Origin of the sequence: Asticcacaulis sp. W401b (assembly GCF_046503825.1) — a bacterium.
Taxonomy (GTDB): Bacteria; Pseudomonadota; Alphaproteobacteria; order Caulobacterales; family Caulobacteraceae; genus Asticcacaulis.
This window is the reverse complement of the sequence record NZ_JBKFEE010000021.1, coordinates 1-42,731: the sequence shown is the minus strand read 5'-3', so window position 1 is coordinate 42,731 and position 42,731 is coordinate 1. Positions and strand designations below refer to the sequence as shown.

43 protein-coding genes are annotated in these 42,731 nt (G+C 57.3%); 16 read left to right on the top strand and 27 right to left on the bottom strand.

Annotation, left to right across the window (positions count from 1 at the left end):
- The first annotated feature begins 382 nt into the window (after nucleotides 1-382).
- Nucleotides 383-1,069, top strand: coding sequence for an HAD family hydrolase (locus ACK8OE_RS19555; protein WP_410274001.1), 687 nt, complete (start codon nucleotides 383-385; stop codon nucleotides 1,067-1,069).
- An 81-nt stretch (nucleotides 1,070-1,150) separates the two neighbouring features.
- Here ACK8OE_RS19555 and ACK8OE_RS19550 read toward each other — a convergent pair whose 3' ends face one another.
- The 16 genes from ACK8OE_RS19550 to ACK8OE_RS19475 all read right to left on the bottom strand — a co-directional run bounded on the left by ACK8OE_RS19550 (nucleotide 1,151) and on the right by ACK8OE_RS19475 (nucleotide 19,235).
- Nucleotides 1,151-2,656: a phosphomannomutase/phosphoglucomutase gene (locus ACK8OE_RS19550; RefSeq protein WP_410274000.1), complete on the bottom strand. Its 1,506-nt coding sequence runs from the start codon at nucleotides 2,654-2,656 to the stop codon at nucleotides 1,151-1,153.
- 27 nt (nucleotides 2,657-2,683) lie between these two features.
- Nucleotides 2,684-3,562: a UTP--glucose-1-phosphate uridylyltransferase GalU gene (gene galU, locus ACK8OE_RS19545; protein WP_410273999.1), complete on the bottom strand. Its 879-nt coding sequence runs from the start codon at nucleotides 3,560-3,562 to the stop codon at nucleotides 2,684-2,686.
- Between the two features lie 366 nt (nucleotides 3,563-3,928).
- The gene (locus ACK8OE_RS19540; protein WP_410273998.1) at nucleotides 3,929-5,464 is read right to left on the bottom strand and encodes an LPD7 domain-containing protein; all 1,536 of its coding nucleotides are present in this window, start codon (nucleotides 5,462-5,464) and stop codon (nucleotides 3,929-3,931) included.
- A gap of 8 nt (nucleotides 5,465-5,472) precedes the next feature.
- Nucleotides 5,473-5,694, bottom strand: coding sequence for an OmpA family protein (locus tag ACK8OE_RS19535; RefSeq protein WP_410274003.1), 222 nt, complete (start codon nucleotides 5,692-5,694; stop codon nucleotides 5,473-5,475).
- 349 nt (nucleotides 5,695-6,043) lie between these two features.
- On the bottom strand, nucleotides 6,044-8,068 hold the full coding sequence (locus ACK8OE_RS19530; RefSeq protein ID WP_410273997.1) for a type IV secretory system conjugative DNA transfer family protein: 2,025 nt from the start codon (nucleotides 8,066-8,068) through the stop codon (nucleotides 6,044-6,046).
- Nucleotides 8,065-9,090: a P-type DNA transfer ATPase VirB11 gene (gene virB11 / locus ACK8OE_RS19525; protein ID WP_410273996.1), complete on the bottom strand. Its 1,026-nt coding sequence runs from the start codon at nucleotides 9,088-9,090 to the stop codon at nucleotides 8,065-8,067. The genes ACK8OE_RS19530 and virB11 overlap by 4 nt, the downstream gene beginning before the upstream one ends.
- A 61-nt stretch (nucleotides 9,091-9,151) precedes the next feature.
- Nucleotides 9,152-9,949 carry a type IV secretion system protein VirB10 gene (gene virB10, locus ACK8OE_RS19520; protein WP_410273995.1) on the bottom strand — a complete coding sequence of 266 codons (798 nt, stop codon included), beginning with the start codon at nucleotides 9,947-9,949 and terminating at the stop codon, nucleotides 9,152-9,154.
- 581 nt (nucleotides 9,950-10,530) lie between these two features.
- A complete protein-coding gene (locus ACK8OE_RS19515) occupies nucleotides 10,531-11,346 on the bottom strand; it encodes a TrbG/VirB9 family P-type conjugative transfer protein (protein ID WP_410273994.1) in 816 nt (271 codons plus the stop codon).
- Nucleotides 11,343-12,068 carry a virB8 family protein gene (locus tag ACK8OE_RS19510; protein WP_410274002.1) on the bottom strand — a complete coding sequence of 242 codons (726 nt, stop codon included), beginning with the start codon at nucleotides 12,066-12,068 and terminating at the stop codon, nucleotides 11,343-11,345. Before ACK8OE_RS19510 ends, ACK8OE_RS19515 begins: the two co-directional genes overlap by 4 nt.
- A 10-nt stretch (nucleotides 12,069-12,078) precedes the next feature.
- Nucleotides 12,079-12,867 carry a type IV secretion system protein gene (locus tag ACK8OE_RS19505; protein WP_410273993.1) on the bottom strand — a complete coding sequence of 263 codons (789 nt, stop codon included), beginning with the start codon at nucleotides 12,865-12,867 and terminating at the stop codon, nucleotides 12,079-12,081.
- Between the two features lie 3 nt (nucleotides 12,868-12,870).
- Nucleotides 12,871-13,935: a type IV secretion system protein gene (locus ACK8OE_RS19500; protein WP_410273992.1), complete on the bottom strand. Its 1,065-nt coding sequence runs from the start codon at nucleotides 13,933-13,935 to the stop codon at nucleotides 12,871-12,873.
- A 199-nt stretch (nucleotides 13,936-14,134) separates the two neighbouring features.
- Complete coding sequence (locus ACK8OE_RS19495) at nucleotides 14,135-16,543, bottom strand: VirB4 family type IV secretion/conjugal transfer ATPase (RefSeq protein WP_410273991.1); 2,409 nt, start codon at nucleotides 16,541-16,543, stop codon at nucleotides 14,135-14,137.
- A 28-nt stretch (nucleotides 16,544-16,571) separates the two neighbouring features.
- Nucleotides 16,572-16,886 (bottom strand): VirB3 family type IV secretion system protein, encoded by a 315-nt coding sequence (locus ACK8OE_RS19490; RefSeq protein ID WP_410273990.1) that lies wholly within the window; start codon nucleotides 16,884-16,886, stop codon nucleotides 16,572-16,574.
- 9 nt (nucleotides 16,887-16,895) lie between these two features.
- Nucleotides 16,896-17,198 carry a TrbC/VirB2 family protein gene (locus tag ACK8OE_RS19485; RefSeq protein ID WP_410273989.1) on the bottom strand — a complete coding sequence of 101 codons (303 nt, stop codon included), beginning with the start codon at nucleotides 17,196-17,198 and terminating at the stop codon, nucleotides 16,896-16,898.
- Nucleotides 17,199-17,210: 12 nt separating this feature from the next.
- Nucleotides 17,211-17,870 (bottom strand): lytic transglycosylase domain-containing protein, encoded by a 660-nt coding sequence (locus ACK8OE_RS19480; RefSeq protein WP_410273988.1) that lies wholly within the window; start codon nucleotides 17,868-17,870, stop codon nucleotides 17,211-17,213.
- Nucleotides 17,871-18,134: 264 nt separating this feature from the next.
- Nucleotides 18,135-19,235: a replication initiator protein A gene (locus ACK8OE_RS19475; RefSeq protein WP_410273987.1), complete on the bottom strand. Its 1,101-nt coding sequence runs from the start codon at nucleotides 19,233-19,235 to the stop codon at nucleotides 18,135-18,137.
- 966 nt (nucleotides 19,236-20,201) lie between these two features.
- Between ACK8OE_RS19475 and ACK8OE_RS19470 the strand changes: the two genes are divergently transcribed.
- The 6 genes from ACK8OE_RS19470 to ACK8OE_RS19445 all read left to right on the top strand — a co-directional run bounded on the left by ACK8OE_RS19470 (nucleotide 20,202) and on the right by ACK8OE_RS19445 (nucleotide 24,530).
- Complete coding sequence (locus ACK8OE_RS19470; protein WP_410273986.1) at nucleotides 20,202-20,879, top strand: ParA family protein; 678 nt, start codon at nucleotides 20,202-20,204, stop codon at nucleotides 20,877-20,879.
- On the top strand, nucleotides 20,879-21,292 hold the full coding sequence (locus ACK8OE_RS19465; protein ID WP_410273985.1) for a hypothetical protein: 414 nt from the start codon (nucleotides 20,879-20,881) through the stop codon (nucleotides 21,290-21,292). Before ACK8OE_RS19470 ends, ACK8OE_RS19465 begins: the two co-directional genes overlap by 1 nt.
- 621 nt (nucleotides 21,293-21,913) lie before the next feature.
- Nucleotides 21,914-22,351: a hypothetical protein gene (locus ACK8OE_RS19460; protein WP_410273984.1), complete on the top strand. Its 438-nt coding sequence runs from the start codon at nucleotides 21,914-21,916 to the stop codon at nucleotides 22,349-22,351.
- 87 nt (nucleotides 22,352-22,438) lie between these two features.
- Nucleotides 22,439-22,870 (top strand): antirestriction protein, encoded by a 432-nt coding sequence (locus ACK8OE_RS19455; RefSeq protein ID WP_410273983.1) that lies wholly within the window; start codon nucleotides 22,439-22,441, stop codon nucleotides 22,868-22,870.
- Between the two features lie 323 nt (nucleotides 22,871-23,193).
- Entirely contained in the window at nucleotides 23,194-23,496 is a 303-nt protein-coding gene (locus ACK8OE_RS19450; protein WP_410273982.1) for a hypothetical protein, read from the top strand.
- Entirely contained in the window at nucleotides 23,496-24,530 is a 1,035-nt protein-coding gene (locus ACK8OE_RS19445) for a toprim domain-containing protein (protein ID WP_410273981.1), read from the top strand. The genes ACK8OE_RS19450 and ACK8OE_RS19445 overlap by 1 nt, the downstream gene beginning before the upstream one ends.
- Nucleotides 24,531-24,744: 214 nt before the next feature.
- Here the strand turns inward: ACK8OE_RS19445 and ACK8OE_RS19440 are convergent, their stop codons facing one another.
- Together ACK8OE_RS19440 and ACK8OE_RS19435 are read right to left on the bottom strand one after the other, a co-directional pair.
- Entirely contained in the window at nucleotides 24,745-25,980 is a 1,236-nt protein-coding gene (locus tag ACK8OE_RS19440; protein WP_410273980.1) for a type II toxin-antitoxin system HipA family toxin, read from the bottom strand.
- Nucleotides 25,977-26,303 carry a helix-turn-helix domain-containing protein gene (locus ACK8OE_RS19435; RefSeq protein ID WP_410273979.1) on the bottom strand — a complete coding sequence of 109 codons (327 nt, stop codon included), beginning with the start codon at nucleotides 26,301-26,303 and terminating at the stop codon, nucleotides 25,977-25,979. Before ACK8OE_RS19435 ends, ACK8OE_RS19440 begins: the two co-directional genes overlap by 4 nt.
- A 603-nt stretch (nucleotides 26,304-26,906) precedes the next feature.
- Here ACK8OE_RS19435 and ACK8OE_RS19430 point away from each other — a divergent pair.
- Nucleotides 26,907-27,839 (top strand): DUF2493 domain-containing protein, encoded by a 933-nt coding sequence (locus tag ACK8OE_RS19430; RefSeq protein ID WP_410273978.1) that lies wholly within the window; start codon nucleotides 26,907-26,909, stop codon nucleotides 27,837-27,839.
- 113 nt (nucleotides 27,840-27,952) lie between these two features.
- On the opposite strand, the gene ACK8OE_RS19425 is transcribed toward ACK8OE_RS19430, so the two are convergent.
- Together ACK8OE_RS19425 and ACK8OE_RS19420 are read right to left on the bottom strand one after the other, a co-directional pair.
- The gene (locus tag ACK8OE_RS19425) at nucleotides 27,953-29,275 is read right to left on the bottom strand and encodes a type II toxin-antitoxin system HipA family toxin (protein WP_410273977.1); all 1,323 of its coding nucleotides are present in this window, start codon (nucleotides 29,273-29,275) and stop codon (nucleotides 27,953-27,955) included.
- Entirely contained in the window at nucleotides 29,272-29,505 is a 234-nt protein-coding gene (locus ACK8OE_RS19420; protein WP_410273976.1) for a helix-turn-helix domain-containing protein, read from the bottom strand. The genes ACK8OE_RS19425 and ACK8OE_RS19420 overlap by 4 nt, the downstream gene beginning before the upstream one ends.
- Before the next feature lie 1,109 nt (nucleotides 29,506-30,614).
- On the opposite strand from ACK8OE_RS19420, the gene ACK8OE_RS19415 reads away from it, so the two are divergent.
- Nucleotides 30,615-31,034, top strand: coding sequence for a single-stranded DNA-binding protein (locus ACK8OE_RS19415; protein ID WP_410273975.1), 420 nt, complete (start codon nucleotides 30,615-30,617; stop codon nucleotides 31,032-31,034).
- 509 nt (nucleotides 31,035-31,543) lie between these two features.
- Here the strand turns inward: ACK8OE_RS19415 and ACK8OE_RS19410 are convergent.
- A complete protein-coding gene (locus ACK8OE_RS19410) occupies nucleotides 31,544-31,885 on the bottom strand; it encodes a hypothetical protein (protein WP_410273974.1) in 342 nt (113 codons plus the stop codon).
- Nucleotides 31,886-32,072: 187 nt separating this feature from the next.
- Here ACK8OE_RS19410 and ACK8OE_RS19405 point away from each other — a divergent pair, with 187 nt between their 5' ends.
- The 5 genes from ACK8OE_RS19405 to ACK8OE_RS19385 all read left to right on the top strand — a co-directional run bounded on the left by ACK8OE_RS19405 (nucleotide 32,073) and on the right by ACK8OE_RS19385 (nucleotide 36,043).
- The gene (locus ACK8OE_RS19405; protein ID WP_410273973.1) at nucleotides 32,073-32,894 is read left to right on the top strand and encodes a ParA family protein; all 822 of its coding nucleotides are present in this window, start codon (nucleotides 32,073-32,075) and stop codon (nucleotides 32,892-32,894) included.
- A complete protein-coding gene (locus ACK8OE_RS19400) occupies nucleotides 32,891-33,916 on the top strand; it encodes a ParB/RepB/Spo0J family partition protein (RefSeq protein ID WP_410273972.1) in 1,026 nt (341 codons plus the stop codon). Before ACK8OE_RS19405 ends, ACK8OE_RS19400 begins: the two co-directional genes overlap by 4 nt.
- A 65-nt stretch (nucleotides 33,917-33,981) precedes the next feature.
- Nucleotides 33,982-34,539 carry a hypothetical protein gene (locus tag ACK8OE_RS19395; protein ID WP_410273971.1) on the top strand — a complete coding sequence of 186 codons (558 nt, stop codon included), beginning with the start codon at nucleotides 33,982-33,984 and terminating at the stop codon, nucleotides 34,537-34,539.
- Nucleotides 34,536-35,528, top strand: coding sequence for a relaxase/mobilization nuclease domain-containing protein (locus tag ACK8OE_RS19390; RefSeq protein ID WP_410273970.1), 993 nt, complete (start codon nucleotides 34,536-34,538; stop codon nucleotides 35,526-35,528). The genes ACK8OE_RS19395 and ACK8OE_RS19390 overlap by 4 nt, the downstream gene beginning before the upstream one ends.
- A 110-nt stretch (nucleotides 35,529-35,638) precedes the next feature.
- Nucleotides 35,639-36,043 carry a helix-turn-helix domain-containing protein gene (locus tag ACK8OE_RS19385; RefSeq protein WP_410273969.1) on the top strand — a complete coding sequence of 135 codons (405 nt, stop codon included), beginning with the start codon at nucleotides 35,639-35,641 and terminating at the stop codon, nucleotides 36,041-36,043.
- Between the two features lie 19 nt (nucleotides 36,044-36,062).
- On the opposite strand, the gene ACK8OE_RS19380 is transcribed toward ACK8OE_RS19385, so the two are convergent.
- Nucleotides 36,063-36,467 carry a hypothetical protein gene (locus ACK8OE_RS19380; protein WP_410273968.1) on the bottom strand — a complete coding sequence of 135 codons (405 nt, stop codon included), beginning with the start codon at nucleotides 36,465-36,467 and terminating at the stop codon, nucleotides 36,063-36,065.
- A 199-nt stretch (nucleotides 36,468-36,666) separates the two neighbouring features.
- Between ACK8OE_RS19380 and ACK8OE_RS19375 the strand changes: the two genes are divergently transcribed.
- Nucleotides 36,667-38,310: an IS1634 family transposase gene (locus ACK8OE_RS19375; protein WP_410271822.1), complete on the top strand. Its 1,644-nt coding sequence runs from the start codon at nucleotides 36,667-36,669 to the stop codon at nucleotides 38,308-38,310.
- Between the two features lie 133 nt (nucleotides 38,311-38,443).
- Here the strand turns inward: ACK8OE_RS19375 and ACK8OE_RS19370 are convergent, their stop codons facing one another.
- The 5 genes from ACK8OE_RS19370 to ACK8OE_RS19350 all read right to left on the bottom strand — a co-directional run bounded on the left by ACK8OE_RS19370 (nucleotide 38,444) and on the right by ACK8OE_RS19350 (nucleotide 42,044).
- A complete protein-coding gene (locus ACK8OE_RS19370; protein WP_410273967.1) occupies nucleotides 38,444-38,794 on the bottom strand; it encodes a hypothetical protein in 351 nt (116 codons plus the stop codon).
- Nucleotides 38,795-38,853: 59 nt separating this feature from the next.
- Nucleotides 38,854-39,567 (bottom strand): response regulator transcription factor, encoded by a 714-nt coding sequence (locus ACK8OE_RS19365; RefSeq protein ID WP_410273966.1) that lies wholly within the window; start codon nucleotides 39,565-39,567, stop codon nucleotides 38,854-38,856.
- 414 nt (nucleotides 39,568-39,981) lie between these two features.
- The gene (locus ACK8OE_RS19360) at nucleotides 39,982-41,031 is read right to left on the bottom strand and encodes a Fic family protein (RefSeq protein ID WP_410273965.1); all 1,050 of its coding nucleotides are present in this window, start codon (nucleotides 41,029-41,031) and stop codon (nucleotides 39,982-39,984) included.
- A gap of 330 nt (nucleotides 41,032-41,361) precedes the next feature.
- The gene (locus ACK8OE_RS19355; protein ID WP_338736632.1) at nucleotides 41,362-41,730 is read right to left on the bottom strand and encodes a transcriptional regulator; all 369 of its coding nucleotides are present in this window, start codon (nucleotides 41,728-41,730) and stop codon (nucleotides 41,362-41,364) included.
- An 11-nt stretch (nucleotides 41,731-41,741) separates the two neighbouring features.
- Entirely contained in the window at nucleotides 41,742-42,044 is a 303-nt protein-coding gene (locus ACK8OE_RS19350; protein ID WP_410273964.1) for a type II toxin-antitoxin system HigB family toxin, read from the bottom strand.
- A 244-nt stretch (nucleotides 42,045-42,288) separates the two neighbouring features.
- Here ACK8OE_RS19350 and ACK8OE_RS19345 point away from each other — a divergent pair, with 244 nt between their 5' ends.
- Complete coding sequence (locus ACK8OE_RS19345) at nucleotides 42,289-42,612, top strand: helix-turn-helix domain-containing protein (protein WP_410273963.1); 324 nt, start codon at nucleotides 42,289-42,291, stop codon at nucleotides 42,610-42,612.
- The last annotated feature ends 119 nt before the right edge of the window (nucleotides 42,613-42,731 follow it).

Here is a 42,731-nt window from a genome sequence, read left to right as displayed (position 1 = left end):
CCGACGGGGTCATTGGGCCGACATGTTTCGTGATGGGTCTATCCGGAGGAGTTTTCTTGGCGACATTGAACTCTCGGCGCTATGTTGAGAGTGATAATTTACAACTGAATCAATGGGATGTCAAAAAACGCATAATGTTTATTATGAGAAGTAAAATCACATCAGAGCCTGACCTGCTACCCATTTCTTGCCCCCCCGAAACTAGAATTTTCGGGTGAAGGTCAATTGTCCGGGAGGCCACCCACATAGCAGACGGTAACGGCAGACTAACATTTCCTTGCATCTGGAAGCCACGGAATAAGTGAAACTTCCAGCCTCACCTTGCAACTTACTCTTTACGCCAGAGCAGCATTTGTGGGAGTATATAAAATCGGAGGTTGAGATGATAAAAGCAGTCCTGTTTGACGTAGCAAATGTCATTATCCCATGGGATCCACGCAACCTCTATGATCATCTGATTACCGAAGCATCGGAACGCGATCACTTTCTTAATGCCGTTATTACCCGATCTTGGCACGAGCGGCATGACGCTGGCATCACATTCGCCGAGAACCGGATAGAGCTTATGTCAAGGTATCCTGAGCATCAGGCGCATATCCTTGCTTGGGGAGATCGGTTTTTGGAAATGTTCGGCCCACCCATTTCCGGGACGGTTGGTTTGATAGAGCGGCTCAACGCCGAACAGGTTCCGCTGTTTGGGCTAACGAACATGCCCTTAGAGGTCTGGGACGGTGTTAGGGCGATGTCGCCGGCGTTCGACGCTTTTGCCGACATAATCGTATCCGGCCAAGAAGGAGTCATCAAACCCAGCCGGGAAATTTTCGAGATCGCCCTTAATCGAATGTCTCAGACGCCCGATCAAGTGCTGTTTGTCGACGATACCGCCGTAAATGTCGACGCAGCTCACAATCTCGGCTTCAAAACGCATCTATTCACGACCACAGAAGAATTAGAGGCAGAGCTTCTACGAAACGGCCTCTTGATTTCTGAGGGTGCGAGTAGATTTAAAAACGTGGCCAGCCCGGATAAGCTCTTTTCAGAAGCGACGCCTCAACAAGCACTGCCTTAATTCTATAGTTCTATTTTTTAAATAAAATTCCGTTACGCTGACAACCCAGGATAACGGATTGATCTGTGCCAAGTTGAGTGACTAGATTTCCTGATTATAACTGCCGACTTCCGGATGAGCAGCCAGACGCGGCTTCACTTCCTTGCGGAAGAGGTCACGCATATCGTCGGCAGAGGTGAGGCTTTCAACCACGACGACCAGTTCCGGCTTGTTTGATGACGCCCGCACAAGAACCCACGAGCCATCTTCGAGGTGCACGCGGGCCCCATTGACCGTGATGACCTCGACGATCTTGCGGCCAAGGATTTCGCCGCCCTTGGCGTGCAGATCAACATATTCCTGCACGATCTTTTCCAGAACCTGATACTTCACCTCGTCGCCACAATGCGGCGACATGGTGAGCGATGTGTACGCGACCGGCAGGGCCGACTTAAGTTCGCTCAAAGACTTACCCGGATTGCGGTCGAGCATAGCCAGAACTGCCGCAGCGGCCACAATACCGTCGTCGTAACCCAGACCAATCGGGTTGTTGAAGAAGAAGTGGCCGGACTTTTCAAAGCCCGCCAGCGCCTTCAGTTCCGATGTCTTGCGCTTGATATAAGAGTGGCCGGTCTTCCAATAGACAGTCTGCGCCCCATTGGCCTTCAGTACCTCATCGGTCTTGTAAAGGCCGGTTGATTTCACATCGACAACGAAGGTCGCGTCCTTGTGTAGCGCCGACAGGTCACGCGCCAGCATCAGGCCGATCTTGTCGGCAAAGATTTCTTCACCCGTGTCATCGACTACGCCGCAACGGTCACCGTCACCGTCGAAGCCCAGCGCCAGATCGGCACCGTATTCCTTCACGGCCTTGGCCATTTCCACCAGCATGTGATGGTCTTCCGGGTTCGGATTGTATTTGGGGAAGGTGTTGTCAAGGACGGTATCCATCTCGATCACCTCGGCACCCATCGCGCGAAGGGCTTGCGGCGCAAAGGCACCCGCGGTGCCGTTACCACACGCGCAGATGACCTTCAGCTTGCGCTTCAGTTGCGCCTTGGAGGCGACGTCGGCCAGATAACGTTCCTGTACGCCCTGAACCAGCTTGAGTGAGCCTCCAGCGCGTTCAACGCCCGCGCCCGCCATGATGATTTCCTTCAGGCGGCCCATTTCATCCGGTCCGAAGGTCAGCGGCGCCTGACAACCCATCTTGACGCCCGTCCAACCGTTTTCGTTGTGCGACGCTGTGACCATGGCCACGCACGGCGCATCAAGATCGAACTGCGCAAAATAAGCGATTGGCGACAGACAAAGCCCAATATCCAGCACTTCGCAACCGGCCTGAATGAGGCCGATGATCAGGGCATTCTTGATGTTGATGGAATAGGAACGATAGTCGTGACCCACCACGATGCGGGGCTTTATGCCGCGCTCCTGGACGTAGCTGCCCAACCCCAGACCCAAGGCCTGAATCCCAAGCAGGTTGATCTCCTTGCCGAACACCCAACGGGCGTCATATTCACGAAACCCCGTCGTTTTGACAAAGGCCTCTGTCTCAAATTCAAAGGTGTTCGGGACAAGGTCGGTGCGAGGCAGAAGAACGGTCATGAAATTATCCGGTAAAATAGAAGTTGTTTATCTGTCAAAGTAAGGACTGAGTGCCGCACGCGCGGCTTTATCGAGATCGGGTCGCTTAAGAGCAAGGGCGACGTTGGCTTTTAGCAGACCGATCTTATCGCCGCAATCATAGGTCTCTCCATCATACCGCAAAGCAAAAAAGCTCTGTGTTTTCATAAGAGAAACCATTGAGTCGGTTAATTGAATTTCGCCACCTGCGCCGGGCACCTGTTGCGACAGCAAGGGAAAGATGTCAGGCTGCAGAATGTAGCGCCCGGAAACGATAAGGTTGGACGGTGCCGTACCCTTGGCGGGCTTTTCCACCATTCCGGTCATTCGGCGCAGCGGGTCATCCGAGGGTTCAACGGCGACCACACCATATTTATGCGTCTCATCCGCCGGCACCTCTTCGACGAGGATGATATTGCCCCCGACCTTCTCATAGGCGGATATGGCCTGCGACAGGGCCGGGGTTTCGGCATCCATCACCATGTCCGGCAACAGCACAGCAAAAGGCTCATCACCGATGATGTCACGGGCGCAGTTAACCGCGTGGCCGAGCCCCAAGGGTTGCATCTGACGCACGAAGCTCATTTCACCGGATTTGGGAAGTTCCGCCAGCAATTGATCAAGCAGCGCGGTCTTCCCCTTGGCCTCCAGTTGCGCTTCCAGTTCAAACTGATGATCGAAATAGTCTTCGATGGCCCCCTTTTGGCGACCGGTGACAAAAACGAAATGCTCGATGCCAGCGTCGCGCGCCTCAGCCACAATATAGGAGAGGATGGGGCGATCCACGACGTTCAGAAGTTCTTTTGGAATAACCTTCGTACCCGGCAAAACGCGAGTGCCAAAACCCGCAACAGGTATCACCGCTTTGCGTACCCGTTTAAATGTCATATCTGATCCATTAGAATAGATTGGAACGAGTTCATAGCGACACGGTTGGGCGAATGGCTACCCCACCCGTTTAGTGGGTGCCAGGTCTGCCCGCAAGCGCCGTCATGTAAATAATTGCCTATGATTGTTTTCGGACTGTTAAGGGACAGTCCCATCGAACTCCGTTTTCCTACTGCTACGGCGCCCGATGTCATGAGATCCCAAGGCATCCATGATCTCGGCCCATCCCCTATCAATAAATCACTGAACCGCTTGCTCGTGTTGCAGCAAAGTCACGAACAGGACCGTGGCTTCGTAATTCTCGTTTTCGCTTTTTCGATTAAGAAGCAGCGTGGCCAAATACTCATCGGCCTCGTGTCAGCCAAGCTATAGGAATCTCTCATGTGGACGGGGACGCTGTATCTTTAAGTTCGGCGGAGGCAGGGAGCTAGGCGCTGCCTTGTCAAAGACCCTCAGATTGGGTGGTGCGTCGACAGCCTTTGCGGCGCGCCGGGCCAGTAGGCGAGCCTCCTCCCGGAGGTCTTCAAAGCGTTTGACCTCCCAGGCGTTGCGATCGACGAGCTGCCTCTGGTAGCGTATGACTTTTCCATCAGTATCGCGAACCGCAACATCTACTTCCACCTCCTGACGCCCCCTGAAGGCGAGCAACACCTCTTCGCCCTCGCTGGCGCGCGATTCTACAAGAGCTCTTGGCAAGTCAGCGCCCCACACCTTGAATGGCTTTCCCCCCTCGTTTTCCAGAACGACAAAATGGCTTTCTTTCTCGCCCGCCTTATCAAGGTACGGCGCAGTGCCGGTCGATATGAGTTTGCCGACGTGGAGACGTGACGATTGAAGTCGTTCAACGGCCACGTCGGTGGCGCGGGCGACGGCATCGGGACCATCTCCGCGATTGAGCATCAACTTTTGGAGGAGGTTTACCGCCTGTTTCTGGGCAGCACTCAAAGCGACCTGAGGTTCATTCAATGAAGCCTCAAGACGTTCGTTGAAGCCATAATTTCGAGTAGGTGGCACGGTCGGCGTAGCCGTTTGTCGTGAATACTCTCTCAACAGGACATTGGCTTTTCCCGCTGCGTCCCTCCGCAGTTCCCGTCTGGCCTCCTCCATTCTTGCCTTATCCAAAGCGTCCGGACGGTAACCGCTGGTCTCGATGCCGCGCAGCTGTGCCTGAAACCAGGCCTCCTTTTTAAAGGCATGAGTACCGGCGAGGCGGATACTGTCCCACCCTCTCCCCTCTGCAAGGTCGAGCATTGCCGTAATGACCATAGGGTCATCACGTCGGGTGACCAGTCTCGTGCCCTTAGCCTCAAATGCCACCGCATGCTGGTCATTGCGCTCATGATAGACGTCCCCAGCCCGGAGAAACCGCCTGTCAATGCTCTCAAGCAGCATGCGCCGGCGTTCAGATATCGGGTGATCCGATGCATCCCCCCTCGCCCGTTCACGCGGCGGATGAGTAGTGGTGCCATTTTTGTCAGCCGCCTGCCCTTCGCCACGCTCGTCGTGCGGAACAGACGAAGGTGGCCCCTTCCTTTCCACCGGAACATTCGTTTCCTGAGCCGCTGGCATGCCCTCCGGTTCTTCTTGCGTGCCAGACTCCTGATCAACCTTCGGCTGGCGCCGTCTGCCCGGTGCGATACTATTCATTGTGTCGGGGCCGTCATGGGCTTCCGCGGCCCCCGGATGGTCCTTATTGTCGGGGCCATTCTCCTTCCATAGCCGCATGGCATGCTCCGGATCGTCCTGGTATATTGAAGCCAGGTCTTCCCGGATTAGCGCGAGGCGATGTCGCGCAGCTTTGCGCACTTCGGCGTCGGCGGCCTCCAACTGATCCCATACGGTGTCACGCAGCCTTGCGGCTACTGAGGCGCTTAAGGCTTCTCTACTGTATTGATCTCCCATGACACCCCTCACCTGAATTCGATCTCGACACGACGGTTTGCGGCCCGCTCCGTAGCGGTCCGGTTCGGGTTCACAAAGTCTCCTGTGGTGCGATACATCAGCCGGATCTTTCCCTCAGGCACTCCCTGGCCTACGAGAAAGCGTTTCACGCTCACGGCCCTGGCAATAGCCGCCTGAGTTGCGCCCGATGACGGTGTCCTTCGGTCGGTTCGGGCATGGAGTGTGATCATTTGCGCAGACATGGCTGCCGTGACGAGCTTCTGTTGATCCTGATCAGGCAAGGACGCAGGTCCTCGCGGCGCGTTGAGGTCAGAAATCGTCATTTTTTCAGGAGGGACGCTCGCGGGTGCGGGTAACGGCTCTGGCACTGGCTCCCCTGGTACCTCCGCGACGGTCGGCAGTGGCGATACACCGGGGGCCACTGACGGAGACGCACGACTGAGTTGAGCGATCGTTTCCGGGCTGTTGGCAGGACGCTTTTCAAGCCCCAAAGGCGCCCGCGGCGGGGAACTGCTGCAGGCTGTCATGAGGGCTGCAGTGCCCGTGATCAAAATCAGAAAAGGTCGAGCGTTCATGTCATCAGTCCTCCAGTAGCAGGGGTTCGTTTTGCGTGTCTTTTGCCGGATCCGGGCCGAACAGGCGTTTACTGATGCTTTGCGTATCGATCCCCAGGGACTCGAAAAAGCCGTCAACAGTCTGACGGATTGAGGCATCAGAAGGGTGATCCGGATCATCAAGCTCAGGCAGGGACAGGGTCGACAGGTCCAGACGGTTAAGGTCGATCAGGTCATTGGCCAGCAGGGGTCGTGTTCGGTTCTGAACCCTGGCGATATGACCATCGAGATCAAGTGTCGGAACAGGACTGGCCAGCTCACGTCGGACAAACGCGGCCTGTTGCAACTGACCGAAGCTCGGCAGCTTTGCCGCCTGGCCCAGTGTTGCGCTCAACGCCTTCAGTCGGTCCATGAAGCCGCGCTCCTGATAATATCGCGCCTTTTCAGCCCGTATCGGACGGGTGTTTTCCAGAACTATGATCTGCTCGCTGTCTGGCATTTCCTTCAGTTCCTGAGGTAACAGAAGGGCGCGGCGCTGGTCTGAAAGATTCTCACTATTGGAGCCGCCGGAAGCAAACCCGCGATTGGTCGACCGGCCGAGGCTGCGTGACTTGACCGTGGCATAGCCCAGCATTTCGCTGTAGGCATTGGCGTCACGTTGTTCGCGCGGCGTGAACAGGACCTGCATGGCGTGGTTGGTGATAAGCGTGCGCGCATCCGCCTGGCCATAGACCCCCTCGAGCTGGGACAAACTCTGAATAATAGTCAGAAGGCGCAGGTTATAACCGGCGATGAAAGCGTTAGCCTTCGCGAGAATGCCAATCTTTCCAAGGGCCGTGAACTCGTCGAGAATAAGCAGACACTGTATGCTGTGTTTGTCCTGTGACGGCAGCTCACGCGTATTCAGGTTGATAAGCTGGCTGAAGAAGACGTTGATAAGAAGGGAGGCATCAGCCAGTCGGTTCGGCTGGATGCCGATGTAGATGGTCATACGTTCGTCCCGAACCTTGCGGATATCAAAGTCGCTGGCGGAGGTTGCCGCATCGACGATCGGGTTACTGAACAGGGTCAGCGGCGCCGTGAATGAACTGATGATATTTGCAAGCGTATTCTCACTCGCGGACATAAAGCGGTTCAGCGCGTCGAGGCAATCCGCAGAGTAAGGGTCCCCGGCCTCGGTGCGCGCATTGATGCGCTCGCCCAGATACTCTTTGAGCCCCCTGCCCTTGCCTCCACATTGCCGCAGAATTTCTCCCAGGGTCAGTGGCAGGTCAGGGCTTTCCATCACCATCAACGACAGCCCCAGAAACAGGTTCTTGGCGCTGTCGGCCCAAAAGGCGTCCTTGTCGCCTGCCTGCGCCGGGTAGAGGCTAGAGGCAAGGGCCAGCAGGTCACCTACCCGAAAATTCGGATCGCGGCTGATCCCATCCATAGGATTCCAACGGTGCGTGACGAAGGTTTCGGCAAACGGATTAAACAGAAACACCTTCTGTCCATGGCGCGCCCGGAATTTAGACGTGAGGAGATAATTCTCCAGCTTGATGTCCAGCACCACACACGAATCCGGCCAGTTCAGCAGGTTAGGGATGACGAAACTCACTCCCTTTCCGCTTCGGGTGGGTGCCGCCAGAAGACAAAACTGCTGGCCCGCGAAGTGCAGGAACCTTCCGCGAAACTTGCCAACGATGAGGCCGCGGTCGCCCATCAGACCGGCTCTCTGCACATCCGCAGCGCTGGCAAACCGAGCCGAACCATGCAACTCGCGATCGCCACGCCCCCATCTCACGGACAGGACGAAGCCTGGCATGAAGGCCGTAAGGCCCGAAAACAGCCCGCTGATCAGTAACAGGCTCCGCTCGCGGGGATGGTCCCAGTAGAAACGGGCATAGGTGACCCAGGTGCCGAGATCGACGTTTTGAGGCAGACTGCTGTGGAGAAAAAAATACAGGCAGCCCGCGAGCCACAAGGCCAGTACCGAAGCCACAATAAGATAAGCGACGACGACGATCACGATCAGGGTGGATTTGGATGGCTCGTCTTGCCAGATCATTCGGACGCGCCTCTGGTCAATGGCTGGTGTTCGAACGGCGCGCGATGTTTGGCGATGGGATTGTAGTAGACCTCGGCGACATATCGCGTCTTGCTTAGGGAACCGTCGGCACGACGTACCACTTGGGAGCGCATGTGCACGATCACGTCCAGCGTCAGGGAAACGAGGCGTCGGAGACCTCCCGCATCAAAGATCGCCGCATCGGGGTGCTCCCTCGCCATCAGCACATAGCGTTCGACGGCAAGGGCGCAGCTTTCCGCGTGGTAGGAGGTCACAGACCCGCTGTGGCCCGTGGTCAGGAGCTTGAGATAATCGAATGCCTCGCTGCCGCGCAGTTCCGCCAGCAACACCCGATCCGGCCGCATGCGCATGTTCGACGCGATCAGGTCTCCCGGGGTAACCCGTGCTGTCCCCTGACCTCCCCGGGAATAGAGCAGATGAACCTTGTTCTGGTGCGCGGGCAGATCAATCTCCCGGACGTCCTCGATCGTAACGATCCTATCCTCAACGGGTATGTGCTGGCAGACCGTCTTCATCAGGGTTGTCTTGCCCGAGCCGGTATCCCCGACGATGGCAAGGTTGCAACGCGCCCCCACGGCCGCCAGCAGAAACCCCTTCAGGTCACGTGAACTCAGAAGAGACAGAAGCTCCCGCTCAGCAGGTGAGAGGCGGCCGCCGTCCGTCTCAGGCACCGCCCAGCGAAAGCGATCAAAGGCACCTTCACTCTGATAATCCTCAAGGGTGCGAATTGTGCTGCCCGGCAAGCGAATGGTCAGACTGATCTGGCCCGCCTCCACCGCGGGGGGCACAATGATCTGGACACGTTGTCCATCCGGCAGCGTCGCTGACAGAATGGGATGGCGAGGGCTGATTTCCTGTTCACTGCAGGTGGCGATCGCACGCGTCAGGGCATTGAGCCGGTCGAGGGTGAGTTCAGGTATGGAGGCCCGTTGCCAGACCGGCCCCTGCTCATAAAGGACCTCTCCGGGTCGGTTGATAACGAGCTCGGTAACGTCGGTCATGTCAAGGAGCGCCGCGAGAGGTCGCAGCAACTGGCGCACCGCCGTATCGCGCTCCAACGGGCTAACGGGCATGGAGGTGGTACACGCTGGAGAAGTCGAGGTCCCGAACCACATAGATAGTCGCCCGGTCGCCCTGGTTCTTGTAAATCGTCGGCGGTATATCGATCGTCTTTTCCAATATGCGGCTGGCCATGTTGTTTCCGGCCTGAGCCGTATTGCCGAAAATCACCGTCGAACCGCCCGATCGGGCCTGTTCACGCGCCGTCTGGTATTGCAGCGCGTCCTGAACAGTCGACAAAAGGAATGCACTCCCGACCCGCTCCCACCAATGGTTGTCAACCTTTCCGGCCAGTCCCGTTGAGCCCAGTTCGTCCGCCCCAGGCGAGTCCAGATTGATGACGATGCCTGAGGGCGTAACGATCCGCGTCCACAGAACAAACAAACGTTTCTGGCCGAGTGAAGCGCCGGAACGATACTCGCCGACCGCCTCCGATCCGCGCTCGATCAGGACCACCTTCCCCGAAGCGGAATAGACATTCTGCGTTAAGACGCAACTCACCTGGCCGGCCAGAGAGGATATGATCCGCACGGACATGCCGCACTCAATGGTTCGGCCTCTGGGTAACATCATGTGCAGGTTCGTCAGCCGTGAGGCCAGTACGAGTGGCGTTTTGGAGGGGGTTAACTCAGCATCCAGCCTGTTGCCGCGTGGTGCCGACAAAAGCCCTTCCGTCGCAGGCGGTGTGGTCCCAGTAGTATCTTCCGCGGTCACCGCCGCCTGCACGAGCGGGTACCCGTCATTCGGGCTACTCCCGTTACGAGCGCTGTGGACGGACGCCGCCCTGTCCTCAGTGAGCATCAAAAAGCCGTCGTCGGCACGCGCCCCGTGGCCCACTTGCACGTACGGACGCGTACTCGGCCCGACGGGGGCGTCCGCAACGGGGATAGGCTGGATCGCATCCGGTTGGGCCACGCGCCTGTCAAGCACCTGTCCATCCGGACAGACTGTGACCGTTTGCCCGGCCCCGTTGCGCACCACCTGCCCCGACGGCCCTCGCAGCGGATGACCGGGGGAGCCGTCAGCGCATCTGGGTTGCGTCTGATCAGTGGGCGTTGCAGTTTCCGATAACGTCCCCGGCAGAGGTGGCCGCGACTGCGTGTCAAACTGTATATCAACCGGTGCGCTGGCCTCGGCGGTCGTGGCAGGTTTGGGGCGGGTCAGTTTTGATTTCAGGACGTTGAGCGACATCAGCCCCCCAATAAGGATGACGGCGGCGATGCCTCCTATCATCAGATATGGCCCCACCTCGCCTCCCCGCCTGCGCCCATAGGTGTTGACGCTGACTATCCCCTCGGCATCTGGCTCTCTCTGCGTGTTCTTGTTCGGGCTTGTCTCTGGCGTTTGTTCCGCGGAGGTTATATGCGCGTCGGTTTCAGGCCTCATCGCCGTTCCCCCACCGTCTGACGCACCAGGCCCTCTACCGTAGTGCCGTCTGTCGCCGGACGGCCCACAGCATCGAACTTTTCATTCCAGACCGAGACAACGCCGCGCCCCAGTCGCAGGACGAACTGCCGCGACAAACGCTGGACAACCACATAATCGTCCTGCATCGCAAAGTTGGTCCGGGCTTCCTTTCCATCCGCCCCGATCAGAAAGATGGTCGGTAAATCGGCGTTGCCTGGAAACCGGAAGTAAGTAAACCGTCCGTCATCGAACACAGCCCTTGGCGTAATGTCCGCACCGCGACCGTTGGCCTGAAGCGTGTAAGCAAGATTTTTCACCTCCGGCGACGCGGTCTCAATGCGCTCAGAAACGCGATCGGCCTCGCTCGCCGCGCCAGGCTGGACAGGAACAATGGCTTCGGCATACCGCAAAACGACCCTGTAGGTGGTCAGGCTTCCCACGCTCAGCTCGATGCTATAGTCGCGCCGGTCCGTCTTCAGTTCGAGGTTGTTGCGGATAGCGCCCGCTTTTGGCTTAACCCAAACCTCATTGGCGTCCACATCCGCAACAATGCACCACAGATGTGCGTCATTATCGCATTTGCTGGGCACACCCGTCGCCGCGGCGATAATCCTTTCGCCACGCTCAAGGACGATCCGAGTGACGACAGATTTCGAAACAGGTACAGGGATCACGCTATTAGGCACATAGTCGAGAACGCGTATGCGAGGATCGCCCGCTTCCGCAAAGGCCGGCGAGGCCAGGAACCCTGCAAAGGTCCCGCAAAGACAGACCAAGGCCATCGGTTTCATGGATTGCCCTCCGCCACCGGCAGGGTCACGGGTACACCGCCAATTTCAGGGTCCGCTCGGAATCGCGTGACCGTAAATCCCAAGGGATTTCGAATGAGATCCTGCTCCTTGCCGGTACGGTCCGGATGATATTCGTAGACAAGCGTCGCAATGTAATGCTCGGTCGGCGCAAGTCCCTCGGTCTGAAGATCACGCTGCTGTACCGCATAGCGCACCACAGCCTTCTTATTCACGGCATCGGGCGCAAGCTGGATGGAGGTGATGCTCACCCGACGCTCTATGCGCGGACCCCACACCTTGTTCAGCGCCTGCGCTCCCGTAAAGCGCGCGGTATAGTCGCGCTGGGCTGCCGGTGAGGAGAACGCTACCGTCTGGTCGAAATCCGCCTGGAGAAGCTTCCAGTCATAGCTTTCGCGCCCCAGTATGTAGGCATTGATAAAGTGCTTATCGAGCAGTTCCTGATTACCGGTGATCTGCCGCTGATTAGCTGCGTCCAGAATGGTAAGCCCACCGGTCTGACGATCGATAGCATAAACATACGGGACCACGCGTTTCAGAGGGAGCAGGCTGACCAGCGACAAAACCATCAAAGCCAGGAGGGCAGACAATACAAAGACAATCAGCCAGGCGCGCCTCTCGCTGCGCTCAATCCGGCCCTGTCGATCAGCCTCCCAGTCGAGCGCCGCACCGAAATAGTCCCGCGCCTGCGTAGCAATTACCATCTGTTTCAAGCTACTCATCCCCGGAATAAACCCGCGGCGTACCGACGGCACTAAAGTCAAAATTGGCCAGAATGTCCGGTTTATTCGTTGCCGTGAGCGCGTTTATCCGCTCGGCTTCGGCCTGGATCGCGCGCCGGCGATTGACCTCAAGCATGGCCTGCGCAATCAGGAGCTTATTCTGATCGTTCGACACCTGCGCCTGTTCTGCAGCCAGTCGCGCCTGCAACTCTGCGATCGCTTTGGGATCTTCCGTCTGGTTGATCTGACCACGCAGACTGTCGATCTGCGTTGAACGCGCGTTCAGCAAAGACAGTATGTCCTCATGAAAAACCTGCGCCTGGGCATTCTGACCTAACAACGCTCTACAAGACTTCTTCGCCACCTCTTCGCTCAGGTCGTCGCAGTCATATAGGGCAGAGCTATTGCGCAGGCTCAGCGCCCGGCCGTTGAGAAGACCCGTCGCGTTCAGCGAGTCGAGCGCCGAGGCGAAATCTGCCGGCAACACATTACGCAAAGCCGGATCGTTGAACAGGTCACCCAAACCCCGAATGCCGGTGACCGCATCAATCTGTGCCTTCGCCTTGTCCAGCGTCGCCTGCGCCGTCTGCAGGCCCTCCCGCATCTGATTATACTGCTGGGTCCACGCCTGCACCTGCTTGACGGCCTGCGCGTAGTTTGTGGGATCAAATACGACCAGGGCGCTGGCCGATGTCGCCAGAAGTGCGAGACCAAGGCCGAGGCCCGTGGCCACAGCGCGTTTTGGTGTCAGTTTGGGTAATGGCAGCTCAGGGAAGGTCATGGCTCACCTCGGGTTCAGGTTTTCAAGGACGTTACGGCGGAACACGGGAGTCGCTGGGGAAGCGGGAAGAGACGTCGCCGACGGGTGCGAAGGCGCGCTCGTCTGGTGTAAAGCACCCCCCTCGTGCTGCGCAGGCTTCGATCTTCTTCCCAGCCGGATACGGGGCGCCGTCAAATGGGGCATGGGTGACCCGCCCACAAGCTGGGCAGCCAGCATCGGCAGGTAGCCGAGGATGAATCCGAAGGCGACGGAGAGGATCAGGACCTCGATCACGTTGACCGCGATACTTGTCGCGTCGAAATTTGCGACCACAGCATCGACCACGCCTGACAGAAACAGGGTGCTGATGGACAGCACCATTCCACCCAACACCTTGATCAGGATGGCATTCAGGGCGGCCGACAACCAGGCGTCGGCGAACCGTTGTACGGGCGGGAAGATAAGGGTGGCGAGAAAGGCCGGGCCTAAGGCAATGACAAGGACACCGGCCACCTTACCCAGCATGAAGACACAGACCGCAAACCCAAAGAAGACGAGAGTCGCGACCGACAGGATCAGAACGGCAATGACGATGACGAAATTGGGTATGATGCCCATGCCGTCAGACTTCATATTCTCGTTGAGCTTCTTGAAGAGCTCAATAAACGAACTCAGCGTCGCATCCAGCAATGCGCCCCCGCTCTGCGCACCGGTCGTTGCCTGAAACAGCGCGGTTTCAAGACCATTCAGGCCGCCAACGATGTGCGAATTAAATCCACCCGCACTGAGGGCAACGGCAGAGACAAGGGACCATTTGACCACCTTCCACACTGAGGCATGCAAGCTGTCCTGAGCCTCGCCCCGCATCACGGCGTAACCGATCAGAATGATGTAGATAACGATCGCTGAGGCCACGACCGGAGACAGGATTGTACAAAGGTTGGCGATCGTGCTGGACAAATACTGCGCAAGACGCAAATCCATGCCCCGCTCAAAGCCTTCAAGGAAGTGCTGTTCCATCTCGCCTAGCCCTCCATTTCGTCTTTGCGGCGAGATCCCGGTCTCGCGCGATGAAATGGCCGGGCGCATTCAGACGGCCAACCCCTCGAAGGGTCCTTCACCAGCTGATGTTCCTGACCCGGGTCCCCGGGGCGCAGAACCGCGGCAAGCGCAAGGACGGGGTTGTTATCGCTCAGTCTTCGCCGTCTCTGGCAAGATGGATCGAGGCCAGGGGTCCGGGGCACCAGGATGAAGCGGCTTGCTGCCGAATGGCATGTCTGGAGGGAGTTCATGCCGTTTTCCTTTGCGCGCGATCGGTGGCACGCTTGATGAGCAAAGGAAGCCAGTCGTCCGGTTCGTCCCCAACGTCGTCTCTGATCTCATCCAGCAGGGCTACGGTTTCCGTTGTGCCCGAAAGCACCACAAGGGCTTGCGTCATACCGGACAGGTCGAAGCGACAAATGGCACTCGTCTTGCCCTGCTTGACAAGGAAGGTGCGGGAGGCCTCACCGAGGTTTTTAATGATTTCAAATTCAGCCGCTGTGAGCTTGAAGCCGTCTACATAATCGGTACGGTCGGCACGCGGGTTAGGCAGATAGATCTGCGTCACCGACTGTTCCACCATCGTTTTTCCGATTGGGTGTGTCAGGACATCCGACGGACTTTGCGTTACGAAGACGCCGAGCCCATTCTGTTTGCGTATGGTTTTTTGTTTGTCTCGCGCGAAGTCCGAAAAGTGATCGTCCATCAGTGGCTTCCAGAACTCCTCCATAATGTAGAGAAATTTCGAGCCATCGATCAGTGCCTCTGTGACGTGTAGCAGATAGGCCAGAACCGGCGTGCGGATATCCTTGTCATCCAGAAACTCGGTATAATCGAAGCCGTAGATACGAGATCCACCGAAATCCAGGTCGTCCTCGGGATTGTCAAACACCCAGCCCAGCGAATGGCCCCGCGTCCATTTTCGGAGACGGTCGGACAAACGGTCATCGCCAGCGACGGAAAGAGTCTGGCAAACCAGAGACAGGCATCGCACGTCGCGGCTTACCTGCGCACTCATCGTGGTGCGAACAGCCTGCGCAATTTCATTTTCTTCCCTAGGGGTGACACCCTCACCGGCGAGGATCCGGATCAGCCGTTCGCAAAACTGGATATTCTTTTCTGTCGGGTCGAGTTGCAGCGGATTAAATCCGGTCGGCTGGCCGCGCTCCAGAGCCCGGTACTGGCCGCCCAGCGCGCGGATACCCACCTCCATACCCCGGTCCTTGTCAAAGCAGACGGCCCGCAAATCAGAAAATTTCAGTGCGAAGGCCAGAAGCGAGGTCTGAAGCACGGTCTTGCCGCTGCCTGTGGCACCGCAAATAAAGGTATTGCCGGGCAACGCTTCCCCGCTGGCGTCGCGATGCGCGGGCGATACGTGGAAATTAAAGTAAAACGGCTGCCCAGATGGCGTCTGAAAGAGAGCGACCGCCTCCCCCCACGGATTGCCGGTGCGCTTGCCCTCTTCAAAATTGTGGAAGGGCGATAACCCGGCAAAATTGCGGCTGGTCAGCTTGGCTTCGCGCGGTCGCAAATCCCAGTTTCCCGGTAACTGCGCGAACCATGCCGCTTCCGGGATGGCGTCGACAATCGCCATCTTAAGGCCCGCCTGATCCTGCAAAGCCGCCCGGGCATCGGACAGGGCTTTTGAGAGCGTCTCCTGCCGATCCGTCAGAATGGCCAGCGAATAGTGATATTCACCGACCTCGATCTGACCCGCGATCAAATCATCAAGTGCCTGGGAAATCTCATCGATTTCTGTCTCTGACGCGTCCTCGGCCGCATGCATTTGGCCGCGCTGACGCTCCAGCGCGCTCTGTGCGTCACGTCGGTTGAGAATACTGAAGCTCTGCGTCTCTATATATTCGAAATCGGAGAATAAGACGGCATTTGCTATGCCGCTTTCCGTCCATTTCGGATAGTCTGCGATGTCCAGAAACCCCGCAAACCGCTGCCCTTCAGGGTGGACGATTTGTAAGCGGCCGTTGTTATCGCCGAAATGCAGACGACTTGTCGCCAGATACTGGTCGACACTGGCGCGCTGCAACGGCACCTCCTCCCAGACGCCGTTGATCAGATAACCGTAAAGGTTCAGCATGCCCGAAAAGGTAATGCCATCCTTGTCATAGGTGGTGAGCCTGACCGGGCGATAGGATTCAAGCGCTCGCTCGACCAGATGCGCGTACTCGTCAATTGTATCCAACGCCTCCAGACGCTGCGACCGGATGTCATCGACGCTACGGCGCCGTGCCCCGAAGAGACTCCCGAAAAGGTCAGAAACCCGCCCGGCGTTCGGCCGGAAAACGAGGCTGAGATAGATCTCAGTTCGCATCTGTTTAAACCTGTCAAGCGACGCGTCGTAGTCTTCGGCCAGCTTGCGTGCAAAGGCGTTATCATACCGGCCATCCAGCCGTTCCCGGACCTGACGGCGAAGCTTGTGTGTCCACAGTGACACCTGCCCGCCAGACAGGCTGCGAAAGAGGTTGCTGAGGCCCTCTTTCGCCGATGAAATATCCGCCTCGTCGGCCGCTTCAAAAGAGATGCCCTTCAGACGCCAACAGGCGAGAAGATCGCCGGACCGACGCATCTGGATGACGTCGGGACGGATGTGGTTTCCCAGAGGGATGTACTCCCCCACCGGCACCTGCGCCGAAACCACCTCTCTTATCCTTGCTCTGGGTCTCATCTCATCGCCTTTTATAAGAAAGGGGTGTGTAGGTGACAGCCTTCCAGACCTTGCGGCTTTTCCCCATACGGGTCCGCAATCTCAGTCGCAGGATGAGCTGATGAAGACGCTGATCGTCCTGTTTTGTGACGAGCCGCATCCAGAGATAGACCGGTAAGTATAGGGCGATGACGACCATGGTCGCGACCGCGCTGACATACAAAACCAGCATGGCGAACAAGACCGATGCGCCCGTTACCAGGATAAATGGCACCATGGGCACGCCCAAAAACATCGCCGGTCGGGTACAGCCTCTGAACACGCGGTCCCGGATCATCACCCTGCCCTATCCACCTGCGCCGCCGGCAAACAGTTGCGGACCGATCGCTGCCGCGCCCCCAACCAGAATGCCGCCGAAAAAGATGTGCGCCACCTCCGACCACTTCGCGTGCGAAAACATCATTTTTACGCCAGTCCACATGATCGCTATCACCATGATGACGACGCCAACGCCGGTAATGGTCGCCTGAATCCAGCTCAACCCCGATGAGAGCTGAGCGATCTGGGCATAGGCCGGGGATGCGAGCACAAGACCTGTGCCGCTCATCATACCTGCCCGGACAATCGTCTCTCTCTGGTGGGAATCCATCGGTTCTCTCCTCTAAAAAAGCAGTGCTGTAGTCACCCTTTCGGATGACAAAGGTTGGGCCACAGGGGGCGCGACGACCGGACGCGCCATGACAAACAGGGGCTCGGTCGGGGGTGGGGGGACCGGCATCGAACGCCCCTCCCCCGCCCCTTTGGATTTCTTATCGGCACGGAGAACTGCGGTCGAAGCGGCTCCGGGAACGACCGGGATGGCGGCGCGCTCATAGTCCGCGAGCCTGAGCGCGGGAACCGTCATGACCTTGGCAACGTAACCAAGCCGGTAGCCGGCTGAAAACGTGCCGGTGTAATAGCAACTGAGGGCGTCTGTCAGAGCGCGGGACTTTTCTGGCGCGCGCCGGTAACAGTCTTCGAGGATAGTGCTGCCCGCTCGCAGGTTCTCGCAGGGATCGAAGGCAGACGTCAGGGTGAGACCGTAGCGCCTGAGGTTTTTCTTGTTCACCTGAACAAGGCCAAGGGAGTAGTTATATCCCTGCGCTTCAAGTGATCGCGCGGTGGCAAGAGCCTCGGCCAAGGTGCTCGGTTGCCGCTGCAACCGACCACCCACGACGCCGATAGCGAATGGATTGAATGCCGATTCCACGGCTGCAATCCGGTGTATCGTGTCAACATGTACCTTCGGCGCACAGAGCTCCGCCAACCCCACGAAATCCATTACGCGAGCCTTCAAGTGTCTGTAATTTTAAAGGAAATCAACCCTAGTGAGTTAACTCTAGCCACGTCCTCACCTCATCTGCAAACAAAATCGCAGTCGAGGGAATTGATCATTATGGCTTATTAATCAGCAGGTTAAAGCACTTAAGCGGTGATTGCTTACATCTTTTGACCTAAGCCACCACGTCTTCCGGTAGAATCTCCAGACGCGGTTACGGGCCGGAGCGTACGTCTTAAGCGGCAGAGCCCGCAACCTGGATGGGTTTTATTGACCGATCGGAGAGCGCTCGTGACGTTTTTTGCAGAAACCCAGGAAGGCCGCATTGGGGTTGGCCAGCTCCGGCTCACCCGTATCCCGCCACCAGCTGACCCATTCGTGAAACAAGGCATGGACATCGTAGCCCGGCGCGGCCTTGCGGGCCTTAGCGAAGATGTCCGGATCGACCCGCGGCTCTTTCGAGCTATAGGACACCTGCCGCGGCGCGTTTTTCACATGTTTGCGATTGAGGAAGGTGACGATATCGCCATCCATGCCGATCGAATAGTCGGGAAAATGATGATGCTCGGCGTCCTGCTCGATTATATTCTTGATAAGACGGCGAAATTCTCGCGGCGTGGAGGACGATCCGCATTTGGACTGAAGCTTTTCCATGCTGATCGACCATGATGGCTGGTGCCCGCAGTGCTTACGCGCCAACTCATACATGCGTCTCTCAAGCGGCTTGCGTAGCCGGAAATACCCCGGATGCAGCGTCAGGACCTCGTTGGCCTGGATGGCCTGGAACACCCACTCAGAGAGGGTGATCTCGATGTCCTGCATCCGGCCTTCCCGGGTTTCCCGCACAACCTTGGCCCGATCGATCAGTCCAAAGGTTTCAAAAATCTCTTCACCGCCGGTTACCACATTCGTCGAAATAAGGGTGCCGGCCAGTCTCTCAAGTGCCGCCTTCAATCCATCATACCCCTCCCCGCTTGTGACACGGTTCGTGGCAATCAGGAAATCATGCGCCTTCATTCGGACCGTCCGCGAGACCTTTTGCTTTCGGTTTAACGCCGCGATGGTCTGGCTAATCACATAGATCAGAATGTCACGATCGAAAACCGTGGCCATGCCTTTCACTGAAGGCGTGACCTCCACAAATTTGTCGCCATTTTCATACCGGCGGATTTTCAGGTCGGGTTTCGTTGAGAGTGAAAAAACAGGATGCTCCATAGAGGCCATATCGGCCTTCGGTACCGCATCCATGATGTCGCAAATGAACAGATCGCGTTCATGCCTTTCCGGCAAAAGAGGTGATCTCGCATCTCGTGCCGGGTGCGGTTCAAACAGTGGCAGCACTTCCCCTTCAACCACTTCCTTCGTCATTTCACACACATCCACAATATCCGATGGCTCGTCATTTTACACACGCCCGACCGGTCATCGTCATTTCACCCACGGCGGCTGAGATTGTTCGTCATTTCACACACGCTGCGTGACTAATTTTCGTCAGATCACCCACAGTGAGGTCGCGGCGTCGTCATTTCACACACGCTGAGTCTCGACTTTTCGTCAGACCACCCACAGAGTCAAGCGATTTACCGACCGGAGCGTCAGTTCTCTCGTCATTCCACACACACGAAATTCGTCATTTCACACACGGGAACGCATGTTTTTCTACGAAGGATTACACACGCAGAGTCGTCATTTCACACACGGTGCTTCGTCATTTCACCCACAATGGATGGTAAGAATGTTGTCTGGAAACAATAGATTAATACTGAAATTTCAGACCGTAACACCTATTCTAACAATACTATAACACCGACGCGCTGCGCTTGCGGCTGTGGATAAGGCGTTCATGGATCACGACAAAGAGCTGTTCGCAGCATTTTGCTCAGCAGCATTCATTCCCTTGAAGCTCACAGCATCGATGTGACGGCATATCCGCGAATCAGCCAATTAGAAGGGTGAGTACGCGCTGAAATCAATGAATCGCTCTGTGTTGATGCTTTTCGATGATGTTCCTGAACCATTAGCGGCTGCCTCACCGACTGCAGGCTATCCAGGGGGAGTAAAACCTGCGAGCGGAGCTATGCTAACTTCCCGTTAACGCTTGTCATCAAATTTATATCAGAATGATATGACATCGATAACAAGACGTACTCAAAGCGTAACGAAGGCGCTTTATCATCACTAAAATTTCAAAATCGACACGATATCATTGCAATAGCTCAGCATAACATCATCAAAATGAAATAAGAATGATAGCGAACGCCTGATGGTTTGATAACGATATAGTAACCCTATTCTGGCGATATCATAGCACAGGCATATCGAAGGAGCTTCAGCATGGGTATGGTTATCACCTTAGCGACGAGTAAGGGTGGATGCGGGAAATCAACCATCGCCATCATGCTGGCTGGCGCATATGCCCAGGAAAACGCCCGCGTACTCGTCATCGACGTCGACCCGAAGCAGCGAATCGTTAAGTGGGCAAAGTCCGATTTTATACCGGAAAATCTGACGGTTATGAGCGGAAATCAGGACACGATCGCTCAACAGATCGTCGATAACCGAAACAAATATGAAGTGATCATCATCGATGTCGAGGGCTCGGGCAACCTCGCTGCCGGCCTGGCCTCTGCGCTGTCCAATATTGTCCTCATACCGGCAAACCCGTCCATACCCGACGTGGAAGACGCCTATGCCACCGTCAACATGATCAAGAACCAGGAACTGGCCCAGGGGCGGAGTATACCTTACGCCCTGATCTGGAACCGGGTGCCTCCCGCAATCATCACCAAAGAAATGCAGGCACTATATGCCGACGTTGAGGCAGCCGGCCTGAAACAGCTGTTCCGTATCAACGAGCTCTCCGCCTACAGAGCTGTCTTTTCTTATTCAACAACGCTCGCAAATCTCGATCCGAGCACACCCAATAAGGACAAGGCGGTCAACCAAGCGCTTCAACTCGCCCTTGCCGTAGGTGAGTACCTAACCACCCTGCCACGGAAGGAGGCCGCGTAATGCTTGACAAACTCATCCCATCCGACTTGCCAGACGTTGCAGCAGAAGTCACCCAGAAGCCCGTTCGCCGCAGCCTGGCAATACTCCCCGACCCTGAGCCCCTCCCTGAATCGCTAATAAGCCCGAAGGTTGAGACCGCAAAAGCGGTCGCAGAACATTCCGGATTTGGACAAAGTCAGGCCGCACCGACCAAAAGACGGACGAGTGAGGCGGTTCGAACAGCGCAGACGGCCCCCGATATACCTGACACCGGGCGAATGTTGAGGCGTTCAAAACAAACCGAATTAATGTCCACTCGCGTGCAGCCCGAAACGCTCAGGTTCCTTCGCGACTATGCAAACGCCAATGACATGACCTTTGCGAAGGTGGTGGAAACTGTCGTCAGCGAGTTTCGTAAATCACGGGGATTATGAGCCCGCCGACGGCCAAGCCTAATCCGATGTCAACACGCTGGCGATTTGTCAGCATGTTGACATCAAAACGCCAACCCCCTGATAGTCTACATGTTGGACTGTGAAGCGTCCGACCTCATGATTCACCAGAGGAAGAGGGTCGGGGAGGGGGCCTGACGGGTTTTGAAGTCGAAAGAGAGTCTGTTCGGCGGCCCGTCAGCAGAGATCGCATGCCCCTGGCAATGCCTGCCGTTCCGCTGAACCGTGCTCTGGACATTCCCCTCAACCAATTGTCTTTTTCACAGGCCAATCTCCGTCAGATCAATGCCGGCATCTCGCGTGATGACCTCCGAGAAGACATAGCCGCACGTGGACTTCTTCAGAGCCTGAATGTTCGACCTATACTGGACGCGGCGGGTAATCCCACCGCTTGCTCGCCGACGCTGGCTGGTTGCCGGAGCTTCTGCGCCGGTCGCCAAACAATCATGAAGATGGCAGGGGCCCGATCGACGTCCTGCCGGCTTTCCTTACTGAAGAGGGGGGCGATCCAGTCACTGCAGACCCCGGCCAATTTGCTTAATTAGGCCTTTCTGGCGAAGTCGCCCGATCACGTCGCGCTTCTTATCCTTACCGGGGGCCCGCATGGCTGATTACTTTACCAACTTCTCCTGCGAGTTGAAGGTCGCCTCGTCCGAAGACACCGCTCGCGCCCTGGAGATATATAACGCCCTGAAGACAGAAGGCGATGACGACTACGGTCGGGTTGACTTCGTCGCTTCAGTCGACCTGGAGGACCCCCACACTATCTTGATTTATGACGATGTATCCGGCGAACCGGAGCACGTCATCCCGTTCGTTCTTCAGTGCGCCCGTGAGCTGAAGCTGACTGGCTTCTGGGGTTTTGAATGGTCGTATAGCTGCTCTCGGCCTCAGCTTAATGCCTTTGGGGGCGCAGGCGTGGTTCTTGATCTGGCAACAGGTGAAACCGTCGCTGAATTGAGCACCCACCAGTGGCTCCAGGCACATCTCTCCATGGAGGGCGACAGGCGAGGGCGCGAGGACGGTCCGACGGATCCATAAAGAGAGGCAGGGGCCGCGAAGGGGAGGGGTGAAGTCGGTCCGCGAGAGAGTGGATCAGGACTTCTTCCCATCTCCAGGAGCCTCCTAATGATCCGTTCAAATCCCTCAAAGTCGTCCTCTAACCCTGTAACACTTGTTCCTGAGTCTCGTCGAATGTCGTTTATCCCAGACCTGTTCGGGCCAAAGGATTTTTTTGTCGGCGAGCAACTCCTCTATAGCCTGATGGACCAGCTAAGCCCGGACGATTACGGCGGCGGCCTGTGGGAATTTTATGAGCGCAATGGGGTGCCTCTGTTCATGGCACCTACAGGCAGGGTCACCTATCGTTTGTCTTGGCATGGCAATGGTTTCGAGGGTGAGGTCTCCGCTGAGGTAGCCGGCATCATAGCGACCCTCTTCGCGCTTTCCCATCTTTCGTTCAGCTCGCCGACGCAAGCCATTACTGACAGCTATTGTCGCCTGTTCGACTACGCGGCCGAACATACTGAAGCGCCGGTGATCTTTCGTGCCATCGACTGAGTTGGTTTTGGTATCCGGGAATGAGCAGCGCGACTGTGAAAGACCGCTGTCGCGCAGCTAAGCCCCTCGCGTCTTACAAAACCAGGCACGCGCCTGCTGTCCACTAGTAGCGGAGGAATACCGACTTCGGTGACAAAGGCTGATCCTGCGGCAAATACGGATTCAGCCAGGTAGAACCTGTATCGATACAAGCGCCCAGCCATTTGGTTGGGCGCTTTTTTTTGTCTCGTGATGAGAGGCAAAGAGGCCGCGGAGGGGGATGAATGCGACCGCTCCGGGAGAGGACGGCGAATTCAGCCTTTCCACACACCGAGGGTCTTCCGATGAACTTTATCACACCCGCCAGCGGTTTTAGCCCTACGGCCTCAGTCGCGCCCACCCTTACTGCGCACCAGATCGCCATGCGCTGTATGGATGCGGCGTTTTTAATGGGTTCTAACCGCATCGAGTTATCCAGCTTCGATGACAGCCAGACTGAGCGTCTGAAGGCCATAGGCCTCTTCCATGAAATTATCAGCTGGAAGCTGCGCTTCTTCGTGCCTGTGTCAATTGACGGCGTCGCCGTCCTCCGTTCGATTCTGAAATTCTGGCCCATCGAACGGGTCATGGAAAAGGAGGGGCGCTGATGGTGGCGCCGGATGCGAGACAAATCGCGGCGATGCTGGCAGATCGCGCGCTGGCAGTTTGTCGGACCTACCTGCCTAATGGCGTAAGGGAGGGTAATTACTGGATGGTCGGAGACCCCACCGGTACCCCTGGTCGATCGACACATGTGCGTCTGACCGGCCCGGTCTCTGGTAAGGGGGCGGCTGGGCGCTGGGCTGACGAGGCTACCGGCGAGTACGGCAATCTGCTCGATATTATCCGGCTGTCCTGCGGCCTACTTACTTTTCCAGAGGTGCTGGCAGAGGCCGCGCGCTTTTTGAGTCTCCCCAAAATGGCTGCGTTCGAAAGCGCGGGCCGCAGACGAAGAGTTGATACCCCAGAAGTGGGGCGGGCATTTGCCCAGCGGCTGTTCACCTCAAGTCGCGCTTTCGAAGGGTCGCTGGCCGAAACCTATCTCCGCTCCCGCTCGATAGAGCCGCAGGCCGATTTTGGCGCGCTGCGTTTTGCGCCGCGCTGTTTCCACAGCACGGATGCCGCCGGACGGCCTGTTTTCTGGCCCGCCCTGATCGCGAGGGTAACCGATCTTGGCGACGAGCTGACGGGTATTTCACGCACCTACCTGTCTCACGGCGGGGACAGAAAAGCTCCGGTCGATCCGCCCCGAAGGGCCAGGGGTGACTTGTTTGGTCACGGTATTCGTTTCGGTAAAGTACAGGATGTCCTCGCAGCCGGCGAGGGGCTTGAGACCACTTTGTCCTTGCGCGCGGTGCTGCCCACTATTCCGCTTGTGGCCGCAAGCAGCGCCAACCATCTGGCGGGCCTGATCTTCCCACCCTCTTTACGTCGCCTCATCATTATCTGCGACAATGACCAGGCTGGGCATGCAGCGGTTGGCGCTCTTGGAGTGCGGGGGGCGTCAGCAGGTCTCGAGGTTGGTGTACTGATGCCGGAGCACGACGACCTGAACAGTGATCTGATGCATCTCGGCAAGGCAAGGATGCTTGAAACAGTGGGGCGGCAATTGGGACCGGCCCTATTCGACCGGTTCGCGTGACAAGCTTGCCCCTCTGCTTTCACATTGAGGTCTAGATGGCTTTGGTGGCATCAAATTTCGAAGGGCTGACGTCCTTTTTGTGCGAAATCACCGGCGCAGTCTCATCAACCGTGTTTCGGCCATGCAAACACGCCGTAAACATTCGCAAGCGTTAAACCCGCGCATAAACTGAAGGTCGATGCGGTCGGCATGGTCGGGTGACCGAACAGGCACCTTAGCCAGTTTCGCGCAGACGGGATGCAATCTGTTTCTGGGAGGCAGCGCTTACGCCGTGCGTCTTCGCAAGGTGCGGCCATTCCGACAGTGCGTGTCGGGTTTGGTCGATAATGGCCTGTGCTGCGGCCGGAGTGAGGGCGGCTTCCCTCGCAAGCTCGCGCAGGTGCTCGGTTCCTGGCGCTTTACCTTCTCCTTTGACCATCGTGCTCTGCTCGCCGCCAGGTCCGGAAGAGAAGGTTAGGTCATAGGCGGGCGAGAGGGACCAGTTACCTATTGGGTCCATCAGGTAGGTGAAGTTCTTTGAGTGATCATCTCGGTTATGGGCGAGCACATTGAACACGCAGAGGCGGTACATCTTCTCAACTTCTCGTACATCGCGCGTAAGACGGTAGGTCAGTGCAATCAGGTCTTCATAGTCGAGGCTCGGCGTGCGGTGATCCGCATGAAGAAGCCCCGACGCCGTGTGCGCATGAATGCGCTTGCCGCCTTCGCGATCAAAACGGCGGGTAGCGAAAAAACCGGATCCGTTCTTCGCTGGAAAGAGATGGGTCTCGGTCATCGGAACCCCGGCGGCGCGCGCCATCAGAGCGTATACATATTCGATTGCGCCAGCATCTCTCCCATCCTGCGCGTTCGGGAATTTGACCAGCCAGTGCTCAAAGTCTTCCGGCAACTCGGTTTGCCCGTGCGCCATCACACCAGTAGTCGGATTGAAGCCGATCATCGCTTTTGGTCGCGCGCCTGCCGACGAGCCGTTTAGCGCCATCAATTCCGTTATGACCTCATCAGCCTGGCCATAGAGGACCTCAAGCGCTTGGTCGGCCAGCCAGTCAAGGTCGATCTCGGGACGGGCGGTGTCTGTTTCGAAGGCCGGTTCGTAGATGAGCGCGCCCATACCGCCGATGCCCACGTGCGCAAGCCGATCGAGCGGGCTTGCCTGCGAGGGTGTCAGCCCTCGCGCGCGCAGGGCGCGGTCAAAGAGCAGTCGCCCCCAGCCATCGGGCAGGCTATCGTTGAAGGCCCCGGGAAGGCCATCGAAGAGGGTGGCATCGAAACTTCTGAGGCCTGGCCGAAGGGGTAGGCGGAATGGGGATATCTCCACGCCGCGTTCGATGAAGCTGCGCTCATACTCGAAAAATGTAATTCGGTCCCGTATGGCCAGGCGCCCGACACTTTGCGCGCCGTCTCCGAAATCCACACCGACCGCAATTGTGTTTATGGGCGTAAAGTTCATGAGCGCCACCCGGTCTTGCGTTTGGGCCTGATGCCCCCCTTTATGACTTCGTCGATTGAACTGAACTCGGTTTCAGCGGGCCTTGCAGCCTCGATAACCTCGTCAAGCCCACCCACGACGGCCAGCAGTTTGAGCAAGACCTCGATAGAAGCGATTCCCGTTCTTTCGAACTTGCGCAAGGTCGCGAGCGATACACCTGAGCGCGCGGCGAGCCCGACCTGGGTAAGTCCCACGGCGAGCCGGCGCGAGCGCAGGTGTTCTGCGAGCTGGGTTTGCGCTTTAGCTGGAGTAATAAGTGATATCATAATAACGATATATGCCATTAGTCCGGCAAAAATGATACCTCGATATCACTATAGATGCGAGTTTCAGAGGAAAAAGTCGGTTAGATGTCCCACTGATCCGGTGTTTGCGTTCCGCGAACAGGAGTCCTCCCTATCGGTTTGCGACGAACGCAAAGCTTTCAGCCTATAACCCTGGTGGCGACCTGCTGTCTAAGGCCGCTGACAGCGCTTTCTGACATGGCCTCGTAGGATTTCCTGCCGCCGTCTTCATGTAAGAGCCGAGTCAGCGTTCCATGTTCCCATTTTTTGCCAATGCAGCCGGGGATCCGGCCTCTTTGCGCATGGTTCCAGGTCGGCGGACCATTGGACCTGGTTTCTACGTAGAAGCCCCATAGCCAAAGGGGCGGCCCTGCCTGACCCGTCCATCGGGGCCATATCGTGTTCTTTGGCCAGGCGTGCTCTTCGGGGCCTGCGCCACGGCCTTCTTCAGAGGTCGAGGTAAACCAGCCTTCGGCCGCCGCAAGGCCACAGGCCTCTTGGCGTTGCTCGCCGGCGCGAGCGCCGGTGCTTGCGGCCGAAGGCTGGTTTGCCCTCGCCTTGAAGGCCGCGACGGCGCGGTCTCAACAGCGAAGGAGCCACGCTATGTCCCATCAGTACCCCGAATTCGAACCGGGCTATGCCATGTCATCCACCGACCACTATCTGACTGAGCTGGAGCTTTACGGCTACCGCCCGAGCCTCGAAGAACCTGACCCACGTCCTCTGCCGGAAGACCATCAGGTCGAAGGTGCGGTCCTCGAGATCATGGACGCCCTGGTGGGGACTCTGGACGATACCGCGCTGGAGCCCGACCTCGAAGACCTGCTCTGGGGGGCAGTCAACCTTTTCCATCGTGCGGCTGATCGTCTGAACCGCGAACTCGACGCCAATGAAGTTGCACAGCGCCGCGGCCAGGACGAGCAGGACGGCTCAGAGGTGCGCGCAGTTGAACTGGAACGTCTCATCGTCGCGGGGAGGGGGCTTATCGCTCGTCGGGACGTGCTCGAAGCTATGCGCGACCAGGCCGCCGACCTCTACCAGTCCTATACGCGCAGCCCCTGGCGCGCCCGGTCAGGCTCGCAGGTCAATCACCGTGCACAGACCTCGGCCATGATCGACAGCCGGGATTTTCTGGCGGCAAAGCGCAAGGCCTCAAACGATGTCCTGGTGCCGACTGGTCCGAAGGTGCTCTTTACCGGTGGCCTCGACTGTCAGGACTATCAGCTGATCTGGGCGCGACTCGACAAGGTCCACGCCCAGTATCCCGACATGGTGCTCGTGCACGGCGGTTCGCCCAAGGGAGCCGAGCTGATCGCTGCGAAATGGGCCAATGCCCGCAACGTTCCTCAGATCGCCTTCAAGCCCGACTGGAACAAGCATGGCAAGTCAGCGCCGTTCAAGCGCAATGACGCCATGCTTGATGTGCTGCCGATCGGGGTGATCGTGGTCGATGGCGGTTCGGGTATCCAGGAGAACCTTGCCGACAAGGCTCGTGGCAAGGGCATCCGCGTCATGCGTATCGGAGGGGGCACCTGACGCGCTACCCCGGTTTAATCCGGCCGACAAAAAGCATTTCTCTGGGTTTGCTCAAACAGAGAGTTGGTGCGGAGGTGGTCGTGTTTTTCTGTTTGTAAGCCCTTGAGGCTGCGTCATCCGGCTCTTTGGTCCTGATCGTACTTTGAGGCACCAAACTCAGGCGTGGGCGCGTCATCAGGCACAGCGTCTCCGTCTATCCGGGAATTGTTACCGACGGTCCGTGCCCGGGTGATGATTTCAGCCGCAAAGACGTTGAGCATATCCCCTGGACCGGCGGGCATCGCCGCGACCTCAGCAAGGGCAACTGGTAATTCGGCCAGAATGCGATCGGTGATTTGTCCAACCCGGCGCACGGTGGCCGTCGCCGACAGACCGCACGCCTCGGCCATACGTCGCCAGTGGCGCCCATAGATGTGGCGACCACGTCGCTGGCCACCGACATCCTGGGCATGATTTTGGGTGATGTTCGGCCAGGCCAAACCGGACATGAGGTCGTAGAGGGGAGCAAGTTCGGCTCCACCGGGTGTGAGGAGGATGGCGTAGTTTTTCGCGTGCGAATCGACGTTGCCAATGGCGATGTTGAAGATTACGGCGTCGAGTAGACGCGTGATGTCGCGCGCAGTCATGTGCGTACGGACGAGCCCGAACATATCGGCGAGTGTAGGGCCGCGGATACCCGATCTGTTGTGTTCGTACTTTGCGGCAGGCGGCTTGGAAAGCGCCTGGCAGAAATCTTCCTGATGCAAGCGCCGAGACTGAACGCCGTCATGTATCCGGTCGTAGCGATCTATAAGAAGGTAGGAACGCGCACCCGCCACGCCCGTTGTCACGGGCGCGACCGGGAGGCCGCACCTGCGGGCGAGGACCATGCAAAAAGCCTCGTTTTGCACGCTGCTATAGAGCCTGGGGTTATCAGGTTTCAGTATATGAAGGGACGGTGCGCCGTTTATTGGCACGCATAGTTGACCGTCGATCAGGGCGAGGGGCAACTTTTCTTGAGCGCCGGCAAGGCTCATCGACACCCCGTCGTCCCCCACGAGAAAGGGTTTGGCGGGCAGGTCGGAGATTATTCGCTCAAGATCGGCCTCGTTGTCGATCGGCAGGTACGCTGGTTCCCCGCCGCTTGGCGCGTCTACGATGGTGAGAGCGCCAGCAAGATCACGGCCAGCCTGCGCGATCAGGCCCATAATGTCTTCGGTGGCGACACCCAGGGCACGGGTCATTGCCCGCAGGGGCTCACCTTCGGGCAGGAGGTTCATCAGCCAGGGCATGACGGTCTCTGGCCCTGCGTCGAGAACGGTCAATGGTATCGTCAACGAGATTGGAAACGCCTCACGTGACCGGCGCCAATCTTCGTCGTAAAGAATGAACGGGCCGTTGGGTGTGGCTTCTAATGCACCAACCCTGACGCCGTTTGCGGTTATGTTGAGCCTCATGTTGAGGTACCCGGTCTCAAATCAACGGTCGATGTGTCTTCGAGGCGAATGCCGACCGCCTTTGCGGCAGCCAGCGCCTTGCCCAGTTGAGCCGTAGGCTTACCCGCTTCCAGATCAACGATGAAGCGCTCGCCCGTATTGATGGCCAGAGCCAGATCACGCTGGGTGATGCCGAGCGCCTTGCGCGCGCGCGCTACTCGTTGCCCGAATTCCTGTGCGGTTGTAATCATTGTTGCCCTTCCCGATCGGGAAGATATGCCAAAAGCGAGGATTGGGCAACATTCATTCTTACCGATCAGGAAGAAATTGTGAAGTGCCGGTGTTTTACTTTATAAACTTCCCGATCGGGAAGCGCTTCGCATCATCGTGAGGTTGGTCGATGGTGGTTCGGGCATCCTAGAGAACCTTGCCGACATGGCTCGTGGCAAGAGTATCTGCGTTTCATGATATGATGCGTGATGTTTGATGTCGTCCGAGAAGGCCGCAGGCGCACCACTCTTACAATCGATAATGATGTGCTGAATGCGGCGAAGGCAGAAACGTAGCATAGGCGAAGTCACCCCGGAATGGGCACACTGGGCCCTCAACAAGCCCATCCCATCCAGCGAACGTAACGGCATAGCGTTGCTGCCGGTAAAAGCGCCTGCGACTGTCGCGACGTTCGAGCTAGTCAATCAGCTGCGTGACGACGAACTGTCACCTACCTGCTCACTCTGGCCCGGTCTCGTGGCGGGCAGTTGGCAATCTTTCACCTCAGGCTTGTCGTCACTAGGGGGCCGGACGTTAAGCGGCATCTTACGTTAATTGCCTCGGCCTGACCGGCGAAATCCGATCGAGACCTTCTCTCTTGTCGTTCACAAACAGTGACAGGGCAACCACACCTTCGCCCCAGGCGGTACTTCTTGTACCTAAATGGGTAAAACCCCCCGATACGAGCGATTTGCCGTCGCAATGTCTCCGCTGACAGGCCGACTGGCTGGCGACGAGACCCTGCGCGTGGCCTTTCCGGTCAGGTCTAACGCGTTCGGCCCCTGTGCCCTCGGCCGCGGAGAGGCGTGAGGCTCAGTGCACCGATTGAGATCCGTCCGCCATCTCGAGGCCTGGCTTTTGTTCCCCGTCTCTATCTTCGCCCTTCGACCCCCCCTTCGGCACGGCATGCACCCGATCTGAATGCTTCCTTCTGGCCCAACCATCGGAAACCGCAAACCCAAGGGTTTCTCGCGATGCTCGGGCTAAAGCCGCGGTTTTCGCTTGGGCCGGGCCCTTACGTTGCATGATCGCGGTGCAGCCGCGCACCCGATGGGGATGGGCCTCGAGGGTGTTAATCATGGAGACTAAAATGAACAACGTTGTCAATCTCATTGGCCGCCTGGGCGACAATCCGGTCTGCCGCACCCTGAACGACGGCACTCGCGTCGCCAATCTCTCGATCGCTACCGATGACGGCTACAAGGATAGCCGCGGCGAATGGGTCAAGCGTACGAACTGGCATCGCATTACTGTCTGGGGAGAGAAGCGCGTTGACTATATCGAGCAGCACTACGGCAAAGGCGACCTCGTCCAGTTCTCCGGCCGCCTCAGCTACAGTCAGTCTGAGCGTAACGGCACAAAGTACCACAACGCGGAACTGGTCGGTTCGACGTCGCTTCTCACCCAGTTCAAGCGCGAAGCAACCGCGGAGAAAGGCGAAGCGGAACCGACCTCTCAGCCTCGCCAGCCCGAACCGCCGCACGGGCTTGATGACGAAATCCCGTTCTGATCGACTACGTCGCCCTCCGGTGGACGCCGGAGGGCCTTTCGACGCCGATTGTATCCTGTGGGTTGGGGCTTGAACACACATGGAATGGGTGTGCCAGCAGACGCCCCGGCCCGATCTGAGGCAATCCGTTTGTCCTTGGCAGTAACACTGACCGCTCCCCCCTCATCGCATAGCTCGTGCATTGGCTGTCGGGCCCTCTTGAACTGTTGCCGGCGCTTCTGATCTCGTGGCGGCCGACGCCCCGCCAACGAGGGCTTGATTTACCGATATCCTGGCCAGAGGACACGATGCTTCGGGCATCGGTCCCCCGGCCAGCTGCATCCTTGCCTTTGGCTCCGGATGGCCGCCCGCCCGCTATCGCTAGACGCGGTCGCGAGGCTTTCAGCGCGCAATGACTACCCCATCCTATCAGCCACCCCAATGCGTCAACGGGCAGGCCGTTCCCCTTGGCGGCGGGGAACCCGCGCGCCGCGGTGACGTATTGAGGCCCCGGCTGAAGGGGGATCGGGTCATTCACGCACACAGGGAGAGTTATCGTGCAAAAGACCTGTTTCCAGATCATCGACTCTTGCTTCCAGATTCACGGTTACGCCTTTCGCGTCGACACCGCGGGCGGGTACTTTTCTTACGATCCCGGCGAATACAGAATCGCTGAATGCCTGCAAACCCAAACCCTCACGGAACTGAAAAAACTGCACAAGGACCCAGTCCGACTGCAGACGCTGATCGACCAATGCACGGATGAGCTTGGGAGAGCCTATTACATCGATGCGGTTCGATATCGGGTGTGGCGCTTTGGCAATCGTCGTCGGACGAAGCGCCTTCGACAGTTCAGGAAGCAGATCGGACAAGACCTGCCATTCTAGCTGGCGTTCGTCGGCTTTTTGCTGGTCGTCAGCTTACACCTACGTTCTGTTTTCGTGCTCTACCAAAGATTGTGCGCGGGGAATCATATCTTTGAGCAGCTCCGCGTTTCGGATTCCCGGTGCGCAACTCTTGCGATATTCAAAACGAGTTTTTTGACCATTGGAGAGGCGGGTGAAGACGTTGGTGATCGCTAATCAGAAGGGGGGCGTGGGCAAAAGCGCACTCGTCGGTCAGTTCGCCCTCTACGCTGGCAAGTCGGGCCTTAAGGTCCTGGTCGTCGACCTCGACCACCAAGCAAATACGACGAATGCCCTAAGGCGCAACCCCATAGTCAAAGTCCTCGAACAAGCGAGTTCTACACTGATTTCAAACTCAGATTCGGTGCTGAGCCCCCCCAATGTTGCGGTAGCTCTGGTGGGTGCAGACGACAGCCTAGGCGGACTGGAGCGCCGATCCGAACACCACAACAGGTTTGCGACGACCTTTCGCCGGGTTATCGAAACGGCCTCCGGTTTCGACCTTTGCGTCATCGATACCAATCCCAATCCTGACATCCGGTATGCTTGTGCCCTCGTGACTGCTGATTATGTCCTCAGTCCCATTCAACTGACACAGGAGGCCCTGGACGGCATTGGGGGCGTCCTGAACCACCCGCGTTACGGGCTGGCGCGCGTTCGGGAAACTCTCAACCCCAAACTGGTCTTCCTCGGACTGTTACCCAATCTTTTTGAGAAGACCCCGTTTCAAAGGCGAAACCTGGAGCTGATTCTCTCTCGATACGGAAATCGCCTTCTGACCGACGACCGATGCCAGCCACCGCAACCCCTGGCGCTCCCTACCCGTACCGCAATCGCAGAAGCACAGGCGGCGGGCCTTTTTGTGGGTGAAATGACGAAGTCCAGCGCCCGGGACGCCTGGCGCGAAATGAAACCCATTTTCGATACTCTGCTGTATCGGATGGGGCTGTCGGCGCCGTCAAGGTTCCCCAGATGACTGGTATTGATCTTGGCGCTTTGGACGCTTTCGAGGTTTTGTCGAACGGGAGAGGGCAGGGGCGACCTCTGGAGATCGCCGTCGCGCGCATCCGTCCTGACCCCGAACAACCCCGGAAAGCGTTCTCTCAGGAGCGGCTCGATCGCCTTGCGGATAGCATCCGCGAGGCCGGGGTAAAGGTGCCAGTATCCTTGCGGCCTCATCCTGATCTGCCGGAGGTTTTTCTGCTTAACCACGGCGAGCGGCGGTGGCGCGCAGCGCAGGCGGCGGGCCTTACCGTGATACCCGCTTTTGTGGAGGAGGGCTTCACAGACTATGATCAGGTGATTGAGAACCTGCAACGCGAAGACCTGACGCCTATGGAACTGGCGCTTTTCATGGACCGGAAGGTCCATGAGGGGGTAAAGAAAAGCGATATCGCCCGTAAGCTCGGGGTCCATACTGCGGACGTGACCCGACACCTCGCTCTTATTCAGGCCCCGCCGATTCTGGATTCCGTTTACCGATCCGGCCGCTGTACCTCTCCTCTTACCCTATACAATCTGCGTGCCCTCTATGACGCTGCGCCGCGCGTCGTCGAAGCCTGGATTGAGAGTGGTGTCGAGATCACCCGGAGCAGTGTGGATGAACTTAAGTGCCACCTGACGGCTAGCGATGTCGCTGCCTCATTTGATCATGATCAAATATTTAGGCCTGTCGGTGCCGGTCGACCTCGCGTTGTGAGGCCGGCAGGGTCTGGTCAACGGCGAGGTACAGCCGCGGCTCTGCCTTTGCTTCATGTCGCTATAGCTGGTCGCTCTGCTCTGGTCTGTCTTGATCGTCATCCTTCCAGTGATGCCACCATCTTCGTGCAATGGGTGGATACTGGGGCTGTGGATGAGGTGGCGGCGGGTGACTGTCGCGTGGTCAGCTTGAGTTTGCCGCTTAAGGCGCCGAGCCCTTCCTCCAGCGTGTCTAGGCCGCAAAGGATAGTGCCACCGGACCCCGAATTACCTCCTGAATTCGCTGAGCAGGAGGGGTGAGAAGATGGTGTGGCAGGATAGGCCGATGGCCGTTTGTGTAAGACAATTGTAGGTGAGGGCAGTCCTTGGAAAATCAAAATCCACAGCACAAGCGACGCACCACAACCCTGACCGTCGATCTTAAAGAACTCAAAGCGCCCTGGCTCGCCTGGTGCGAGGCGCGAGACATCACCCCCTCCGAAGGTGTTCGCCAGGCCCTGCAGCATGTCCTCTCACCAGAAGAGAACAATTCCGCTCCTCTGACGGTAAAAGAGGCCAAGTCCCTCAGGGGCGATCTCAAGCGCCTTGCCTTCAGCGTAAGCGCGACAGACTACGATCGGGTGGCAAGCCTGGCCGCGCGGGAAGGTATGAGCGTCGCTCGCTGGATTGGCAGACTGTTGAAGGTTCACCTGACCGGAGAGGCACAACTTAATGATCAGGAACTGCAGGCCATGCTGGCGTCAAACCGTTCGATACTTGCACTCGGCCGGGGCATCAATCAGATCGCACGTCGAATGAACAGTCACTCTGGTGCGCCACCGTGGGATCTGGCCAGCATCCGAGCGGTCCAAGCAGAAATAGAAGCGCACAGAGGACAAATAAGACGTGTTCTTGACGCCAATTGCGAGCGGTGGCGCCGATGACCCTTCGGAAGTCTGATGTCGACGCCTTTCTGATCGATTGGGAGGAGGGCGAGTACCGCGCGGAGGTCAAAACCCTGGCGCTACGCTCCCGAAGCCTCTCTTTTGCAGAGGTCGGGCCCGTTGCGGTATCCGTCTCGAAAAAGGCTCAGATTATACGGGATCGGCTTAGCCGAACTGTTAAGCGCGTTCCGGAGGTCGTTGTGAAGATATCTAACAATCCGTGTCATGGCATGAGACAGATTCGTCAGTATGTGGGCTACATCAGTCGGCGAGGCCTGCTTGAAATTGAAGACCAAAACGGTGACCCGATCCAAGGTAAGAGGGAACAGGGTGATTTACTGGAGGAATGGCGACACAATGGTCTGGACGTTCTGCCTGAATCGCATGCCCGCCGCGAGACGCTGAACCTGATCCTTTCTATGCCCGCTCTCACTGACGAGGTTGCTTTGAAGCGCGCGGTTCGTACGTTCGCGGCGACCGAATTCAGCGAGCATAGCTACGTCTTCGCCTACCATACGCCCTCGACTGACCCGGACCCTGAGCCTCCCGCTCACCCCCACGTCCATCTGGTCGTGAAGATGGAGGACTTTAAGGGGCGAAGGCTCAATCCGCGGAAAGCAGATCTGCGTCGCTGGCGCGAGACCTTCGCTGAAGCGCTTCGGGCCAATGGTATTGAGGCGAATGCGACAAGCCGTCTAGCCCGCATACAACACCAGCGGCCTGAGCGACGCGCATGGCCATCGTTTGCCAGCAGCGACCGCACGACAGGCTCTGAATATACTGAACCGACGGCCCGTGCCCGAGTGCTCGAGGAAAAGCGATTGAGTTACTATTATGCGCTGGGCAGAGCCCTGGGCGAGTCCGAACTGAAATCGGACCGTGATCTCGCCGGGCAAGTCGTTCAGTTTATTCAAGAGAGCTTATCGCGCCAGGGACGGCCTCGCCGGTCTGATCCGTCCCCGGAGTCTGGCGTAAACATGGATCGGTAATAAGATGCCGTATATGCGAACAGACAAGATTGGAAACATAGGTCCTTATCCGGTCGGCAGGTTCTCTATCCCGGAAGGGTTTCTAAGATTATTCGGAAAGGATTATTACCATGGCATCAGACGAAGAGCGTATTCACCCAGTCGACCGGCACGTCGGAGGGCGGGTGCGTATGCGCAGAAAATTTGTGGGCAAGAGCCAAGCCGACATGGCAGACAGTATTGGTCTTACGTTTCAGCAGGTGCAGAAGTATGAGCGCGGCGCAAACCGAATTAGCGCTTCAAAACTGTTTGAGATTTCGTGCTTTCTAAAGGTGCCTGTCGGTTATTTCTATGAGGGCCTCGGGGAGGAAGGGCAAGCCGGGTTTTCAGAGTCGACAACGGAGCAGCTTATACATGGGTTTCTGATGTCAACGGAGGGCATTGAACTGGCCGAAGTCTTTCCCCGCGTCCGTAATCTCAAACACCGTAAACGAATCCTCGATCTGGTGCGCGCACTCGCAGAAGAGGATGATTAGGCACGAAAGCTTCGCGGCCTCAGGGCTCCCCGGCCCCGTCGTGGTGGTGATGGTGCTTATCGCTGAGCTTACGCAGGAGTTCCGCCTCCAGGGCGGCGACGCCTAAAGCCAGCGCGAGGTAGATTCCGCCGACCAGTCCAAGCACGGAGACAAAGGAGAATAGGCCCGCTGAGTGGGCAAAGGGTCTGGCGAGGTGACACAAAACCGCGGATAAGGCAGAGCCTGCGGCGAAGAGCGTCCAGTAACGCCGCGAGAAGTGCGAGATTATGATCAGCAATATGGTCACTACGGCATCGGCGCAGAAGGTTGCAACTCCAGGATCAAACCCCGTTTGCAACAGCGGGTTGATTGCCCAGGCCACCCAGATGATAAGGGTGGCCGAGCGTTCCGCCCAGCCACCCCGCCACATTGCAAGACCGCCCATCAGGCTCACAAGAGCATAGCCTGTTGCGACCCAAACCCTACTTAAACAGCGCAGGCGGAACATGCGGTGAACATTTCGCGTAAGTGGTTGTATTTATTGAGCCGCGTTTTGGCCCCGTCATAATGTGTAGTGAAAACATATTTTCATCAATGCCCTTATTTGTATTGATTTCCGGCGATTCTCAGGTGACAACGGAATCATGTTTGTCGTTGAAAAGGTCGCCCGCGGGCATCGATATCTCTATCTCGCGGAGACCTACCGCGAGAATGGCAAGGTGCGTCAGCGTCTAATTCGCCCCCTTGGACGCAAAGACCAGTTACTGCTGTCAGGCGATCTCGATCGCCTGATCGCGTCCATGGCTCAACATTCGGACCGTAACCTTGTCTTATCCGAGATCGATAACGGTGAGTTGGCTTCGACGCGCATCGGCGGCCCATTGTTATTCGGCCGGTTGTGGGAGCGCCTGGGCATTGGCGACGTCCTTCGCGACCAACTGGCCAAACGCGCCTTTGAGTTCGCCGTTGAACGTGCCGTGTTCGTCAGTGTTCTGCACCGCCTGTTCGTCTCCGGTTCGGATCGGTCCTGCGAGAAGTGGATGAGCGACTACAAGATCGACGGCATAGACGGCCTGCAACTGCATCACCTCTATCGTGCGGTGGCGTGGTTGGGGGAAGAGATCGAGGAAAAGGCGGAGGGAGCCCTGGCACCACGCTGTGTGAAGGACGTGATCGAGGAGACCCTGTTCGATCGACGCCGCGATCTGTTTACAGATCTGTCCCTGGTCTTCATGGATACGACGACCCTGTCCTTCTATGGCGAAGGCGGCGACAGCCTCGGCGCGCATGGCCATTCCAAGGATTATCGCCCCGATCTGAAGCAGGTGGTTCTGGCCGTGGTCATCGATGGCACTGGCCGTCCGATCTGTTCGGAGATGATGCCTGGCAATACCGCCGACAGCACCGTGCTCCTTCCGATCGTCGACCGGTTGCAAAAGCGCTTCGGCATTGGACGTGTCTGTGTGGTAGCCGATCGCGGCATGATCTCGAAGGCGACCATTGCCGCCCTGGAGGCGCGCAAGCTCGAATATATCCTGGGGGCGCGCGAGCGCTCAAGCAAGATCGTGCGCGATACGGTGATGGACGACACCCAGCCCTTTGTCCCCCTGCTGATCGAACGCACTCAGGGCGAGACACAACTGTTTATCAAGGAGGTCATGGCTGAAGGCGAGCGCTACATCGTCTGTCGCAATGAGGCTGAAGCCGAGAAGGACCGGATGGATCGCCAAGCGATCGTCGAGGGCCTGCAGACCCAGTTGAAGCGCGGGGACAAGGCCCTGGTCGGCAACAAGGGCTATCGCCGATACCTGAAGGTCACTGACCGCGGCGATGATAAGCCGGCCTTCGAGATCGATGCCGGCAAGCTTGCAGAGGAGGCCCGTTATGACGGCATCTTCGTCCTGCGCACCAATACCAAGATTAATCCGCTGCTGGCCGTCCTGCGCTATCGTGACCTTCTGAAGGTCGAGGAACTGTTCCGCCGCGCCAAGGCGGTCATGAAAACCCGGCCGATCTATCACTCATCCGACGAAGCTATCCGCGGGCACATCTTCTGTTCCTTCCTGGCTCTGCTGCTGCAGAAGGAACTGGCGGACCTCTGCGCCGCAAAGGGCGTGAAGCTCGAATGGCAGGACCTGCTACGCGATCTTGATCGCCTTCAGGAGGCCACCATCGAAAAGGATGGCAAGCGTATCACCGGCCGCACCAGCGTTCGGGGCCAGGTCGGAACCATCTTCCAGGCGGCCGGCATTGCACTGCCCCCGAACCTGAAATCTGAGGCCGCCTGACACAGCCTCCGCAAACCCTTAAAATGTAGTGCAAACACCGAAATCAGTGCCAATATCCCATTGTTTATACAAATCTTTCCCAAAAACGGTGTTTAAGTAGGGCCAAAGGACGTGAAGTTCGCGCATTGGTCAGCTACCCGGCAGTTGGGAGGCCATCGCGCTGCGCCTGCGCAGGAAGGCGACCCTGGATGGGTTTGTCCTGATTGTTGCCAATAGCGACTGTCTTACAGCCAAGCTGGGTTCTGACCGCGTCCAGCGAGGTATGGGCGCGAGACATGGCTTTCCGGGCGCCGTTCAGAAGCGTCGTTGTCTCCACGATAGCGTCCATTGCGTCTGCCCCGTAAGCCAGAGACAGGTTGTTGCCGACCCGAAGACGCGTCAGTCGGGAAATAAGCTCGCCGACTTCGCCAAGCGCCTGATCGACGGCGTCTTCGGTTTGAAGGAGTTGTTCGCCTCCGGAAAGGACGATTTCAGAACGTTTCATGTGCTTCTCCATAGGAATGCCGACTGCGGCGGCGCTGATGTCCAGCCAGACTGCAACCGTTATCCGGTCTGGCCGCTGAAGCTTTGAACAACGTGGAGCAACCCAATAAGACAGGTGACCGCCAGGGTGGTAACAAGTATGATCCCCACGGACGCCATGAAAATGGCGAGCAGGAGCCCTGGGAAAGTCAGTCGTCTGATCCATCCGGCGGAGTCCGATCCTGAGTTAACCAAGAAATCAAGCAAATGACCTGATAAGGAGTTTGCTGTGGTGTCTTGAAGCTCAATTGCCGAATTTTCGATACCGACGTTTTGACGATGTCTTTCTTTTCTGGATTGCACAACTGTATCAGTTTGTTCTCCAGATCTGTCCATCTGATCATTAAGTATTGGGTTGTCAGGATGTTCTCGTGCTTCATGCTTTGAGTTTGAATCCTGATGATCGGAAGCGTCTATCCCCGCTGAAGTAGGTAATACTTTTGGTATGAGGTCCGTTGTCCGTTTGTATTCCTGATAGATAGCAAGGGCCTCGCGCATATTTTCCACTTTGAAGCGGCGGCGGATTTCAGTGGCATGCGTCTTCACCGTGTTAGGGCTGATCCCCAGAGCCCGCGCGATTTGCTTCTGGCTCCGGTGGCGCGATGCCAGCTCCAGAATTTCTCTGTGTCGATCAGTGAGGGCGTGCCCGAAAAACGATGTTTCATCGCTTGTCCTGTCCGTTTTCACGCTCCAATTCCCGATAAAAAAAGCAATCCCCATGCGGTAATTTAACACAGGAATTTCTTTGCTCGTCTACCGGATTTATTGAGGAGTTCCGGCTTTCTCAGAAAACGATGATCGGAGATTTGTGTGGCTTGGGCCTGGCCGATGTCTTGAATTCAAACGATCCGGTGGCGGACGATTCCTCATTTGGCATGCCGCCTTGCTATTTTGTGCGCCCACCTTTGCCCTGTCGGAGGGGCAGAGGCGGAGATCGGCTTCGTGCGATAATGATCTTTTTACAGATCAAAATAAATCAAATGATCCACAGTGAGTGATCGCAGGGGCCTCGCGGATCGGGTGCGGCTGGGTCTTGAATTACGTCCCAAGCTGAAAGAAAACGTCTATCTGGTTGCTGCTAAAGGTGACGCCAGCGCATCCGCCGAAGTTGCGATGTTGTACTGGAGCTTTCCTAAGTGATGACCGGCCTCAGGGCAGGCTATACCATGTCGATCGCCCACCGCCGTTGCGCACAAGAAGGCCTTTGGTGACAAGCGACGTGAAAGTCGCTTTAAGGGTATTGGCACTGGCGCCGTGTTCACGGACCATATCGGCAGTCGTTACACGGCCATGGTCGCGGACGTAGTCAAGGATGTTGATTGCCAGCTCTGGCAGCACCGATAGAGCCGTCTTTTCGCGCTCCATCTTCGTCGCGAGCCGGCGCACCTGCTGCTGAAGAGCTCGCAGAAAAAAACGGACCCAGGGTTGCCAGTCAGGGGCGTCAGTCCTGATTGTGCTCTGGGTTTGACGCAGGGCCAAGTAATAGGCGTCCTCGCTGTTTTCGATGATGTTTTCGAGCGAGGAATAGGGCGCATAGGCGTAGCCTGCCTGCAGCAGCAACAGCGTGGTAAGCACACGGCTAAGACGCCCGTTGCCGTCCTGAAAGGGATGTATCTCCAGAAAAACAACCGCGAAGACGGCAATGATCAGCAGAGGGTGAGTTGCGCGAACTTCACGGGCCTTGTTCAGCCATTCGATCAGTTCCTGCATACGGCGCGGCGTATCGAACGGTGTCGCTGTCTCAAAGACGATCCCGATCATGTTCGCGTCGGCGTCAAATGCTCCGACATCATTGCGAAGGGTCTTGTACTCGCCCCGATGGCGTTCGTCCTTCTCACTGTAGCGCAGGAGATCACGATGAAGCTGCTTGAGGTGGTTCTCAGTGATCGGTATGTCTGCCCAGGCGTTAAACACCGTCTCCATCACGTGCGCATAGCCCGCCACTTCCTGTTCATCGCGGCTGCTGAACTTGCGGACTTCAAGATTGGCAAGTAAGCGCTCTACCTCGCGGTCACTCAACCGGCTGCCCTCAATCCGCGTTGACGAACCGATGCTCTCAATCGTCGCTATATGGCGAAGCGCCCGTAGACGTTCCGGCGCCAGCGTCCCAAGTGCGCGCCATGCTCCCTTGAACTCGTCGATTTCCGACAAGAGAACGAGTATATCCGGGGTGGCCTGTAGGGTATCTGTGTTCAGCATACCAGATACATACCGGAATGTACCGGAATAATCACCCGAAAACGTACCGGAATATACCGGAATGGAATGATTCCGTCTTGTAGAGGGGCATTAATGCCCCTCCGCTCAGGTGCCCCCTCCTATCCGATGGTGTAGATCGGCGTCCAAACCGGGGCCTCCCAATCCAGCTTCAACCCCTTGATTTATAATGGTCAACTCTCGACGCGCGGGTTCCCGATAGGCGCCGGTCGGGACCCAGCCATTTTATATAACTCTATCAATATCAAATGGGGTCCCACTTTGGACGCCGATCTACACCATCAAGGTCGATACGGATTGGATATCGGTAAATTAGGCGCTCAGATCATATTCCTGAACCAGTCGATCGGCCGGAATATGCCAGGCCTTGTTGAGCTTACGGATCATAGCGAGTGTCAGGGGGCGTTTGCGGCGTAGTATTTCTGTCGCACGGCTCTTGCCGATCAGATTGGCCAGATCGGACTGGGTCCTGCCTTCCGCTTCCATGGCGGCCTCAATAGCTTGAACCGGATCGAGGTTCTTTGCGATGGGCCAGCGTCGCTCCTCGTAGTCATGAACGAGGGTGATCATGATGGCGAGTTGGTCATGTTCCGGCGTGCCTTCGGCTGCGTTCCAAAGGCCTTTCATTTCTTCCAGTGCGGAAGCGTGATCGTCATCGTTCTTGATAGGGCGAATGTCCATGGTCAATACCTTCAGAATTGGTCGACGGTCGTTACGTCGATCCGATCATATTCGGCATGTGTGCCGATAAACTTGATCCACCCGGCTTCCAAACCGTAGTGGAAGGAAACGATCAGGCGGTAGTTCCCACCCTGGATCTCGAAACGAACGCGCTCTGCGTTCAAGACCTTGGCCTTCGGAAAGGAGGCCATGACATCATTGCCACTCTTCCAAACCGCGACTGCGGCGATGGAATACCAGTGCTCCAGAGAGGCTTGGCTCGACGGATGCTTGGTCCAATAGGCTACCAGTTTGTTCCGCGCGATGATCCTCATGGAGTTATTATGCCAGTTCCCGTGGCGGGAATCAAGCAAAAGTTCCCACCATGGGAATTGAACGATTGAGTCAGGGTGCAGACCCTGCAACCGGTCTGTAGATCGGCGTCAAAAGTGGAGCCACAGTAATTTCAATAATTGTCTGATTTCAATGGGGTATTTGGGATGCCCCGGGTCCTGATCGGCGCCGATCGGGATCCGGGCATTCAAGAGTTTACTGTCGCAATCAGGCGGTTAAAACGGGATGAAGACGTCCCGGGGTGGACGCCGATCTACAGATTCTGGTCGTAAGCTGATGCAAATGGTGCAGTCCATTGGCAACTTTGAACGCGCAAAGCTTCGCAGTCGAACAGCCGAGGGCCAAGAAGCCGCACGCGCCAGGGGCAATGGCGGAGGCCAGCCATCTAAGCTCTCCCCCGCCCAGCAGCGAGAGATTTTGGACATGCTGAATGCCGGACGCTCGGCCGCCGACCTGGCTCGTTTGTTCCGCGTTCACAGAGCAACCATCAGCCGACTGGCCGCAAAAGCCCTACGCCGCGACAGCGTGGAACGCATCAATGTTCACTAACCGTTCTTCGAGTTGGCCAAAATCACACCGACGTTGTAATTGGGCCGCGTCATAAGGCTAGGGCCCGCGCCAAGTCGTCGTGCTCGAAAGCACTGGCCATGCGATTGATCTCGCCCGAG

Excerpts from the sequence above, each read along its gene's own strand:
- ACK8OE_RS19490 (WP_410273990.1), bottom strand. The coding sequence starts at position 16,886 with ATGATCCGGGACCGCGTGTTCAGAGGCTGTACCCGACCGGCGATGTTT.
- ACK8OE_RS19415 (WP_410273975.1), top strand. The coding sequence starts at position 30,615 with ATGAACAACGTTGTCAATCTCATTGGCCGCCTGGGCGACAATCCGGTC.
- ACK8OE_RS19450 (WP_410273982.1), top strand. The coding sequence starts at position 23,194 with ATGAACTTTATCACACCCGCCAGCGGTTTTAGCCCTACGGCCTCAGTC.
- ACK8OE_RS19535 (WP_410274003.1), bottom strand. The coding sequence starts at position 5,694 with ATGATCACACTCCATGCCCGAACCGACCGAAGGACACCGTCATCGGGC.
- ACK8OE_RS19350 (WP_410273964.1), bottom strand. The coding sequence starts at position 42,044 with ATGAGGATCATCGCGCGGAACAAACTGGTAGCCTATTGGACCAAGCAT.
- ACK8OE_RS19370 (WP_410273967.1), bottom strand. The coding sequence starts at position 38,794 with ATGAAACGTTCTGAAATCGTCCTTTCCGGAGGCGAACAACTCCTTCAA.
- galU (WP_410273999.1), bottom strand. The coding sequence starts at position 3,562 with ATGACATTTAAACGGGTACGCAAAGCGGTGATACCTGTTGCGGGTTTT.
- ACK8OE_RS19550 (WP_410274000.1), bottom strand. The coding sequence starts at position 2,656 with ATGACCGTTCTTCTGCCTCGCACCGACCTTGTCCCGAACACCTTTGAA.
- ACK8OE_RS19540 (WP_410273998.1), bottom strand. The coding sequence starts at position 5,464 with ATGGGAGATCAATACAGTAGAGAAGCCTTAAGCGCCTCAGTAGCCGCA.
- ACK8OE_RS19505 (WP_410273993.1), bottom strand. The coding sequence starts at position 12,867 with ATGACCTTCCCTGAGCTGCCATTACCCAAACTGACACCAAAACGCGCT.
- ACK8OE_RS19420 (WP_410273976.1), bottom strand. The coding sequence starts at position 29,505 with ATGATTACAACCGCACAGGAATTCGGGCAACGAGTAGCGCGCGCGCGC.
- ACK8OE_RS19425 (WP_410273977.1), bottom strand. The coding sequence starts at position 29,275 with ATGAGGCTCAACATAACCGCAAACGGCGTCAGGGTTGGTGCATTAGAA.
- ACK8OE_RS19345 (WP_410273963.1), top strand. The coding sequence starts at position 42,289 with ATGAAGACGTCCCGGGGTGGACGCCGATCTACAGATTCTGGTCGTAAG.
- virB11 (WP_410273996.1), bottom strand. The coding sequence starts at position 9,090 with ATGACCGACGTTACCGAGCTCGTTATCAACCGACCCGGAGAGGTCCTT.
- ACK8OE_RS19380 (WP_410273968.1), bottom strand. The coding sequence starts at position 36,467 with ATGGGCGGTCTTGCAATGTGGCGGGGTGGCTGGGCGGAACGCTCGGCC.
- ACK8OE_RS19470 (WP_410273986.1), top strand. The coding sequence starts at position 20,202 with ATGGGTATGGTTATCACCTTAGCGACGAGTAAGGGTGGATGCGGGAAA.
- ACK8OE_RS19510 (WP_410274002.1), bottom strand. The coding sequence starts at position 12,068 with ATGGTAATTGCTACGCAGGCGCGGGACTATTTCGGTGCGGCGCTCGAC.
- ACK8OE_RS19465 (WP_410273985.1), top strand. The coding sequence starts at position 20,879 with ATGCTTGACAAACTCATCCCATCCGACTTGCCAGACGTTGCAGCAGAA.
- ACK8OE_RS19355 (WP_338736632.1), bottom strand. The coding sequence starts at position 41,730 with ATGGACATTCGCCCTATCAAGAACGATGACGATCACGCTTCCGCACTG.
- ACK8OE_RS19360 (WP_410273965.1), bottom strand. The coding sequence starts at position 41,031 with ATGCTGAACACAGATACCCTACAGGCCACCCCGGATATACTCGTTCTC.
- ACK8OE_RS19385 (WP_410273969.1), top strand. The coding sequence starts at position 35,639 with ATGGCATCAGACGAAGAGCGTATTCACCCAGTCGACCGGCACGTCGGA.
- ACK8OE_RS19515 (WP_410273994.1), bottom strand. The coding sequence starts at position 11,346 with ATGAAACCGATGGCCTTGGTCTGTCTTTGCGGGACCTTTGCAGGGTTC.
- ACK8OE_RS19475 (WP_410273987.1), bottom strand. The coding sequence starts at position 19,235 with ATGACGAAGGAAGTGGTTGAAGGGGAAGTGCTGCCACTGTTTGAACCG.
- ACK8OE_RS19440 (WP_410273980.1), bottom strand. The coding sequence starts at position 25,980 with ATGAACTTTACGCCCATAAACACAATTGCGGTCGGTGTGGATTTCGGA.
- ACK8OE_RS19390 (WP_410273970.1), top strand. The coding sequence starts at position 34,536 with ATGACCCTTCGGAAGTCTGATGTCGACGCCTTTCTGATCGATTGGGAG.
- virB10 (WP_410273995.1), bottom strand. The coding sequence starts at position 9,949 with ATGCTCACTGAGGACAGGGCGGCGTCCGTCCACAGCGCTCGTAACGGG.
- ACK8OE_RS19435 (WP_410273979.1), bottom strand. The coding sequence starts at position 26,303 with ATGGCATATATCGTTATTATGATATCACTTATTACTCCAGCTAAAGCG.
- ACK8OE_RS19430 (WP_410273978.1), top strand. The coding sequence starts at position 26,907 with ATGTCCCATCAGTACCCCGAATTCGAACCGGGCTATGCCATGTCATCC.
- ACK8OE_RS19460 (WP_410273984.1), top strand. The coding sequence starts at position 21,914 with ATGGCTGATTACTTTACCAACTTCTCCTGCGAGTTGAAGGTCGCCTCG.
- ACK8OE_RS19455 (WP_410273983.1), top strand. The coding sequence starts at position 22,439 with ATGATCCGTTCAAATCCCTCAAAGTCGTCCTCTAACCCTGTAACACTT.
- ACK8OE_RS19445 (WP_410273981.1), top strand. The coding sequence starts at position 23,496 with ATGGTGGCGCCGGATGCGAGACAAATCGCGGCGATGCTGGCAGATCGC.
- ACK8OE_RS19500 (WP_410273992.1), bottom strand. The coding sequence starts at position 13,935 with ATGCGCCCGGCCATTTCATCGCGCGAGACCGGGATCTCGCCGCAAAGA.
- ACK8OE_RS19480 (WP_410273988.1), bottom strand. The coding sequence starts at position 17,870 with ATGGATTTCGTGGGGTTGGCGGAGCTCTGTGCGCCGAAGGTACATGTT.
- ACK8OE_RS19530 (WP_410273997.1), bottom strand. The coding sequence starts at position 8,068 with ATGATCTGGCAAGACGAGCCATCCAAATCCACCCTGATCGTGATCGTC.
- ACK8OE_RS19555 (WP_410274001.1), top strand. The coding sequence starts at position 383 with ATGATAAAAGCAGTCCTGTTTGACGTAGCAAATGTCATTATCCCATGG.
- ACK8OE_RS19375 (WP_410271822.1), top strand. The coding sequence starts at position 36,667 with ATGTTTGTCGTTGAAAAGGTCGCCCGCGGGCATCGATATCTCTATCTC.
- ACK8OE_RS19400 (WP_410273972.1), top strand. The coding sequence starts at position 32,891 with ATGACTGGTATTGATCTTGGCGCTTTGGACGCTTTCGAGGTTTTGTCG.
- ACK8OE_RS19485 (WP_410273989.1), bottom strand. The coding sequence starts at position 17,198 with ATGGATTCCCACCAGAGAGAGACGATTGTCCGGGCAGGTATGATGAGC.